A 57,186-nucleotide genomic window follows, 5' to 3' on the forward strand; every position below is an offset into this window, starting at 1 on the left:
ACGACCCGCATTCGGCCATCGTCGATGCCAGCCAGACCCGCGTTTCCGGCCCACGGCTGGTGAACATCCTGGCGTGGTTCGACAACGAATGGGGTTTTGCCAACCGTATGCTGGACGTGGCTGATCACTACCTGCAAACCGCTTCCCCAAAATCCGCTCTCTAATTCAAAGACTCTCAGGAATTGCCACCCATGACCGTGTTGAAGATGACCGACCTCGATCTGCAAGGTAAGCGCGTACTGATCCGCGAAGACCTCAACGTCCCAGTCAAGGACGGTGTTGTCACCAGCGATGCGCGAATCCTGGCCTCGCTGCCGACCATCAAGCTGGCCCTGGAAAAAGGCGCGGCTGTGATGGTCTGCTCCCACCTGGGTCGCCCGACCGAAGGTGAGTTCTCGGCAGAAAACAGCCTCAAGCCTGTGGCCGAGTACCTGAGCAAGGCCCTGGGCCGCGACGTGCCGCTGGTGGCCGACTACCTGAACGGCGTGGACGTGAAGGCTGGCGACATCGTGTTGTTCGAAAACGTGCGCTTCAACAAGGGCGAGAAAAAGAACAGCGACGAACTGGCCCAGCAATACGCTGCCCTGTGCGACGTGTTCGTGATGGACGCCTTCGGCACCGCTCACCGTGCCGAGGGTTCGACCCACGGCGTGGCCAAGTTCGCCAAAGTCGCCGCAGCTGGCCCGTTGCTGGCTGCTGAACTGGACGCACTGGGCAAGGCCCTGGGCGCTCCGGCCCAACCGATGGCCGCCATCGTTGCCGGCTCCAAGGTGTCCACCAAGCTCGACGTACTCAACAGCCTGAGCCAGATCTGCAACCAACTGATCGTCGGCGGCGGCATTGCCAACACCTTCCTGGCCGCTGCCGGCCATCCGGTGGGCAAATCGCTGTACGAGCCGGACCTGCTGGAAACCGCCCGCGCCATCGCCGCCAAGGTCAGCGTACCGCTGCCGGTGGACGTGGTAGTGGCCAAGGAATTTGCGGAAAGCGCCGAAGCCACCGTCAAGCTGATCGCTGACGTGGCCGCCGACGACATGATCCTGGATATCGGCCCGCAAACTGCAGCGAACTTCGCTGAACTGCTGAAATCGTCCCAGACCATCCTGTGGAACGGTCCGGTGGGCGTGTTCGAGTTCTACCAGTTCGGCAACGGCACCAAAGTGCTGGCCCACGCCATCGCTGAAAGCTCGGCCTTCTCGATTGCCGGTGGTGGCGACACCCTGGCGGCCATCGATAAATATGGCGTTGCTGACCAGATATCCTACATTTCTACCGGTGGTGGTGCGTTCCTCGAATTCGTCGAAGGCAAGGTACTGCCGGCCGTAGAAGTGCTGGAAAGCCGGGCCAAGGGCTAAGGCACTTGCTGAGGAAAAGGAGCATTCCGATGATCAAGTCGTTGGCACTGGTGATCGCAGCAGGCCTGTTGGCCGGCTGCGGCAGCGCGCCGAAAACGCCGCCGGAGTCTGAAAAGGCCGGGGCGGCGCGGCAAAAGAGTTGCTACCAGGCTGACTGGCAAGCCGAAACCATGCCGGTGATCAACAAGCGCATCGGGCCCGACGGGTTGGAGAAATACGATTCCCCGCCCAAAGGTCAGGAACAGGGTTGCCCTTGACGGGTCTGATTCAATAACCGACAGCAGCGGTGGCCCCAGGTCGCCGCTTGAGGATTGGCAATGAAAGGCGTTTTCGCCCTGGCAGCACTGGCTTTATTGGCCGGATGCACCAACCTGAACATGTTCAGCAAGCAGGCCGAGCCAGCGGACAAGTGGACCACCTGGACGTGTGACAGCCAGGCGCAAGTCAACTGGCGCTTTGCCGACCAGGCCCGCACGCAGGTGGATGTACGCCTGGGTGGTTCGGACCAGGTTTACCGCCTCAAGCAGGAAGTGGCGGCCTCGGGCGTGCTGTACAGCGACGGCCAGTTGGCGTTTCACACAAAAGGTGAGGAAGGCCTGGTTTACTGGGTTGCCACCGATGATTTGATCGGGCGTGGCTGTAAAGCTCAATAACACGCCGCGATCAGCTGTAGGAGCCGGCTTGCCGGCGATAGCGTCAGTCGCCTGACAGCAATAACGATTCAGCAGGCCAGGCTTTGAAAGCCTGACCTTCAATAACTTGAATAGCAGCCGCCGCTACGGCAGGCTTGCACGATTAACGACCCTCGACCGGGAGAGAGACTCACAATGGCACTTATCAGCATGCGCCAGATGTTGGACCACGCAGCCGAATTCGGCTATGGCGTTCCAGCCTTCAACGTCAACAACCTTGAGCAGATGCGCGCCATCATGGAAGCCGCTGACAAGACTGACTCTCCAGTGATCGTCCAGGCTTCGGCCGGTGCGCGCAAATACGCCGGTGCTCCGTTCCTGCGTCACCTGATCCTCGCCGCGATCGAAGAATTCCCGCACATCCCGGTGTGCATGCACCAGGACCACGGCACCAGCCCTGACGTGTGCCAGCGCTCCATCCAGTTGGGCTTCAGCTCGGTGATGATGGACGGCTCCCTGGGTGAAGACGGCAAGACCCCGACCGACTACGAATACAACGTACGTGTTACCCAACAAACCGTGGCCATGGCTCACGCCTGCGGCGTTTCGGTCGAAGGCGAGCTGGGCTGCCTGGGTTCCCTGGAAACCGGCATGGCCGGTGAAGAAGACGGCATCGGCGCCGAAGGCGTGCTGGATCACAGCCAGATGCTGACCGACCCGGAAGAAGCCGCCGACTTCGTCAAGAAGACCCAGGTTGATGCCCTGGCCATCGCCATCGGCACCAGCCACGGCGCCTACAAGTTCACCAAGCCACCTACCGGCGACGTGCTGGCGATCGACCGCATCAAGGAAATCCACAAACGCATCCCTAACACCCACCTGGTGATGCACGGTTCTTCCTCGGTACCGCAAGAGTGGCTGGCGATCATCAACCAGTACGGCGGCGACATCAAAGAAACCTACGGCGTGCCGGTTGAAGAAATCGTTGAAGGCATCAAGTACGGCGTGCGCAAGGTCAACATCGACACCGACCTGCGTCTGGCATCCACCGGTGCGATGCGTCGCCTGATGGCCACCAACCCGAGCGAATTTGATCCGCGTAAATTCTTCGGCGCTACCGTGACTGCGATGCGTGACGTGTGTATCGCGCGTTACGAAGCCTTCGGTACTGCAGGCAACGCTTCGAAGATCAAGCCGATCTCGCTGGAAGCGATGTACCAGCGTTACCTGAAAGGTGAGTTGAACGCCAAGGTCAACTAAGCCCTACGCGTTAATGAAAAAGCCCGCAGCGATGCGGGCTTTTTTGTGGCTGAAATCTGGTCAGGCGACTGTGGGTGTGTCGAAGCCGCGGTATTCGATCACGCGGAATACGTCGCTAACGTCCTGCACCAGGATGCGGGCGGTGTTGAGGCGTTCGCGCAGGCAGGCGTTCAGGTCCGGTAGCGGAGCTTCGCTGTCGATCAGGAGTACGGGGTATTCGGTGGCTGTTTCGGTGCAAGGGGTGAAGCGGCGCCCCGATTCACCGCAACGGCCCTGTAGGACACACCGAACCCATGTGGGAGCCGGGCTTGCCCGCGATGGCGGTGGGTCAGCCAACTTATTCTGTGACTGATACACCGCCATCGCGGGCAAGCCCGGCTCCCACAGGGATAAGTGGTGTTTAAGCGATTGTGTTAATCACCGAACGATCCGCAGGTCCTATAGGACGATACCTACGCATAGGTGGGGACTTAGTTTTCCACCAACACCTTCGGATTCGAGTTACCCCACACCGTATACAGATCCGCCAGCAACGCCCCGTTGATGTCTTCAACTTCCGCCTGGCTGGTCTCAACCGCGCCTTGCTTGCCGAACAACACCACCTCGTCGCCACTCTTCACGGTCGGCACGTCGGTGACGTCCACCATCAGCGTGTTCATCGACACCTTGCCCACCACCGGCACGCGATGGCCGTTGATCAGCACCACGCCCTTGTTGGTAAACGCGCGGCGGTAGCCGTCGGAATAACCCACGGTGATGTTCGCCAGTTTCGAATCCCGCGCCAGGGTGTAGGTGCGGTCATAACCCACGGTGTTGCCCTTCGGATAGCTATTGACCGAAGCCACGTGGGACTTGAACTGCATCACCCGCTTGTATTCGGTGAACGACGGCACGGTGTCACCAAACAGCAGGCCACCCGGGCGCACCATGTCCAGCCGCGACTCGGGCACTTCCAAAGTGGCGAAGGAGTTGGCGGCGTGCAGGGTGATCTTGCTGCGGTCGAGCTGGGCGACGTTGATCAGCCAGTTGGCCTGCTCGTTAAACGCCTTGAGGCCGGTGCGCACGTCGGCGGCGTCTTCGACGGCGAAGTGGGTCATGATCGCCTTCACTTGCAGGTTCGGCACCTTGGTGATCGCTACGGCGTCGCGGCGGCCCTGGGCGGTGGTCATTTCCACGCCGTTGCGGCTCATGCCGCTGGAGTTCAGGCCCAGGTGTACCACCAGCGGGCGGCCGTGGTTTTCGGCGATCAGGCTGGCGCGTACGGCGAAGTCCAGGTTGCCCACCATTTCCTCGACGTTGTACGGCAGCGCGGCTTCCAGTTCGCTCAGGGCGGCGGTGCGTACGCGGATCAGTTGGCCCTTGAAGCCGCTTTCACGGACCACGCGGGCTTCTTCGTTGCTGGCGATGCCGACGCAGGGCACGCCCAGTTTGATCACCGAAGGCATCAGCAAACCGATGCCGTGGCCGTAGGCATCAGCCTTGAGCACGGCGCAGATTTTCGATTTGTCGGCGAGGCTGGCTTGCAGGGTGCGGATGTTGTTTTCGAAGGCGACTTTGTTGATTTCGACCCAGGCATTGCTGTCCTGGATATTGACCTGGGCCACCCCGTCGGCCATCGAGAGTGGCGGGGCGGCGAAGGCCGGGTTTTGCAGCAGAGCCATGCCCAGAGAGAGGGCGAGCAGGGTGCGGGAAAAGGGCATTGGGCAGTCTCCATGACTTTCTTATAGGGGGTAGTGCGCGTGCGCGGCGCCATACTCGGATTGTCCTACAAGAAAGTCGAGACCCTGGGTCGCGGTTCTGTCCTAAAGCGTCGTGGGACCGGTCGCTGAAGCGAATCAGCGTCAGTCGTGGTCAATGTCCAGTTTGGCAAACGTCACCCGGGCGCCTTCCTTGCTGTTGCCACTGTTGTCCTGCACATAGGCGCCGGCCTTGAAGTACAGCGGTTGCTTGCCCCACGCCGCGCCAATGCGTTCGTTCCATTGCCCGCTGGCGGCGTCGACACTCAACAGGCCGGCTTTATTCAGGTGGATGACGTAGGTGAAGTTGCGGTCCAGCGGTACGTTTTCGGCAACGATGATCACCCGGCCTTCATCTTCAGTGGGGCGCATGCGCACCTTGGCGACGATGTTGCCGGTCTGGGTTTTTTCCTTGTACTGATACTCGACCTTGATCAGCGGTTTCTGGCTGTCATAGGCGTGGATTTGACCGATGACGATCTTGCCGGACGACGGCACCTGGTTCACCGCCAACGTGGCGCGCAGGAAGTTGTCGGCGTCGCTGTAGAGCCAGTTGCGCAGGCGGCCATCGGCGTAGGTTTCCCGCAGTTCGCTGCGGGGGTAAACCGCGTTTTCGGTGCGTGTGCCGGTGACCGGGGTCCAGAACTGCACACTGCTGCCTTCGGCCTGAAAGTATTGGTCCTTGAACCCACTGAGCAGTTTCGGGGTGTCGATGGTCGAGGGCGGGGAGCCGACGGGGATGCTCAGGTTCCAGGTGGACAGATCAATCATTGAAAGCGCCTTAAACAGGGAGAGAAGGTTGCGGCTCGAGAGCTGGCACTTTCTTTATAGGTGGCTGGAAATGGATTGTTAATGATTTTGTGGCGGTTTGTTGGCGCCAGGTAAATGTCAAAAAGCCATGTTTCCCGTAAATCGCGGGCTGTAGACACCGACCGTTAGTCGGTTGCCTGAACTTTGGCGTCATGATGGCACCGTCATGGCTTCTGCTTTAAGGGATCCGGGGCTAGAGTGAGTCCTTATTGTTTATCCGGTTTTGTCGCAAAAATGACCGGAGTGACGCCGACGACAGAGAAGCAGCAATGGAATGCGCTCCAATCAAGCCCCGCGATGGTTGTTCAGTGCTTTTGGTGGTCGATGACTATCCCGAAAACCTGATCAGCATGCGTGCGCTATTGCAGCGTGAAGACTGGTATGTGGTAACCGCAGCGTCCGGGGTTGAAGCCCTGGGATTGCTGCTGGAGCATGACGTCGACCTGGTGTTGCTGGATGTGATGATGCCCGGCATGGACGGGTTCGAGGTGGCCCGCCTGATGCGGGGCAGCCAGCGCACGCAGATGACCCCGATCATCTTTCTCAGCGCCCACGCCCAGTCGCCGGCGGCGATGCTGGAGGGCTATGCCAGCGGCGCCATCGACTATCTGCTCAAACCCTTCGACCCCAATATCCTCAAGCCCAAGGTCCATGCCCTGCTGGAGCACCAGCGCAACCGCCGTGCCTTGCAGCGCTTGAGCCATGACCTGGAGTCGGCCCGGGCCTTCAATGCCTCGGTGCTGGACAACGCCGCCGAAGGCATCCTGGTGGTGGGCGAAGACGGAGTGATCAGCTACGCCAACCCGGCCATTTCGCGTTTGCTGAATGCGCCGGTGGCGCAGATTCAGGGCGCCGAGTTCCTTGGGTTCCTGCAAAAACCCCATGTGCCCGGCTGGGCCGACTCGGCCTTGTATGAAGGCTACAAGCGCGGCGAAACCTGGCGCCTGCACGATGCGATCCTGCGCACCGCGCCGGGCCAGCAACTGCCGGTGGCCATGTCGTGCGCGCCGTTGCCGGCCGAGCAGAAAGCCATGGTGGTCACCGTGCTGGACATGTCCGAGGTGCGCCACCTGCATCAGCAGCTGGAGTTCCAGGCGGTCACCGACCCGCTGACCGGCCTGCTCAACCGGCGTGGGTTTCACCAGGCGGTAGACAATGTGCTGTTGCGCAGTGAGCGTAACGAGCAGTCGCTGGTGCTGCTGTACCTGGACCTGGACGGGTTCAAGCGGGTCAACGATTCCCTGGGGCACGACGCCGGTGACCGGGTGTTGCGCTGGGTCTCGGAGCAGTTGAAGGCGTGCCTGCGTTCCTACGACATTCTCGGGCGCATGGGCGGCGATGAATTCACCGCACTGCTGGAGCTGGAATTTCCGGAGCAGGCGGCGAAAATTGCGGAAAAACTGATCGAACGGGTGTCGATCTGTCAGCAGGTGGACGGCCTGGATGTGATGCTCGGCGTCAGTATCGGCATCGCCACCTTCCCGGACTGCGGCTCGGACCTCAATGGCCTGCTGCGGGCGGCGGACGTCGCCATGTACGAAGCCAAGCGCGCCGGGCGTCAGCAATATCGTTATTACGATCAGGAAATGAATGGCCGGGCCCGCTCGCGGCTGATGCTCGAAGACAGCGTGCGCAGCGCCATCGAGAGCAAGGATTTCACCCTGGTGTACCAGCCGCAGGTGTCGTTGCACGACGGCCATCTGCGGGGCGTGGAGGCGCTGTTGCGCTGGCAGCATCCGAGTGTCGGCGATGTGCCGCCGGGGCTGTTTTTGCCGTTGCTGGAAGAGGCGCGGCTGATCAGTCAGTTGAGCACCTGGATCTACCAGCAGGTGGCCGCCCAGCGGCAGGCATGGAAGGCCGTGTTCAGTGATGAATTGGTGCTGAGCGTGAGCTTGAGCAGCAGCCAGTTCAACATGCCGAACCTGGCTGGCCAGCTGCAGCAGGTGCTGGAGCGACATGGGCTGCAAGGCCGCCAGCTTGAGGTGGAGGTCAGCGAAGAAAGCCTGATGCACAACCTGGAAGAGTCCACCAAGCAGCTCAAGCTGTTGCGCCAGGCCGGCGTGCGGATTGCCCTCGATGATTTCGGCGCGGGCAACTGCTCCCTGGCCCACCTGCGGGACCTGGAGTTCGACACCCTCAAGCTCGACCCCAAGCTGATTGCACGGCTGCCCGGCTCTTCCCGGGATGCGGCGATGGCGAAGAGCATTATCGAACTCTGCCGGCATTTCGACCTGTTGGTGATTGCCGAGGGCGTCGAGACCCAGGAGCAGGCGCAATGGCTCAAAGCCAACGGCTGTCAGTTCATCCAGGGACCGCAGGTGGCGCCGCCGTTGATGGCCGATGAAATCGCCAACTGGCGCCTGCGCGCAGCGCTACGCTGAATTCGCTACACTGGCGCCTATTCAAATACCCGTTGTTGACCCCATGACCGCGCTGAAATACCTCCAGGCCTACCCCGCAGCATTGCAGGAACAAGTGCGCCAGTTGATTGCCAAGGACCAACTGGGCGACTACCTGACGCAGCGCTACCCTGAACGGCACGGCGTGCAGAGCGACAAAGCCCTGTACAGCTACGCCCAGGCCCTGAAGCAGGAACACCTGCGCAACGCGCCGGCCATCGACAAAGTGTTGTTCGATAACCGCCTGGACCTGACCCACCGCGCCCTTGGCCTGCACACCACCATCTCCCGGGTGCAGGGGGGCAACCTCAAGTCGAAGAAAGAAATCCGCATCGCCTCGCTGTTCAAGGAAGCCGCGCCGGAGTTTCTGCGGATGATCGTGGTCCACGAACTGGCGCACTTCAAGGAATCGGACCACAACAAGGCGTTCTACAAACTCTGTGAATACATGTTGCCGGGCTACCATCAGGTGGAATTCGACCTGCGGGTGTACCTGACCTGGCGGGACCTGCAGGGCAAGCCCTGACCTTCAAAGGCGATCGAGCATGGATGTGAGCAAGACCAAAAGCAGCTTCTACCGGCGCCTGTACGTGGCGTACCTGATCGACAGCCAGTTGGCCAGCAGCGTCCCGGCGCTGACCGAGGCCACGGGCATGCCTCGGCGCACCGCCCAGGACACGATTGCGGCGTTGGCGGACCTGGACATTGTGTGTGAGTTTGAACAGGAAGATGGCGCTCGCAATCATGCCGGGCGCTATCGGATTCGTGATTGGGGCGCAATTGATCGGCGCTGGATCGAGGCGAACCTGGCGAGCATTAAACAGGTGTTGGGTTACCCCTGAGACACCGGTTGCCTGTCCCGACGCCATCGCGGGCAAGCCCGGCTCCCACAGTTGATCGAGTGCTTATGTGGGAGCCGGGCTTGCCCGCGATGGCGTTCTAAGCGCGGCGCATGCCTATATGTGGAATGTCATCCTCAAGGTACTCCTCACCCGCCACCACAAACCCGTACCGCCCGTAATAACCCTGCAGATGCGCCTGGGCCGACAGATAGATCGGCACCTCAGGCCATTGCTTCTCGGCCTGCCGGAGGGCCTCATCCATCATCTGGTGGCCCAGCCCGGTGCCCCGTGCGCCCGGCGCGACAATCACCCGGCCAATCACCACATCGCCGCCCTGTGATTCAGGGTCAAGCAGGCGCAGGTAGGCTTGCAACTGACCGTCATCCCAGGCCATCAGGTGATGGGTGTCACCGTCCAGGTCCTGGCCATCGATGTCCTGGTACACGCATTTCTGCTCGACGACGAAGACCTCCGAACGCAGGCGCAAAATGGCGTAGAGCTGCTCCTTGCCCAGGTCACTGTGGTGTTTGCAGACCCATTCGACTGTCATGGTGTTCTCTCGGCTAATTGTCTGCTCAGGATAGTAAGCGTGCAGGCGACGAGTGTCTAAATTGCGATTTTTTGTGAGTGGCGTCAATTTGCCATCATTCAGTGCATTCGCGGCTGTCTTCTTTGTGTAATCTGCAGGGCAGGCTCATTGATGAGCTACTGTTAAATCCTCGGGTTTGCCCCCGGGGTCAGGCCATAGAATGCCCGCCAAGGACTTGAGCATGCCGCGATTTTCTCGTGCCGTTGCTTTGATCGGTTTGTTGTTGCTGGCCCAGACGGCGGCGGCAGAACGCTTGCGCCTGGTGGCGGATGCCTGGCCGCCGTTTACTGACTCCACCCTGGTCAATGGCGGGTTGGCCACCGACATCGTGACCACCGCCCTGGCCCGCGCCGGCTACGCCAGTGAGTTTGAACAGGTGCCTTGGGCCCGGGCGCTGATGGGCGTGGGCGATGGGCGGTACGATGTGCTGGTCAATGCCTGGTACGACGATGCGCGTACGCAATTGGGGCAGTTTTCTGACGAGTATCTGCTCAACCGGGTGTTGTTTCTGAAGCGCCGTGACGATTCCATCGAGTACCAAAACCTGCAGCAACTCCACGACTACCCCATCGCAGTGGTGCGCGGTTACGCCTACTCGGCGGCGTTCGATGCCGATCCGCAATTGCAGAAAGTCCCGGTGCATAACTTCGCCATGGCCGTGCGCATGCTGGCGGCGCAGCGGGTGCGGTTGACGGTGGAGGATGAGTTCGTTGCCCGCTACTACCTGGCTCGGGAATCGGCCACCGTGCGCAATGCGGTGGAGTTCTTGCCGGTGCCGCTGAGCGAAAACAGCCTGCACATTCTGGTCAGCCTGAAAAATCCCCGGCATGAGGAGATTGTTGCCGGGTTTGATCGGGAGATTGTCAGGATGAAGGCGGATGGCAGTTATGCGCGGTTGATGAAGCAGCATGGGATGTAGTGAGGCTAATGTCCCCATCGCGGGCAAGCCCGGCTCCCACAGTTGGCCGCACTTCAAAGGTGGAACTCGGTCAACTGTGGGAGCTGGCTTGCCTGCGATAGCGATTCAGGCCTCGCTGGTGTCTTTGATCAGGTGAGCCGCCAAGGTGCGCAACGGCCCCAGCTGCCGGCAGATCAACGCCAATTGCGTCTGCACCAACCGTTGCCCCTCATCAATCTCATCCGGCATCTGCTCCAGCTCTACCGCCAACGCTTCCTCCGCATCACTCTGGATCGCGATCGGCTGCTTGTTGGCCAGCCCCGTGGCGATCTCGTCGATGCTCGCCGCCAGCGTCTTGCCCGCACCTTCGATCAAGTGCTCGCGCATCTCGGCCGGCAGCTGGGTTTCCCGGTGTGCACCGAGCCCCGACAGGTAGCTGAGCAGCGTGTGTGACAGCACCAGGAACCTGAACCCCACGTCCGCCTCCTTACGGAAGTGCCCCGGCTCCATCAACATGTTCGCCAGGGTGGTGGACAGCGCCGCATCGGCGTTGTGGGCGTTGCGCCGGGCCAGGCGGTAAGCCAGGTCGTCGCTTTTGCCGGCGGCGTACTGCTGCATGATCTGGCGCAGGTAGATGCTGTTGCAGGTCAGGGTGTTGGCCAGCACCTTGTTCAGGCGTCGACCTTGCCAGTCCGGCAGGAACAGGAACACCGCCAGCCCGGCGATCAGGCTGCCCAGCAAGGTATCGAACAGCCGCGGCAGGAACAGCCCGTAGCCGTCGCCCACCTGGTTGAAGCAGAACAGCACCATCAGCGTGATCGCCGCGGTCGCCAGGGTGTAGCGGGTGGTGCGGTTGATAAAGAACACCAGGCCGGCGGCGATGGCGAACATCGACTGGATCAGCGGGTTGGGGAACAGGTCGAACAGCGCCCAGGCGATGGTCAGGCCGATGGCGGTGCCGATGATCCGCTGGCCCAGCTTGCGCCGGGTGGCGCCGTAGTTCGGCTGGCACACGAACAGCGTGGTGAGAATGATCCAGTAGCCCTGGGACGGGTGGATCAAGTGCACCATCCAGTAGCCGATACTCAGCGCCAGGGGCAGACGCAGGGCGTGGCGGAACAGCAAGGACGTCGGCGTCAGCTGCGTGCGCAGGCGTGTCCACATTTCCTTGAGGTTGCGCGGTGCACGGTCCAGCAGGCTGCTGTCGGTGGCATCGGCCAGGCTGTCGGGGTTGGCGGCGTCGCCCAGCAGGCGGTCCAGGGTCGAGAGGTTGGCCGCCAGGGCGCGCAGGGAGCGCAGCAGGCCGCGCCAGGCCGGGTTGCTCTGGATGCGCAGGTGTTCCAGGGAGGCATTCAGGTCGCCCAGGGCTTCGGCGAAGCTGTCGTCATAGACGAACGGCTGGCGCAGCTGGATCGATTCGGCGAGGGTCTGGCAGGCTTTGCCTTGCTGGCGCAGCAGGCGCTGGCAGCGGAACAGCACGTCGCTGTGGAAGAAGGCTTCGGCGAGGGCGTTGTAAGGGTAGTGCGAGGAGCTGGCGCGTTCGTGGATGTCCTGGGCCAGGAAGTACAGCTTGAGGTAGCGGCTGACCTTGGAGCCCGGGCGGCCATTGCCGACGCGGTGCAGGATGATTTCCTTGGCGGCGTTCAGCGCCGCCACCACCCGGCCGTTTTGCTGGGCCAGTTCCAGGCGCCGCGCTTCCACATCCAGCTGGCGGATCGGCTCGAACAGCGACGACTTGAGCTTGAGGTAACGCCCCAGCTCGCGAAACAGCCGTGCCAGGCTCTGCTGCACCGGCTGGTTGGAAAACAATACCTGCCACAACACCGAGAGCGCGCCGTACCAGGCAGCACCGGCCACCAGCAGCAAGGGTTCATGCCAGAAGTCGGTAACGGCGCCACCGCGCTGGTCCACGCCGATCATGGTGTAGACCGACAGAATCAGGGTGGCCGAAGCAATCGCCCCATAGCGCTCGCCCAGCGCGCCGAGCATGGTCAGGCCGAAGCTTGAGAGCGCCAGGAAAATCGCGAAGATCCATGGGTAGGGGAACAGCAGTTCGACGGACAGCGCGGCGGTGCTGAAGCACACCAGCGTCACGGCGAGGGCGTTGAGGCGGCCTTGCCAGTTGTCATCGGTCTCGGCCAGTGCGCTGGCGATAATCCCCAGGAACAACGGGATCAGCAGCGCCATTTCATTCTGGTACCAGCACAGCGCCATGCTGCCGGTCAGGGCGATGAATACCCGTACGCTGTAACTGAACTTATCCAGTGCCCAAAGGCGCCGCATGGACTGCTTGAAGGAGGTCGATGACATGAAGTCTGGGGTCTTCCGGGACGATGTCGCTAAATTGAGCCAGTAATGACGCCACGGCAAGCGTGGCGATCACATCCAACAGCAAAATTTATTACAGGCATTCTCTCAAGAACACCCCAAACCAATGTGGGAGCTGGCTTGCCTGCGATGGCGGTGTGTCAGTCAATCAAGATGTTGAAGGTGCCGGCCTCATCGCAGGCAAGCCAGCTCCCACAGTTTGACCGAGTACATCCTTGAATCAGGCAAATTGTGCCGCGGCATACCCGGAAGCCCACGCCCACTGGAAGTTGAACCCACCCAGGTGACCGGTCACATCCAACACTTCCCCGATAAAGTACAAACCGGGGCTTTTCAGGGATTCCATGGTCTTGGACGAAACTTCCCGCGTGTCCACCCCACCCAGGGTGACCTCGGCGGTGCGATAGCCTTCGGTGCCCGCCGGTACCAGCTGCCAACTCCCCAGTTTGCCGGCGATGTCGGCAATCTCGGCGTGGGTGTACTGCTTCATCGGCTTGGAAACGAACCAGGTTTCGGCCAGCAGGTTGGCCATCTTCTTGGTGAAAATCTCGCCCAGCAGGGTTTTCAGCTCGCTGTTCGGGCGCTCCACCTGTTGCTCCTGCAGCCAGGCGTGGGCGTCGTGGTCGGGCAGCAGGTTGATTTCCACGGTGTCGCCGGGTTCCCAGTACGAGGAAATCTGCAAGATCGCCGGCCCGCTCAGGCCGCGGTGGGTAAACAGGATGTTCTCGCGAAAGCTCTGGTCGTTGCAGCTCACCAGGCAGTCCACGGACGTGCCGGACAGCTCGCCGCACAATTCCTTGAGCTGATCGGTGATGGTGAACGGCACCAGCCCGGCGCGGGTGGGCAGCAGTTCATGGCCGAACTGTTTGGCGACCTGGTAACCAAACCCGGTGGCGCCCAGGGTCGGAATGGACAGGCCGCCCGTGGCGATCACCAGCGACTCGCAGCGTAATTCCCCCAGTGTGGTTTGCAGCTGATAGCTGCTGTCGACCTTGGCAATCTCCTGCACCGAGGTGTCCAGGTGCATGCTCACGCCCACCTGGATGCACTCATCCAGCAGCATCCCGAGGATGTCGCTGGACTTGTTGTCGCAGAACAGCTGGCCGAGCTTTTTCTCGTGGTACGGCACGCCGTGCTTGGCCACCAGCCCGATGAAATCCCACTGGGTGTAGCGGGCCAGGGCGGACTTGCAGAAGTGCGCGTTGTGGGACAGGAAGTTGGCCGGCTCGGTGTACATATTGGTGAAATTGCAGCGGCCACCGCCGGACATCAGGATTTTTTTGCCGGCCTTGTTCGCGTGGTCGATCAGCATCACCTTGCGCCCACGCCCGGCGGCGGTCAGCGCGCACATCAAGCCTGCGGCGCCGGCGCCAATGATCACAACTTCGGTCGAACGCACAGCAATGTCCTCAAAAAAATACTGATCTGAAATGCAATCAAATGTGGGAGCTGGCTTGCCTGCGATGCAGCCGACTCGGTCTGTCTGTCAGACCGAGTTGATGCTATCGCAGGCAAGCCAGCTCCCACATTGATTCGGTTCCTTCAACAGGAACGCGGTGTTTTTACAGGATGCGCACGCGCAACGAACGGCCTTTGATCTTGCCGTCATTCAAACGCTGCAGCGCCTGCTTGGCGATCCCGCGTTCCACGGCCACGAACGCCTGGAAATCAAAGATCGCGATCTTGCCGACCTGGGCACCGGGAATCCCGGCGTCACCGGTCAATGCGCCAAGGATGTCACCCGGGCGAACCTTGTCTTTACGGCCAGCGGCAATGCACAGGGTGCTCATCACCGGCAGCAACGGGCCGCCGCTCTGAGGCTTGAGGTTGTCCAACTGGTCCCAGTTCAGCGGCGATTTCTGCAACTGCTCGATGGCCTGGGCGCGGTGGGCTTCGGACGGTGCAACCAGGCTGATAGCGATGCCGGTCTCACCGGCACGGCCGGTACGGCCCACGCGGTGGATGTGGATTTCCGAGTCGCGGGCCAGTTCGACGTTGATCACCATGTCCAGTGCATCAATGTCCAAGCCACGGGCGGCCACGTCGGTGGCGACCAGTACCGAAGTACTGCGGTTGGCGAACATCGCCAGCACCTGGTCACGGTCGCGCTGTTCCAGGTCGCCATGCAGGCCGACAGCGGAAATGCCCTTGGCGGTCAGGTGGTCGACGGTTTCCTGCACTTGCTGCTTGGTAAAGCAGAAGGCTACGCAGGAAGCCGGACGAAAATGCGCCAGGACCTTGGTCACCGCGTCCATGCGCTCTTCCGGGGAAATCTCGTAGAAGCGCTGCTCGATCTGGTCGTCCGAGTGGAACGCTTCGGCCTTGACCTGTTGTGGCGCGCGCATGAATTTCGAGGCCAGCTGCTTGATGCTCACCGGGTAGGTGGCCGAGAACAGCAGGGTCTGGCGGCGGGCCGGGGTCTTGCTGATGATGTCTTCGATGGCGTCGTAGAAACCCATGTCGAGCATGCGGTCGGCTTCATCGAGGATCAGCGTGTTCAAACCGTCCAGAACCAGCGAACCCTTGCGCAAATGCTGCTGGATGCGGCCCGGGGTGCCGACGATGACGTGGGCACCGTGTTCCAGGGAAGCGATCTGCGGGCCGAGGGACACGCCGCCGCACAGGGTCAGAACCTTGATGTTGTCTTCGGCACGGGCCAGGCGGCGGATTTCCTTGGCGACCTGGTCGGCCAGCTCGCGGGTCGGGCACATCACCAGAGCCTGGCAGCCGAAGTAGCGTGGGTTGATCGGGTTCAACAGGCCGATACCGAAGGCGGCGGTCTTGCCGCTGCCGGTCTTGGCCTGGGCAATCAGGTCCAGCCCTTTGAGGATCACCGGCAAGCTTTGCGCCTGGATCTGCGTCATCTCGACATAACCCAGCGAGTCGAGGTTAGCCAGCATGGCGGCGGACAGGGGCAAAGTATTAAAAGCGGTGGCGATGGTAGTCACGGGACTGGCTCTGCAAAACAAAATGTCGCGCAGTGTACCAGTCCCGAAGGATTTTCCCCGCAAGTTCTAGACGAGAAGCCTGTTAATGCTCGATGTCGTGCTCGCGGCTGACCACCCGTTTGCCGTCTTTTGGCGACAGTTGCAGGAAGATCGCCGCCGCCAGCATCGCCATGATGCCTACAGTGACGAAGGTCAGCTGGAACGCACCGAGCACGGTGTCGACCCCGTCGTTGCCCACTTCGGCGGTAAAACCACCCAGCAGTGCACCGGCGCAGGCCACGCCCAGGCTCAGGGACAACTGCGCCACCACCGACAGCAAACTGTTGCCACTGCTCGCTTGGGCGTCGTCGAGGTCGATCAGGGTCACGGTGTTCATCGCGGTAAATTGCAGCGAGTTGATCGCCCCCAGGATCGCCAGCATGCCGAGCAGCAACGGGTAGGGCGTGTGTTCGCTGACCAGGCCCATGCTCGCCAGCATGATGCCCAGCGCCAGGGTGTTGCCGGTGAGCACTACGCGGTAGCCCAGGCGCTCGATCAGCGGCCGGGCGATGGACTTGGCAAACATCGCCGCCGCCGCCAGGGGCAGCATGCTCATCCCGGCTTCCGACGGTGAGTAACCCAGCGCCACCTGCAACAGCAGCGGCACCAGGAACGGCAGGGCGCCGCTGCCCAGGCGGGCGAACAGGTTGCCGAGGATGCCCACGGCAAAGGTCCGGGTCTTGAACAGCACCGGCGAGAACAGCGGGTTATCGATATGCCCGGCTCGCAGCCAATACGCCGCCAGGCACGCCAGGCCGCCGAACAGCAGCAACATCACGCGCAGGTGCGGCAGGTGCAATTCGCCCAGGCCCTCCATGGCGATGGTGATCAGCACCATCGCCGCGCCGAACAGCAGGAAGCCCACGCCATCGAACCGCGTGCGCTCGCTGCCCCGCAGGTCGGGGATGAATTTCCACACGGCGTAGCAGCCGATGATGCCCACCGGCAGGTTGATCAGGAAGATCCAGTGCCAGGTCAGGTATTGCACCATCCAGCCGCCCATGGTCGGGCCGAGCAACGGGCCGAGCAGCCCGGGAATGGTGATGAAGCCCATGATCCGCACCAGCTCCGAACGCGGGTAGGCGCGCAGCACCACCAGCCTGCCCACCGGCAACATCAAGGCGCCGCCCAGGCCCTGGATGACCCGGGCGCCCACCAGCATGGTCAGCGTGCTGGAGAGTGCGCAGAGCAATGAGCCGATGCTGAACAGCATGATCGCGCCGAAGAAAATCTTCTTGGTGCCGAAGCGATCGGCCACCCAGCCCGAGGCGGGAATCAGCAAGGCCACCGTCAACATGTAGGCGATCACCACGCCTTGCATGCGCAAGGGGTTCTCCGCCAGGTCTCGGGCCATGGCCGGCAATGCAGTGTTGAGAATCGTCCCATCCAGCGACTGCATGAAGAAGGCAATCGCTACCACCCAGGGTAGCCAGCGGGCGGTCTTGGCATCGAGAGGGGTGCGATTCGGCATGAGTTACCTTTTTTTGTTAGCAGCCTATGTGTCGGCGATTATGCGCCATCGGCAGCTCCTTTTCCCACTGGCGCTTCGTCTATATCCGACAACGCCACGTCTTTCCCCACCAGGAAGTCGAGCAGCGCCCGGTGCACTGCCAGGGCCGCTTCGCGGGATTCCAGGTCGAGCAAATGGCCGGTGTGTTCGGCGGTGGCGAAGCTGCTGCGGCCCACGTATTTTTTGAACAGTTGGGCTTCATCTGCCGGGGTGTACTCGTCCAGTACGCCGTTGAGGAAGTGCACCGGGGTTTCGATCTGGCTCAGTTGCGGCAGGTAGTTGCCGTCACCGAGGGCCAGCACCTGGTGGATATGGAAGCGTGCCTGGCGATACTCGGTGGTGGCCATGGTCGACAGGTGCCGGTGGTTGTTGCGCTTGAGCCGGGGCGACAGGTATTTGCCCACGGTTTCATTCAGCAGATGGCCGACGGCGGATTTGTCATCGGCCTCGATCAGCACGCGCACCCGTTCTACGTATTCGAGCATGGCCTGGTTGAGGTTGGGCGCCAGCGCCATCACCACCGAGCTTTCAATGGACGGCGGGTTATGGGCCAGGGTCAGCAGCGTGGAAATCCCGCCCCACGAGGCAGATACCAGGTGGTTGACCTGAAAGCGCTCCACCAGTGCCCGCAGGATCTGCACTTCATCGTCCTTGGTCACAAGGTCCAGGTCGGTGTTGTACGGGCGCGAATAGCCGGAGAACGGCAGGTCGAACATCAGCACATTGAAGTGCTCCGACAGGCACTTGCTGGTGCGCGCGAACGAGCGGGTGGTGGACAGCGCGCCATTGACCAACAGCACGGTTTTTTTCTCTGGGTTGTTACCAAGCTGCTCTACGTGAACGTTGTAGTGCTTGAACAGCTTCTCAATGACAAAACTTCCATGGTTCATGTCAACGCTCCAGCTTGCCCTATCCCGGGCAAGGTCATGCATCACTTGCGTGCAAGTGGGTTGAGGACGGCGGGGTGTTGTTTGAGTTTTTTTACCGCGCGGACGTGGCTAGGTGCCACCAACCTTTATAACGAGGTTTTTGATGGGCCACAACGGGGTGGCGCAGGAAGAGAGGGATCGCAGGTGGAGAATGGATTCAGCTGTAGGAGGCGTCGTGCGTAGCAGCTGTCGAGCGCAAGCGAGGCTGCGTCCGCGGTGTGTCTGATACACCGCGGACGCAGCCTCGCTTGCGCTCGACAGCTGCTACGTATGAGTTAAAGGGTCAGGGTCAGCCGTTTTACCAAGGCGCCCGGTAATAGGTTGGACGAGGTATTGCGCTGGCTATACGTACTCGCCGACAACAGCAATTCCCGATCAGCGGTCAATGCCTCCAACTGCGAACCCAGCAGGCTGTACACGCTGTCATCAAAACGCATGGTGCTCACCGGTGCCTTGATCTCGCCGTCTTCGACCCAGAACGTGGCGAAGCGGGTCATGCCCGTCAGGCGCGCGGCGGGCTGGTCGGAGTAGTTCAGGTACCACAGGTTGCTGATGTACAGGCCGGTGCCCAACTGCTTGAGGATATCGGCCTGGGCCAGGTTGCCGGCCGCCATCTGCAACGCGCTTGGGGATTCATCGCTGCTGGCGCCGTTGGTGCTTAAGCCGTATTCGGCGGCGCTGCGGGAATTCACCAGTTGGCCTTCGGCCTTGCCGCCGCTGATCAGCTTCACGTCACTGCGCGGATAACCGTCACGGGAAAATGCCGAACTCAGGGAGCCACTGACCTGTTCGTCCACCGTCACCAGCGGGCTCAACGCTTGATCGCCGGCATACAGGCGCTGCAGCGGGCTGCCCTTGCTGGCGATGGCCTGTGCGGAAAACCCGCCCCAGGTGAGCATGCTGATGATCTCTTCCATGGCCGCCGGCGCCAGGTAGGCGCGGTATTGCCCGGGTGCCAGCGGGTGCAGCGGGCGGCCGAGGAATTCCAGTTGCTCGCGGGCCTGCTGGAAACGCTGGGCGAAGGCCGCGCTGTCCCACTCGTTACCGGCGTAGCTGGCTTTTACCGCTTCGCCGTTGGCGTGGAACAGGCTGAAGTCGAAATTGAAGCTGTTGGCCTGGTGCCAACCGAAGGCGCCTGACGAACTGGCAAAGCCACGGCTGATAGGGCCGGCAGCGTAGAAGCCGACCATGTCCACACCTTCGGCGGCCTGGCTGATTGCTTCCAGCACCTGGGCCAGGTCCGGCAGCGGTCGGTCCTGCTGGTCCTTGTTTTGCCAGGCGTTGTGATTGAGCAGCAGGTACGGATCCTGGGGCAGCAACGGCAAGGTCTCGCGCAGTTGTTGCAGGCCGGCGGCCAGGCGCTGGCGGTCCAGCTCCGGCTCGCCCGCCAGGGTGATGCCGAGGTCGGCATGGCGCCCGCCGTCAATCAGCTTGAGGTTCACGCTGGCCTGCTGCACCTGGCCGGCCTGGCGTACTTTGCCGTGATTGAAACGCACGAACTCGGACGACTCTGCCGCGTAACCGAGGTGGAATTGTTCTGTCTCGGTGATGGCCTGCTTGAGCCAATCCACCAGCGCCTTGAATGTGTGCATCAGGCGTCTCCTCCAAATACATCAATGTTGCTGAATACGCAGGCCGGCGATGCATGGCCGACGCGGATCACCTGGTTGGGTTCGCCCTTGCCGCAGTTTGGCGTGCCCAGGACCCGCGAGGTACCGGCATCGCCCACGGCGCTGAGGTTGCGCCAGAACTGCGCAGAAATGGCGCGGTAGTTGGGGTTCTTCACCACGCCTTTGAGCTCGCCGTTTTCAATCAACTGGCCCCACTCGCAGCCGAACTGGAATTTGTTGCGCGCATCGTCAATCGACCAGGACCGATTGGTGGACATCAGGATGCCGTTCTCGATACCGCCAATCAGCTGCGCCATGCTCTGGTCGCCGGGCTCGATGTTGAGGTTGGCCATGCGGTCGATCGGCGCGCGGTTCCAGCTGCAGGCGCGGCTGTTGGCCACGCCTTGCATACCGGAGCGATATTGCGACAGTGCTCCGCCCAACGGTTTGAGCAACAGGCCTTCGCGAATCAGGAACTGCTTGGTGGCCTTGGTGCCGTCGTCGTCATGGCCGTAGCTGGCAAGCTGCTCGGGAATGTCCGGGTCGAAGGTCACGTTGAGCAGGCTGGAGCCGTATTGCAGGTGGCCGAAGTCGCTGGCTTTGACGAAGCTGGTGCCGGCGTAATTGCGCTCGTCGCCCAGGATGCGGTCCAGTTCCAGCGGGTGGCCGATGGATTCGTGGATCTGCAGGATCATCTGGTCGGGCATCAGCAGCAGGTCGCGCTGGCCGTTGGGCGTGTTGGGTGCCAACAGCAATTGCAGCGCGCTGTCGGCGACTTTCGGGGCCGCGCCCACCAGGCCGAAGCGGCTGATCACGTCAAAGCCGCCTTGCTGACCGAAGTTGGTGCCGCCCAGGGTGCGGGTCTGGCTGTCGTTGCCGTCGTAGGCGGTGACGTTGACGCCGGGGAATACAAAACGCTGGGCCTGGCGCAGTTCGGCGCCGGCGCTGTTGAGGTAGATCTGTTCGACGTGGGTGATGCCCAGGCTCACTTCCCAGTTCACCAGGCGCTCGTCCTTGGGCACGGCGGCGGATTCGGCGCCGAGCAGTTGGTAGCAATCGCTCAGGGACGGGAAGGGTTGGTCGAGGTTCGGCGACAGGTAGTCGGCGATGTCGCTGGACACCGGCTGGTCCCGCAGGTCGAGCAGGGCGTGGGGCAAGATCCGCCGAGCTTGCTGTTCGGCGCGCTCAAGGGCGGCTTGCAGGCCGGCCAGGGAAATATCGTGGGTGGCGGCGTAGGCTTCGACGCCGTTGAGGCGCACGGTGAGCATCACGCCTTCGTCCTGGCTCAGGCTGGGCGGCTCGGCGACATTCTTGCGTACCGACAGGTACTGGCCGGACTCGCGGACATAGCGCAGGGAAAAGAATTCGGCGGTGGTGCGCAGGGCACTGAACTGCTTTTTGAGTGTGGCGTGGTGGTCGAACATGGGGCCTTCCTTGTGGGCGGCTCGGCGCGGGCAGGCAAACAGAGTAGGCCTGGGGCGGGGAGCGGATCAAGGAAAGTGTAGGCAGGCGGGAGGTCTTGCGGTGTCAGACAGGGCCTCATCGCGGGCAAGCCCGCTCCCACATTTTTGGTTTGTGAATACAGTCAAATGTGGGAGCTGGCTTGCCTGCGATGCAGGCACCTCGGTGTATCGGTTACTGCGCGGTAGGACCCACTTCACGCATCGGCTTGCCACGCACCGGCGCGTCGCCCGCTACGTAGTAGTCCGCCGTGCTGCGCGGCAGTGGCTTGCGGCCACGGATCTTGTCGGCGATTTTCTCGGCGATCATGATCGTCGGCGCGTTCAGGTTACCGGTGGTGATGATCGGCATGATCGAGGCATCAACCACGCGCAAACCCTGCATGCCATGCACACGGCCTTCAGCGTCAACCACGGCCATCTCGTCGGTGCCCATCTTGCACGAGCAGGACGGGTGGAACGCGGTCTCGGCGTGCTCGCGGATAAATTTATCCAGTTGCTCGTCGGTCTGCACGTCGATGCCCGGGCTGATTTCGCGGCCACGGTATTGATCCAGTGCCGGCTGTTGCATGATTTCACGGGTCAGGCGGATGCCGTCGCGGAATTCCTGCCAGTCCTGTTCGGTGGCCATGTAGTTGAAGAGGATGCTCGGGTATTCCCGCGGGTTCTTCGACTTCAGCTGCACGCGGCCACGGCTCGGCGAACGCATGGAGCCCATGTGCGCCTGGAAACCGTGCTCTTTCACACCGTTGCTGCCATTGTAGTTAATCGCTACCGGCAGGAAGTGGTACTGGATGTTCGGCCAATCGAATTCTTCACGGGTACGGATGAAACCGCCCGCTTCGAACTGGTTGCTGGCGCCGATGCCGGTGCCGTTGAACAGCCACTCGGCACCAATGGCCGGCTGGTTGTACCAGAGCAGCGACGGGTACAGCGACACCGGTTGGGTGCAGGCGTATTGCAGATACAGCTCGAGGTGATCCTGCAGGTTTTCGCCGACGCCCGGCAGGTCGTGGACCACCGGGATATCGAGGCTTTCCAGCAGTTTCGCCGGGCCGACGCCGGAGCGTTGCAGCAGTTGCGGCGAAGCGATTGCGCCGCTGCACACCAGGACTTCCTTGCGGGCGCGGGCTTCAACGCGCTCTTCGGCGGCGCCGATCAGGTAGCGCACGCCAACGGCGCGCTTGCCTTCGAACAGTACCTTGTCGGTCAGCGCGTGGGTGACGATGGTCAGCGTCGAGCGCTTCTTGGCCGTGTCCAGGTAACCGCGAGCGGTGCTGGCGCGACGGCCGTTTGGCGTCACGGTACGGTCCATCGGGCCGAAGCCTTCCTGCTGGTAGCCGTTCAAGTCTTCGGTACGCGGGTAGCCGGCCTGTACGCCTGCTTCAACCATCGCGTGGAACAGCGGGTTGTTGCCGGCCTTGGGCGTGGTCACGCTGACCGGGCCTTCGCCACCGTGATAGTCGTTCGGGCCGATGTCGCGGGTTTCGGCTTTACGGAAATACGGCAGGCAGTCGAGGTAGGTCCAGTTTTCCAGGCCCGGGAGTTTCGACCAGTTGTCGTAGTCCATCGCGTTGCCGCGGATGTAGCACATGCCGTTGATCAGCGAGGAACCGCCGAGGCCCTTGCCGCGACCGCATTCCATCCGGCGGCCGTCCATGTGTGGCTCTGGATCGGTTTCGTAGGCCCAGTTGTAGCGACGGCCTTGCAGCGGGAACGCCAGGGCGGCGGGCATCTGGGTACGGAAATCCAGACGGTAGTCCGGGCCGCCGGCTTCCAGCAGCAAAACGGTGACGCCTTCGTCTTCGGTCAGACGGGTCGCCAGGGTGTTACCGGCGGAGCCGGCACCCACAATGATGTAGTCGTATTCTTGGGACATTGAATGCACCCTCGTGAAAGTTGGTTCAGGCTGCTTTTGTGGCGAGGGAGCTTGCTCCCGTTCGACTGCGCAGCAGTCGCAAAGTCAGCGCTCGAGTTCTGTCTGAAAGAACTGCGGTACCTGGCATGGGGCTGCTTCGCAGCCCGACGGGAGCAAGCTCCCTCGCCACATGGGCCATGCCAGGCTCAATCAGGTTTTAGAACACCGAGGCGTAGTCGCCCAGCTCAACCTGTACCGATTTGATGCGGGTGAAGTTGTTCAGCGAGCTGATCCCGTTTTCACGGCCAACACCCGACTGCTTGTAGCCACCCACCGGCATCTTCGCGTCGGACTCGCCCCAGGCGTTGATCCAGCAGATACCGGCTTCCAACTGATGAATCACGCGGTGAGCGCGGTTCAGGTCGCGGGTCACCAAACCAGCGGCCAGGCCGAAGTCGGTGTCGTTGGCGCGGCGGATCACTTCTTCTTCGGTGTCGTAGGTGAGGATGCTCATCACCGGGCCGAAGATTTCTTCACGGACGATGGTCATGTCGTCGGTGCAGTCGGTGAACACGGTCGGTGCAACGTAGGCACCCTTGGCGTATTCGCCGTCGGTCAGGCGGTCGCCGCCGCACAGGACGCGTGCGCCTTCTTCTTTGCCTTTGGCGATGTAGCCCAGCACGCTTTCCATGTGGGCAAAGCTGACCAGCGGGCCAAAGTTGGTGTTGGCATCTTCCGGGTTGCCGATGCGGATGCGCGCAACACGCTCGGCGATCTTGGCTTCGAACGCGCCTTTGAGGGCGGTCGGAACAAACACGCGCGTGCCGTTGGTGCAGACCTGGCCCGAGCTGTAGAAGTTGGCCATCATCGCGATGTCAGCGGCGCGGTCGAGGTCGGCGTCGTCGAAAATGATCAGCGGGGATTTGCCGCCCAGTTCCATGGTGACTTCCTTGAGCGACGAGCTCGAAGCGCTGGCCATGACTTTCTTGCCGGTGTCGGTGCCGCCGGTGAAGGAGACTTTCTCGATGCGCGGGTGTTCGGTCAGCCAGGTGCCGACTTCACGGCCGCTGCCGGTCAGCACGTTGAACACGCCATCCGGAACGCCGGCGGCGGTGTAGATTTCAGCCAGTTTCAGGGTGGTCAGCGAGGTGACTTCGCTTGGCTTGAAGATCATCGCGTTACCGGCGGCCAGGGCCGGGGCGGATTTCCACAGGGCGATCTGGATCGGGTAGTTCCACGCGCCGATACCGGCTACCACGCCCAGTGGCTCGCGACGGGTGTAGACGAACGATGTGTCACGCAGCGGAATCTGCTCGCCTTCGATGGCGGGCACCAGGCCTGCGTAGTATTCCAGCACGTCGGCGCCGGTGACGATGTCGACGTATTGGGTTTCGGAGTACGGCTTGCCGGTGTCCAGGGTTTCCAGGGCGGCCAGTTCGTCGTTGCGCTCACGCAGGATATCGACGGCGCGACGCAGGATGCGCGAACGCTCCATGGCGGTCATGGCGGCCCAGATTTTCTGGCCCTTTTCGGCGCTGACCACAGCGCGCTCGACGTCTTCTTTAGTGGCGCGTTGCACGTTGGCGAGAACTTCACCGTTAGCCGGGTTGATGGCTTCGAAAGTGGCATCGCTGCCAGCGTCGGAGTAGCCGCCGTCAATGTAGAGTTTTTGCAGTTCGAAACGGGCCATAAAGTCCTCGCAAGTGCATAAGTGGTTGGCGCGGTTCGGGAGTTGAGCGTCTATGTGTGCTCTAACTCACCTGCTTGGCCAATTGGAAATCCATGTATTCGTAAGCGATCCGTTGCGCCTGCTCCGTGTCGAAAGCGTCTCCCGACAGGGCGCCGCGCAACCACAAACCGTCGATCAGGGCCGCCAGGCCTCGGGCTGCGCTGCGTGCATCGGACAGCGGCAGCGCGCGGCGGAACTGGCAGCACAGGTTGGAATACAGGCGGTGATCGTTGATCCGCTGCAACCTGTGCAATGACGGGTGGTGCATGCTAGTGGCCCAGAAGGCCAGCCAGGTTTTCATCGCCGGGCCGTTGACCTGGCTGGCGTCGAAGTTGCCTTCGATGATCACCTGAAGATGGGCCCGCGGGCTGTCATCTTTCAGCGCCAACCGGCGCTCGGTGACGTTCTCGATCAGGACGTTCATCAGGTACCGCATCGTGGCGGCGATCAGGCCATTCTTGTCCTGAAAATAGTGACTGATGATGCCATTCGAGACACCGGCCAGACGGGCGATCAGCGCAATGCTGGCATCCCCCATTCCGACCTGATCGACCGCAGTCAATGTGGCTTCGATCAACTGCTGGCGGCGTATGGGTTGCATACCGACCTTGGGCATCGTGCACCTCTCCTTAGGCCTGCCAACGGGCGATAAACGTCCGTCGGCTTGTGGGCCAGTCTATTTTGTTTTGATTGAACGTTCAATCAACAAAGAATAAGATCTGCGACAAATGGTCGCTGCCTACAGGTATTTCCTACGTGTATGTGGCGCCACCTGACATCGGGAAAACCCATGAAACAGCCCGGCACAGCGGTTCGCCGTGGGTTCATGGTTTTTCGGGGTGTCTTTATACACCCGTCCGTCGACTGCCGAAAAATCGATGGCTCGGGTCATGCGTTGCCTTGTGTTTCTCTGCACTGCCCGGAGCATCTGTGCCATGAGTTCTGCCTCTCTTATAAAGACCCCGCCAGAAAAGGTGCGGGTCAACGGTTGGGTGTTCTACACCTCCACCGCGCTGATTCTGTTGTTGACCGCGATTCTGATCATCGCCCCGCAGGAAGCCGGCAGGATGCTCGGTGTGGCCCAAGCCTGGTTGTCGAAAAGCTTTGGCTGGTACTACATGGTCGTGATCGCCGCCTACCTGGTGTTTGTGGTGGGCCTGGCGTTTTCGTCCTACGGTAAATTGAAACTGGGCAGCAAGGACGACACCCCGGACTTCAGCTACGGCGCGTGGGCCGGCATGCTCTTCTCGTCGGGCATCGGCATCTCGCTGCTGTACTTCGGCGCTTCCGAGCCGCTGGACCACTACTTCAACCCGCCTGAAGGCGCGTCGGCCACCGGCGAAGCCGCACGCCAGGCGTTGCAGCTGACGTTCCTGCACTGGGGCCTGCACGGCTGGGCGATCTACGCACTGGTCGGCCTGGCCGTGGCGTACTTTGCCTACCGTCATAACCAGCCGCTGGCCTTGCGCTCGGCGTTGTACCCGCTGGTGGGCGAGCGCTGGGTGAAAGGCGCGGCCGGTCACGCAGTGGACGGCTTTGGCATGTTCGTGACCCTGCTGGGCCTGGTGACGAACCTGGGGATTGGTTCGATGCAGGTGTCGTCCGGGTTGGAAAACCTGTTCGGCATGCAGCACAGCAACACCAACCTGCTGATCGTGATCATCGTGATGAGCACCGTGGCGACCATCGCTGCCGTGTCGGGTGTGGAGAACGGCATTCGCCGCCTGTCCAACCTGAACATCGTGCTGTTCAGCGGCCTGCTGATTTTCGTGCTGCTGTTTGGCCCGACCCTGCACTTGCTCAACGGCTTCGTGCAGAATATCGGCGACTACATGAACGGCATCGTGCTGAAAACCTTCGACCTCTATGTGTACGAAGGCGACGCCGACAAGACCGAGCGCTGGATGGGCCTGTGGACCCTGTTCTACTGGGCCTGGTGGATTTCCTGGGCGCCATTCGTGGGCATGTTCATCGCGCGTATTTCCCGTGGTCGCACGGTGCGTGAACTGGTGGCCGGCGTGCTGCTGATCCCGCTGGGCTTCACCCTGGCGTGGCTGTCGATCTTCGGCAACTCGGCCCTGGACCTGGTGGTTAACCATGGTGCGGTGGAGTTGGGCAAGACGGCGCTGGAACAGCCGTCCATGGCGATCTACCAACTGCTTGAGCATTACCCGGCGTCGAAGATCGTGATCGGTGTGTCGATCTTTGTGGGCTTCGTACTGTTCCTGACCCCGGCGGATTCCGGCGCGGTGATGATGGCGAACCTTTCCTGCAAGGGCGGCAACGTTGACGAAGATGCGCCGCACTGGCTGCGGATTTTCTGGTCGGCGGTGATCACCCTGGTGACCATTGGGCTGTTGTTCGCCGGTAACTTCGAAGCCATGCAAACCATGGTGGTGCTGGCAGGTTTGCCGTTCTCGGTGGTGCTGGTTTTCTTCATGTTCGGTCTGCACAAGGCGATGCGCCAGGACGTGGCGATTGAGCTTGAGCAGGCGCAACTGGCCGAGCGTGGCCGTCGTGGTTTCAGCGAGCGCCTGACCGCCCTGGACCTGCAACCGAGCCAGGGTACCGTGCAGCGCTTTATGGACAAACATGTCACGCCGGCGCTGGAAGAAGCGGCGACTGCGTTGCGTGACCAGGGCCTGGAAGTGCAAACCCTGCTGGGCAAATCCAAGCGCTGCATTGGTGTGCGCATCGAGATGGAAGAGGGTAATCCGTTTGTCTACGAGGTGAGCCTGGATGCTTATTCGTCGGCACCGAACGATTTGCCCGAGGAAGAGCGCACGCGCTACTACCGCGCCGAGGTTTACCTGCACAACGGGCCTCAGGAATACGATCTGATGGGCTTTGCCCAGGAACAGATCACCCGGGACGTGCTCGATCAGTTTGAAAGCCATCGGCAGCTCCTTGGCCGTGTCTATAGCTGATGGATGAGCCGAGCGGCGCCTTCACTGGCGCCGCTGTTCCAAGGTTGGAATGGGGTCAAATGTGGGAGCTGGCTTGCCTGCGATTGCAGTGGTGAATTCACTGCAGCTATCGCCGGCAAGCCAGCTCCCACATTGACCCCGTTCCTTCAGGAGGATTTACCCCAGGTTCTTGCCCAGGAGGGCATGGTAGAGCTCGCTGTCACCCAGTATCCCCACCACCTTGTCGTTGTCCTGCAGCACCAGCTTGTTGCCGGTCTGATAGCGAATCTGCAACGCCTCACGCATCCCGATATTGGAATCCACCAACGTCGGCATCCGCCCCAAACCTTCCACCGATTGCCCCGGAACCCAGTTCTGCAGGTTCAACGGTGTACCGTTCTGCCGTGCGCCCTTGATCACGTTGCCTTCGGCCAGGTCCAGCCACGAGTCGCCGCCCGGGTCGAGGCTGATGGAGCCGTTGACGCGGGTGCAGTTGTCCACCGTGCGCATCAGGCTGCGGCCACACAGCACATTCAGCGGGTTGGTGTGGGCCACGAAGGTGCGCACATAGTCGTCCGCCGGGTTCAGCACGATCTCTTCCGGCACGCTGTACTGGATGATCCGGCCGTCTTTCATGATCGCAATGCGGCTGCCGAGCTTCAGCGCCTCATCCAGGTCGTGGCTTACAAATACGATGGTCTTGCTCAGCTTGCGTTGCAGCTCCAGCAGCTCATCCTGCAAGCCCTGGCGGATCAGCGGGTCGAGTGCGGAGAAGGGTTCGTCCATCAGCAGGATATCGGCGTCCATCGCCAGGGCGCGGGCCAGGCCGACACGCTGCTGCATGCCGCCGGAAAGCTCGTCGGGCTTCTTGTTGCGCCACTGCGACAGGCCCACCAGTTCCAGCTTGTCGTCCACCAGCTTGCGCCGTTCTTTCTCGGGCCGGCCCTGCATCTCCAGGCCGAAGCTGATGTTTTCGCGCACCGTCAGCCAGGGCATCAGGGCGAACTTCTGGAACACCATGGCGATGCGCTGGGTGCGCATCATTTTCAGCTCGGCGGGGGTGCAGGAAGCGATGTCGATCTGCCGACCTTCATGCTCCACAAACAGCTTGCCGCGGCTGACCGTGTTCAAGCCGTTGATGCAGCGCAGCAGGCTCGACTTGCCCGAACCGGAGAGGCCCATCAGCACGCAGATCTCGCCTTTCTCCACATCCAGGCTGGCGTTTTCAACGCCGACAATCTGCCCGGTCTTTTTCAGGATCTCGTTGCGCGTCATGCCCTGGTCCAGCAGCTTGAGCGCCTCACGCGGGTCTTTGGAAAAGATCACGTCGACATTTTCGAATCGGATAATGCTCATGCATCACCCCCTACTTTGGCGTCGGGTTGTTTGCAGATGCGGTCGAGCATGATGGCCAGCAATACGATCGCCAGGCCTGCTTCAAAGCCCAGGGCGATATCAGCGGTGTTCAGCGCGTTGACCACCGGTTTGCCGAGGCCGTCGGCGCCCACCAGGGCCGCGATCACCACCATCGACAACGACAGCATGATGCATTGGGTAATGCCGGCGGCGATGCTCGGCATGGCGTGGGGCAGTTCGATCCGCGAGAGCAACTGACGGCGCGAGCAGCCAAAGGCCTTGCCGGCGTCCATCAACTCTTGCGGCACATCACGGATACCCAGGTAAGTCAGACGGATAGGCGCGGCAATCGCAAACACCACCGTGGAAATCAGCCCGGGCACCACACCCAGCCCGAAGAGGGTCAGGGTAGGGATGAGGTAGACGAAGGTCGGTACGGTCTGCATCAGATCGAGCACCGGCCGCATCAGGGTGTAGAACATCGGTTTGTGCGCGGCAACAATGCCCAGCGGCACGCCGATCACCACGCAGACCAGGGTGGCGAACAGCACCTGCGCCAGGGTCTCCATGGTTTCCTGCCAGTACCCCAGGTTCAGGATCAGCAGGAAGGAGGCGATGACAAAAACGGTCAGGCCCCATTTGCGTTGAATGAAATGAGCGAGCAGCGCAATCAGACCGATCAATGCCAGCGGATTGAACCAGGTCAGCGCGAACGTCACGCCGTGGATCATCGTTTCCAGGGTCGATGCGATTGCGTCGAAGTAGGCGGCCCCGTGTTGGGTCAACCATTCAACGAAGGCAGCGATGTACTGGCCTAGCGGGATTTTATGTTCAGTCAGCATGGTAGTGAATGTCCACATGCGAAGAGGAAAAACATCCCGGGCCAGCGTACCGGCCCGGGGTCAGCGGTTACTTGGCGAGGTAAGCTTTGACGGCCTCCAGTCCTGGTTTGCCATCGACAGTGGTCACACCGGCCAGCCAGGTGTCGAGCACTTGCGGGTTCTTCTTCAGCCACGCCTTGGCGGCTGCGTCAGGCTTCATTTTGTCGTCCAGGACGTTACCCATCAGGGTGCTTTCCATGTTCAGGGTGAACGACAGGTTTTTCAGCAGCTGGCCCACGTTGCTGCATTCCTGGGTGTAGCCCTTGCGAACGTTGGTGTAGATGGTGGCCTGGCCGTAGTTGGGGCCGAATGAATCATCACCCCCGGTCAGGTACTTCATCTTGAAGCGGGTGTTCATCGGGTGCGGTTCCCAGCCGAGGAACACGATGGCCTGGTCGCGTTTGGTGGCGCGTTCCACCTGCGAGAGCATCCCGGCTTCGCTGGATTCGACCACTTTGAAGCCTGCGGTTTTCAGGCCGAAGGCGTCTTTGTCGATAAGGGTCTGGATGGTGCGGTTACCGTCGTTGCCCGGCTCGATCCCGTAGATCTTGCCGCCCAGTTCGTCCTTGAATTTGACGATGTCGGCGAAGTCTTTCAGGCCCTTGTTGTACAGCGCTTCCGGCACGGCCAGGGTGTACTTGGCGTTTTCCAGGTTGGCGCGCACGGTTTCCACGGTGCCGGCATCACGGTACTGCTTGATGTCGTTTTCCATGGTCGGCATCCAGTTGCCGAGGAAGATGTCCATGTTCTTGCCGTCGGCCAGGGACTTGTAGGTCACCGGGACGGAAATCATCGTGGTGCGGGGTTTGTAGCCGAGGCCCTTGAGGACTTCGCTGGTGGTGGCGGTGGTGACGGTGATGTCGGTCCAGCCGACATCGGAGAAGTTGACGGTCTGGCATTGCGCCGGTTCTGCAGCGTGAGCCAGGACTGGCAGACTCAGCATGGCGGCCAACAACAACGACGGGGAACCTTTCATGGGGGTGGACTCCTGGTGTTTTTCTGGCGGCAATAACACCGCGCTTATAGGTGTTGCGGTTGGGCGTGCGGCACAGCTCTGCCACGCAACTGTGCAAACGAGTCGAGACTGATCATGTACCAGTGAAAATCTGACGCCTACAGGGGGCGTCGTATCCAGTACAGGGATGGTCGTATCCAGTGTCGGTGACGTCGCTTACAGATTTTTTCCACGACAAAACTGCACTTTTTACCGATCTGCACCGCAAAAAACGGCCAAAACGTCGCCTTCCACAACAGCGGCGCTGATGAGCATGGGTACGTCGGTGTGAGACGCCGTGACGGCGAGTAAAAGCTTGATGATGCCGCCATCTGGGCGATCTGAGCGTAGCAGCTCATTCAAGCCCGGCCCGTTCACCTGCGGAGTTTCACGGCAATGGCTATCAGCGTTTTCGACCTGTTCAAGATCGGCATTGGGCCTTCGAGTTCTCACACCGTCGGCCCCATGCGCGCCGCGGCGTTGTTCGTTCAAGGACTACGTGAACGTGATGTGTTGGAACAAGTAACGCGCGTTGAAGTTCAGCTGTACGGCTCATTGTCGGCCACCGGCATCGGTCACGGCAGCGACAACGCCGTGATCATGGGCCTGATGGGCGAGTGGCCGGATGCGATCGATCCGTCGCAGATCGGCATCCGCATCGAGACCCTGCGCGAGACCAACACACTGCTGCTGGACGCACGTTTGCCGGTGCCATTCATCTGGGCGCGGGACATGCGTTTGATCGATGAAAACCTGCCGTTCCATCCCAATGCCATGACCCTGGTGGTGTTCGGTGACAACGGCGAGCTGCACCGCGACACCTACTACTCCGTAGGCGGTGGATTTGTGGTGGATGAAGCCCAGGCCGCCAGCGGAGTGGCAGACATGGACCGCACCGAGCTGCCCTATGATTTTTCCAGTGCGGTGGAATTGCTCCAGCTGTGCAAGACCCACAACCTGCGGGTCGCTGAACTGATGCTGGCGAATGAAAAAACCTGGCGCTCGGAGGAAGAGATCCGCAGCGGCCTGATGAAGCTGTGGCGCGCCATGCAGGATTGCGTGGAGCAGGGCCTCAAGCACGAAGGCATCCTGCCTGGCGGCCTCAATGTGCGGCGCCGTGCCGCCAAGTTGCACCGCAGCTTGCAGGAGCTGGGCAAGCCGAACGTGATCGGCTCGACCTTGAGCGCGATGGAATGGGTCAACCTGTTCGCCCTGGCGGTGAATGAAGAAAACGCCGCCGGCGGGCGCATGGTCACGGCGCCGACCAATGGCGCGGCGGGGATCATCCCGGCGGTGCTGCATTACTTCATGAAGTTCAGCGAAGAGGTGACCGAGGCCAACGTCGTCGACTATTTCCTGGGGGCGGCGGCGGTGGGCATCCTGTGTAAAAAGAACGCGTCGATCTCGGGTGCCGAAGTCGGTTGCCAGGGCGAAGTCGGCTCGGCGTGCGCCATGGCGGCGGCGGGGCTGGCGGAGATCCTTGGTGCGACGCCGGAGCAGTTGTGCAACGCGGCGGAGATCGGCCTGGAACACAACCTCGGCCTGACCTGCGACCCGGTAGGCGGGCTGGTGCAGGTGCCGTGCATCGAGCGCAATGCGATTGCCGCGGTGAAGGCGATCAATGCGGCGCAGATGGCGCTGCGGGGTGATGGCCAGCACTTTATCTCCCTGGACCGAGTGATCCGCACCATGCGCGATACCGGGGCGGATATGCATGACAAGTACAAGGAGACATCGCGGGGTGGGTTGGCGGTGAGTGCTGTCGAGTGTTGATCCCGCTTTTATGTGGCGAGGGAGCTTGCTGTGGCGAGGGAGCTTGCTCCCGCTGGGCTGCGTAGCAGCCCCAAAATCTTGGGAGCGCTTCGCACTCCAGCGGGAGCAAGCTCCCTCGCCACAGCAAGCTCCCTCACCACAAAAGAACGACGCTGCGCATAAAGTGAACACCCGAACCAAAAGCGCCACCTTTTAGCGCGTCGCAATTAGATAAGTAGCTCCCGAACGATTTCCTGCCGTTACCACCCGTCACCCGTGCGTGTGGTGACAGACTTTTCCTACGTCGTTTCTCTCCCTTCCCACAAGTGATACCGAACTGCTCACACACCTTGAGCCTGCGTTCTCTCCTGCCTTTTTCGGGTCATATCCCCCACTCCATGCGCGGGCTTATATAGACACGTCATGAGGTCGTTTTCAGGAGTTATTGAATGTGCATTCAACTTTAGGCATGGCATTTGCTCTATCAATTCCAAAGCCTCTCTCCTGACCGGGATGAGCGCAATAACAAGAGCCTCGCCTGAGGCCATCACCCGCTTTGTGTGAGGAGATACCGCGATGACGTCGTTCAACTCCGGGGCTCAACCCCAGAACCGTGCGCCTCAATCCATCGGCTTTTTGCTGCTGGACAATTTCACGCTGATTTCCCTGGCCTCCGCAGTCGAACCCCTGCGCATGGCCAACCAACTCTCCGGCCGCGAGCTGTATCGCTGGACGACGTTGAGTGTGGACGGAAACCAGGTGTGGGCCAGCGACGGTCTGCAAATCACCCCCGATGCTTCCATGCACAAAGCCCCGGCCCTGGACACTGTGATTGTCTGCGGCGGCGTGGGTATCCAGCGCACTGTGACCCGTGAACATGTGTCGTGGCTGCAAAGCCAGGCGCGCCAGTCCCGTCGCCTCGGCGCGGTGTGCACCGGCAGCTGGGCCCTGGCCTGCGCCGGCTTGCTGGACGGTTTTGATTGCAGCGTGCACTGGGAATGCCTGGCGTCGATGCAGGAAGCCTTCCCGCGCGTGGCGATGAGCACACGCCTGTTCACCCTCGACCGCAACCGCTTCACCAGTTCGGGCGGCACCGCGCCGCTGGACATGATGCTGCACCTGATCAGCCGCGACCACGGCCGTGAATTGTCGGCGGCGATCTCCGAGATGTTTGTGTACGAGCGCATCCGCAACGAACAGGATCACCAGCGTGTGCCGCTCAAGCACATGCTTGGCACCAACCAGCCGAAACTGCAGGAAATCGTCGCGCTGATGGAGGCCAACCTGGAAGAGCCGATCGACCTCGATGAACTGGCGGTGTACGTCGCGGTTTCCCGGCGTCAGCTGGAGCGGCTGTTCCAGAAATACCTGCACTGTTCGCCGTCGCGCTACTACCTGAAGCTGCGCCTGATCCGTGCACGGCAGTTGCTCAAGCAAACGCCGATGTCGATCATCGAAGTGGCGTCGGTGTGCGGGTTTGTCTCCACGCCGCACTTCTCCAAGTGCTACCGCGAATACTTCGGCATTCCGCCGCGGGATGAGCGCGTGGGTTCCAATACCACGCAGCAGGTTGCGATGATGCCGATTCCCCAGGCGCTGGTGTTGTCACCGTTGTCCGGGCCGTTGTCGGCGTTGAGTCAGGCCAGGAATGAGTCGACGTTTGCGAGTGTCAGGCTCTAACACCACCTGGCTTTTGTGGCGAGGGAGCTTGCTCCCGCTGGAGTGCGTAGCGCTCCCAGGATTTTGGGGCCGCTTCGCAGCCCAGCGGGAGCAAGCTCCCTCGCCACAAAGTAGGTGTGTCAGGCGCCAGAGTTCTGCCTGAACTGCACCAAGGCCGGCAACAACTGCTTGTCGATCGCCTGCCTCACCGCCGGCAAAATCGTCGCACTGCCGGTGTACATCTGCTCAACCATACCCTTGAGCGCCTTGGCCCGGGCCGCGCTCAAGCCGCGCACCGCACATTCACAAGCCTGCTCGGCGGTCGCGCCGCTGGACACCTCGAAACCCAATGACCGCAGCTGGCCCAGCAGGTCATCCTGGTCAATCAAATCCGCGTGCATCATGACGTTTATCCTTGTTAGGGGAGCGGGAGACTGAGGTCGATTCTGGTAGGCCGCCACCGAGTCGGCAAGGCCTGAATGCACGAATGTCCGGCACACCTATGAACAGGTCGTTTTCGGCTAACTCGAAGGGGAAGGGAGTGTGCACACTGGAACCCAGCAAGCAGCTTGAAGGTTTGGTCACCCTCGGGATGCGCAGCTCACACAAAGCACTCTGCCCCGATCCAGTCACGGCTTGATCGGGGCTTTTTTTGGCTGGGATTTGTGGGGTTGCAACTGGCCTCATCGCAGGCAAGCCAGCTCCTACAGTTTGATTTGTGAACACCTTCAAATGTGGGAGCTGGCTTGCCTGCGATGGCGGTCTACCTTTGCAACACCAATATCCGGGACAACAACTCATCCCGGTCGATATAGCAGCCCTGAAAATGCCGCGCCCCGGACGCCGGATCAAACGCATTGCGCGCATGCAGCGTGCGGCGATTATCGAAGCACCACAGCTCGCCCGGATTCAGGCGTTTGACCAACCGAAAACGCTCCTCCCGAGTCATCGCAATAAACCGGCGATACGCGCGATACAACAACGGCATCTGCGCGACTGGCGCCTCAAACGGCCCACGCAAAAAGTTGGCCATGCGAATCTCGGCGACCTCACCCAGCGCATCCAGCGCAATGATCGGCGCCAGCCGACGATAGTCGCTGTGGCGGTCCTTGTTGCGAAACTCCACGGGTATCTCGCACAGCGCACGAAAGGCCTCCGGGTCTTCATCCCGCAGCGCCCGGGCAATCGCGAAACCATCGACAAAAATACTCTCGCCACCGTCGGCGTCGTTCACCAGGCAATGCAGGAATTGCAGCCCCGGTTGCAGCTCGCGCGTTGGCAAATCACTGTGCAGCGGCAGGTTGAAAGCGGTGTAGGCGTTGCTGTCGGCATCGGCCTTGGATTGCACGTTGAACAACACGCCGAAGTTGCTCTCGCGGATAAATGAAATGCGCTTGGCAATCAGCGCCAGCGAGCCGGGTTCGGTGGGCACGCCGCGTACTTGCGTAAGGCCGCTGTCACGCAGGGCCAGCAGCCATTGCAGCAGGGCTTTCGGGTCTTCCATCAGCGCCGCGTAGTCGAATACGGGCAGCTCAAACGTACGGTCCCAGAGCCGGGATTTCGGCTTGGCAGCCCGGCGTTCAGCGCGGGATTCATCGTCGTAGGCATGCGCCCGCAGCCAGCCGGGATCGTATTGGCTGCGATGCCCGCCGCTCCATTCCACCGTCAGCAAACCCTGCTCGATTCGCGCACCGAGAGCCGTGAGGTTTTCGTCCACGTCGACGATTTCCAGCACCTGTTCACGGGTCACGCTGTAGACGCAGAGGGGGCAAGGGCAGTTGTCCCGCAGCCACTGGTGATGGAACGGGCTGACCCGCCCATCGGCCCATTCCACGCTGAGGTGATCACTGTGCACCTGCACAGCGGCCAGGTCGCTGATCAGCGGGTAAGTACGGAAGTCGGCAACAGCGGCGGCGGTTTGCATGGCGATTCCTTATTTTTGGGGTGGCAGTCCAATCACGCGGCCGAGCAGGGCGGGCCTGGGCAGGTCGATCTGTTCGGCGCTGATGGTCGCGAGCTTGCCCAGCACCGCCTCGCTGAACGGCGCGGAATGCGGGCCGGCGAGGTCGACGTGGAGCAGCATTTGCTCGTTGCCGGCCAGCTCCTTTTCGTCGCCCACCCGATGCAGGCTGTGATAGAGGTGCAGGCGCTTGCGGTCGTGGGCGATCAGTTGGGTGTGCACCTCGACGTCGGCGCCCAGCTTCACTTCGTGCAGGTAGTTGAGGTGCAGTTCCAGGGTGAACAGCGAGTGGCCGCTGGCTTCGCGGTTTTCGCTGTCCAGGCCGAGGGTGTCCATCAGCGCATCGGTGGCGTAGCTGAAGATCAGCAGGTAGAACGCATCACGCAGGTGGCCGTTGTAGTCGACCCACTCGGGGAGGATTTTGGTGGTGTAGGTGGTCAATGCGGCCATGGTTCGGTTCCCGGTAGGTACTCGGTCAAAATGTGGGAGCTGGCTTGCCTGCGATGGCGGCAGTGAATCCAACATCGCTATCGCAGGCAAGCCAGCTCCCACAGAGAATCAAAAGCTGTTATTCAGCGAAGGTCATACCGTGTTTTTCCTTGGTGGTCTTCACTGCCTCCAGCACCGCCAGCAGGCAATCATCACGATAGCGCTCCAGCGCCGAAATGCTGTGTTTGCCCAATTGATCGCTGGTGCCATCCACCACATCGTCAATCAACTTGTCGGTCAGTTCCGGGGCCGGCAAGTAGGTCCACGGCAACTGCAACGCCGGGCCGAACTGCGCCATGAAGTGCCGCATCCCTGCATCACCGCCCGCCAGCGTATAGGTCAGGAACGTGCCCATGAACGACCAGCGCAAACCAGCGCCAAACCGAATCGCGTCGTCAATTTCGCCGGTGGTTGCCACACCATCGTTGACCAGGTGCAACGCCTCGCGCCACAAGGCTTCCAGCAGTCGGTCAGCGATAAACCCGGGCACTTCCTTACGCACATGCAATGGGCGCATGCCGAGGGATTCATACACCTTGATCGCTGCCTGAATGGCTTCTGGCGCAGTGTTTTTTCCGCCCACCACTTCTACCAGTGGCAACAGGTAAACCGGGTTGAACGGATGGCCTACCACGCAACGTTCCGGGTGCGTGGAGCTTTCGTAAAATTCACTCGGCAACAGGCCCGAGGTGCTCGAACCGATCAATGCGTTTGGCTTGGCCGCGGCGCTGATCTTGCTGTGCAGTTCCAGCTTCAACTCAAGGCGTTCCGGGGCGCTTTCCTGAATGAAGTCGGCGTCTTTCACGCACTCTTCAATGGTGGCGACAAAGCGCAGGCGGTCTTGGGAGGCGCCGGGTGCCAGGCCCTGTTTTTCCAGAGCGCCCCAGGCGTTGGCGACACGTTTGCGCAGGGCCGCTTCGGCACCGGGGGCCGGGTCCCAGGCGACCACATCCAGCCCGTGGGCGAGGGCGCGGGACACCCAGCCGCTCCCGATAACGCCACTGCCGAGGGCGGCAAAGGTTTTGATTTCGGTGATAAAGCTCATGGCAAATTCCTAAAGAGTTCGGTGATCAATGTGGGAGCTGGCTTGCCTGCGATAGCGGTGTGTCAGCAGCTGTATTCGGAGCAGGTGTACCGCGATCGCGGGCAAGCCCGCTCCCACAGGGTTCGGTGGTGTTCGGGACAGTCAGCCGCGTTTGGTCAAGCCCATCTTCACGCGGCCTTCGGCCGGGGTCATGACCCGTGCACCAAGGCGGCTGAGGATCTCGCTGGCGCGTTCCACCAGTTGGCCGTTGGTGGCCAGTACGCCCTTGTCCAGCCACAGGTTGTCTTCCAGGCCGACCCGTACGTTGCCGCCCAGCAGCACCGCTTGCGCCGCCATCGGCATCTGCATGCGACCAATCCCGAAGCCGGCCCATACCGCGTCTGCCGGCAGGTTGTCGACCATGGCTTTCATGGTGGTGGTGTCGGCCGGCGCGCCCCACGGGATGCCCAGGCACAGCTGGAACAGCGGGTTGTCGAGCAAGCCTTCCTTGATCATCTGCTTGGCGAACCACAGGTGACCGGTGTCGAAAATTTCCAGCTCGGCCTTGACGCCCAGCTCCTGGATTCGCTTGGCGCCCGCCCGCAGTTGGGCCGGGGTGGAGACGTAAATGGTGTCGCCGTCGCCGAAGTTCAGGGTGCCGCAATCGAGGGTGCAGATTTCCGGCAGCAGCTCTTCCACGTGGGCCAGGCGGGTCAGCGGGCCGACGAGGTCGGTGTTGGGGCCGAACTCCATGGGGTTCTCGCCGCCCCCGATTTCCAGGTCGCCACCCATGCCGGCGGTGAGGTTGACGATGATGTCGACGTCCGCCTCACGGATGCGCTCCATCACTTCACGGTACAGCGCCACGTCGCGGCTGAACTTGCCAGTTTCGGGGTCACGCACGTGGCAATGCACCACGGTGGCACCGGCCTCGGCGGCTTCCACCGCAGCGGCAGCGATTTGTTTGGGAGTGACCGGCACGTGTGGGCTTCTGGCGGTCGTGTCGCCAGCACCGGTGAGTGCGCAGGTGATGATGACGTCGTGGTTCATGAGGCAGGTTCCTTACAGGCGTGGTGGTGCCGTTCGCGGTCGAAAGTGACCGCGAAACGGTGATTCAAAAAACGGTTATTTGCTGGTCAATTGCAGGTTGGCGGCGGCCGGCTTGCCGTCGAAGGTGGTCACGCCTTCCAGCCAGCGTTGCTGGTCTTGCGGGTGGTCCTTGAGCCATTGCTTGGCCGACTCGAAAGCGTCCTTGTGATCCAGCAGCGGCTGCATCATTCGGCTCTCGTCGGCGGCGGTGAAGGTCAGGTTGCTCAGCAACTTGTGCACGTTGGGGCACTGCTCGGCGTAGGTCGGCGAAGTGACCGACCATACGGTGGCCATGCCTTCGTTCGGGCCCAGGGCATCATCGCTGCCGGTGAGGTAAGTCATGGCCACGTTGACGTTCATCGGGTGCGGCGCCCAGCCGAAGAACACCACGGCTTCCTTGCGGCGCACAGCGCGGTCGACAGCGGCGAGCATGCCGGCCTCGCTGGACTCCACCAATTGGAACTTGCCGAGGCCGAACTGATTCTTGGCGATCATCGCCTTGATCTGGGTGTTGGCGCCCGAGCCTGGTTCAATCCCGTAGATCTTGCCGCCCAGTTCCTTCTCGAACTTGGCGATGTCGGCGAAGGTTTTCAGGCCCTTGTCCGCCAGGTAAGTCGGCACCGCCAGGGTCGCGCGGGCGTCTTCCAGGGACGGCTTGTCGAGCACCTTGACCTGCTTGGCGTCGACAAACGGGGTGATGGTCTGGGTCATCAGCGGGTTCCAGTAGCCCAGGAACATATCCAGGCGCTGGTCGCGGATCCCGGCAAAGATGATTTGCTGGGACGCGCTGGTCTGTTTGGTCTTGTAGCCGAGGCCGTCGAGCAATACCTGGGTCATGGCGCTGGTGGCGATTACGTCGGTCCAGTTCACCACGCCCATGCGCACGTTCTGGCAAGAAGCCGCATCGGCTGCCATGACGTTGGTGCTCAAAATGGCGCTGGCGCTGAGTGCGAGCACGCAGCGGCTGATCAGTCGGTTCATGGTGGATCCCTCGGCAGGTTGTTATTGTGGGTTCCGGCGTCTTTGTGCGCCGTGCAGCCAAGTTACGCAGCTTGGAGCCCGATAAAACGCACGGCGGCGACCCACTCTTGCACTGCAGCGACCTGCCCCCTTGAATGACCGATTGAACTGGCGTATCACAGTGACACGCTGCCCGTCCTACGAGAGCGCTCCATGTCCCAGGATTTCTACTTTCTGCTGATGCCGGGTTTCTCCGCCATCGGCTTTATCTCGGCGATCGAACCGCTGCGGGTTGCCAACCGCTTTCGTGGTGAGTTGTACCGCTGGCATGTGTTGAGCGCCGACGGCGGCGCGGTGCTGGCGAGCAATGGCATGTCGGTCAACGCCGACGCCGCGCTGGAACCGTTGAAGAAAGGCGCCACGTTATTGGTGGTGGCCGGCTTCGAACCGCTGAAGTTCGCCACGCCCGCACTGGAACACTGGCTGCGCCGCCTCGACCACGACGGCGTGACCCTCGGCGCCATCGATACCGGCGCCTGTGTCCTCGCTGAAGCCGGCCTGCTCGACGGCTACCGCCTGACTCTGCACTGGGAAGCCATCGACGCCTTCAAGGAATCTTATCCACAGCTGACGGTGACCCAGGAGCTGTTCGAAATCGACCGTCGGCGCATCACCTCGGCGGGCGGCACGGCTTCCATCGACCTGATGCTCGACCTGATCAGCCAGGCCCACGGGGCGGAGTTGGCGATCCAGGTGTCCGAACAGTTTGTGCTCGGCCGCATCCGCCCGCGCAAAGACCACCAACGCATGCAGATCGCCACGCGCTACGGCATCAACAACAAGAAGTTGGTGCAGGTGATCGGCGAGATGGAACAGCACACCGAACCGCCGCTGAGCACACTGGCGCTGGCGGAGACGATCAAGGTGACGCGGCGGCAGTTGGAGCGCTTGTTTCGGCTGCACCTGAACGACACACCGAGCAATTTCTACCTGGGGTTGCGCCTGGAAAAGGCCCGGCAGTTGTTGCGCCAGAGCGACCTGAGCGTGCTGGAGGTGAGCATTGCGTGCGGGTTTGAATCGCCGTCGTATTTCACCCGCAGTTACCGGGCAAGGTTTTCCAGGTGCCCAAGGGAGGATCGGCGCCGGGAGGCGGTGTAAGCACCGCTCTTGAGAACAACAAAGATCAAATGTGGGAGCTGGCTTGCCTGCGATAGCGGTGTTTCAGTGCCAGATGTACTGGCTGATACACCGCTATCGCAGGCAAGCCAGCTCCCACAGTGGATTTGCGGTGTGGCTTATTTCTTCACCAGTGCCGAGCATGCCGCTTTAAACGCCTCATGCTGATACTTGTTCAACGTCGCAGGCAGACCAAAGTCGTGCTTCTTGTTCTGCGCATTGATGGTCTGCGGCGACAACAGCGTCACCTCCACACCCTCCAGCAACTGAAACACCCCTTCAATCTTGAACGTGGTCGGCCCACCGGCGAATTCGCCTTTCTTGCTGCGCTTCTTGATGGCGATCCGAGTGATCGAATTTTCCCGCACAAACGCACTCACCTGAGCGGCGAAGGCCTTGACGTTGGGCGCCTCATCGTCGTCTTCAAGGGCGATTTTCTTGGTGGCCAGGGCAACGTGGCTCAGTGCCTGGCCGTCCAGCGAGGCGACGGCGATGATGGCTTCACTGCCTTTGATTTCGATGCCGCAGATAGTCATGGAGTCGCCTTGGAAAAGTGGAGAAGGCGCGAATGGTATCAGGCTCGACGCGGTTGGCGCGCTCCGGCCATCAGGCTCAGGCACGCTGCCGCCAGGGCTGATGCCGTCACCAGAGCACCCACCAGCGGCGTGATTTCCAGGCTGCCGTTGGCGATTACCACACCGCCCAGTGCCGCGCCCAAGGCCACGCCCAGGTGCATCGCCGAGGTATTGATCCCCACATTGGCCTCGCCGAACCCTGGCGCGGTGTGCAGCAAGTAGTTCTGCACCACCGGCGAGATGGTCCAGCTCAACGCCATCCACAACGCGTACAGCGCCAGGAAGCTCGTCAGCGACCCGGTGGCCCATGGCAGCAACGCCATGACCAGGGTGAACAGCGCCGGGATCAGTACCAGCGCGCGCTTGAACCCGAGCCGGTCCGACAGCCAGCCGCCGCAATAACCACCGCAGATGGCTGCGATGCCGAAGAATACATAGAGATAGCTCAAGGACACGCCATGGATGCCCATGGTCTGTTGCACGTAGGGCGCGAGGTACGCGAACAGCACAAAATGCCCGGTCAACAACATCACCGACACCAGTTGCGCCAACAACAGCTTGGGAACCGCCAATTGGCGACAGTAATCACGCAAAGAGGTGGGCGGGCGGCTGGCAAACGTCGGCAGGCTGAGGCGCAACAGTGCGGCAATCACCACCGCCAGCAGTGCCAGCAGCAGGAACGGCGCACGCCAGCTCAGCGACTCACTTACGGCAATACCCAGCGGAATCCCCAGCACCAGCGAACCGCTGATGCCCATGAACACAATACCGATCGCCCGGCCACGCAAGCGCGCATCCACCAGCGACGCCGAGAGGGTTGAGGCCAGCACCACCACCAACGCACAACTGGCCGCGCTGATGATGCGACAGACCAGCAGCATCCAGTAATTCACCGCCAGCCCTGAGCCCAGGTTGCCCACCGCAAACGTCAGCAATGCGGCAATCAGCAAGGTGCGCCGTTCAATACGCGAGGTCAGCGACAGCAGGGGCGCGGCGCACAGGGCAAAGGTCAGGGAAAACACCGCCGTCAGCTGCCCGGCAGCGCTCAGGGTGACGCCCAGCTCCCGGGATAACAGCGGCAGAATCCCCCCCACCAGATTTTCATCGATACCGGCGGCGAAAGCGGCGAGGGCGAGGAGGTAGATGCGTGGGTTCATGGGGCGGCATTGGTAGAAATGGGCGCTGATCATGGCGGGCAATGTGATTGACTGGCAAGTCAACAAAGCTGCTCGGGGCCGGGCCGGAAGGTAAAGGCTCAGAAAAATTATGATATATAAAGGATGAAATATTGTCCTTTATGCTCAATATTTTTTGATTACAGATAGCCTGTTATCCATTATGGTTTTGTTATTTTTATCGCTGCTACACTTGCTCACACTCCACCGGAAGTCGAACCATGGCCCTTACTCATATCCTTTACGCCCCTGGTGAAATCGCCCTGCAGATCGCCGGTAACGCCAAAGCGCTTCGGTTGAGTAAAAACCTTTCTCGACGTGCGCTGGCGACCAAATCCGGGGTGCCCGAGTCCACGATCAAGCGTTTCGAGACAACCGGTAAGGTTTCCCTGGACGCGCTGTTATTGATCGCGATGAGCCTGGGCGTCGGCGAGCAAATGGCGCAACTGTTCAGCGCGCCAGCACCGGTCAGCCTTCAAGAACTGAAAAATCACACCAGGCTTCGAGGTCGTCAATGAAACCGGTCACCGCGCTCCACGTCATGTTGCAAGGTTCCCGGGTGGGTGAGTTGGTCGATATCCCCCGTAAAGGCCTGTATTTCTCCTTTGACCCGAGCTGGCTGTTGAAGGGTTTCAACCTGGCGCCCCTGCACATGGAGTTTTCATCGAGGCCCCAGCTGGCTGCGGACACCACGCTGTTCAATGGGCTGCATGGCGCCTTCAGCGACTCCCTGCCCGATGGTTGGGGGTTGCTGCTGATGGATCGTTTCTTTCGCCGCTCAATGGCGATTGAGCGGCATGCATTGGGACCTTTGGACCGATTGGCCTACATGGGCGACCGGGGCATGGGAGCATTGGAATACGTGCCTATGTTCGAGAAGGATCCCGATCAGGCGGCCCTGGATCTGGCCTCTCTCTACCAGGCTTCCCAAGACGTTCTGTCGGGTGAAACCTGCGAAGTGATTGAATCGTTGCGTTTCGCCGGTGGTTCCCCCGGCGGTGCCCGTCCCAAGGCGGTCATCGGGCTGTCGCCTGACAAGTCCCGGGCCATTTCTTCATTTGGTGAGATGCCGGATGGATACGAACACTGGTTGATCAAATTCCGCAGCCAGGACGAGCATCGCGACAGCGGAGCGATCGAGCAGGTATACGCAATCACGGCTCGTAGTGCCGGCGTCGAAATTTCCGCTTCGGACTTGTTAGAGGTCCGGACACCGACAGGCATTGAGCGCTTCTTTGCCACTCGCCGTTTTGACCGTGACGGCGCCACCCGGCGGCATATGCTGACAGCCGCTGCGATTCTGTACGCAGACTTCCGCATGCCCAGCCTGGATTATGGCGACCTTTTGCGCCTCACGTTCGCGGTTACCAAGGATGCCAGCCAGGTACAGAAAATGGCGCGGCTGATGGTGTTCAACGCGCTTGCCCACAACCGGGACGATCACGCTAAAAACTTCTCGTTCTTTGGCGCAACCAGTGGCTGGCAGATGGCGCCAGCGTATGACCTGACATTTTCCAGCACCAGTGGTCGCGGCAATGAGCACACCACGGCGTTTGCAGGCGCCGGCTACCCGACACGCAAGGTGATCACCGAAGTCTGCAAGCCATTCAGCTTTCTGGAGCCTGAGCTTTACATCGAGCAGACCCTGGACGCGTTATCGCAATGGAATCAGCACTGTGCCGACTTCGAGGTCGATAAGGACCAGCGGGAAAGTGTGCTGCTGACGCTTAACTCGGTGTGGAAAGACTTCTAACGCTTATTCCTGCCCAATCGACTCCAAAAACTCCGACCGCTCATCACTCATCCGCGCCAAACAATCATTCTGCTGGATCGCGTACTCCTTGCTGCCCGCCACCGCCGGGAAGGTGTCCACGGCGCAATCCGCATCCCGTAACTTTTCCCACTTCTGCTGGGCATCCTTCAGACGAGCGGTAATGTCTGCCAGCTGCGTCTTGTTGCTGCCATAGGTCGAACCCATGCGTTCCAGCAGCCCCTGGTAGTTATCCTTGAGCAGTTGCTCGGCGGTGGTTTTGTTGTAGGTGGCGCATTCCAGGGTTTGTTTGTCGTTCTCGATGCCATCGCAGGGCGTGTTGTCAGTGTCTTCCGCCGCGTGTACGCCGGTTGCGATGAGTGCCAAAGCCAGGAAAATCGATTTCATTGCGCCGTCTCATATCAGTTGATCAGCAAATTCTGGCTCAAGCGTAAGACAAAGAACAGACACCCGTCAGAGATGTCATGTTGGCCTTTGTCGCGGATTGACGCTTTCGGCAATTCCCTTGTCGTTTTTGCACCCGGCTCCTTCTGCCCCGGGGCATATGCTGGCCCCAAAGCGCCGGCAGACGATTCGGCGCATGAATCGCCAATAAGGGGACGCCTGATGAGCCCAGCCGAATTGCACGCCGACAGCATCGTTATCGACGGGCTGATCATTGCCAAGTGGAACCGCGACCTGTTCGAAGACATGCGCAAGGGTGGCCTCACTGCCGCCAACTGCACTGTGTCGGTATGGGAAGGGTTCCAGGCCACCATTAACAACATCGTGGCCAGCCAGACCCTGATCCGCGAGAACAGCGACCTGGTGATCCCGGTGAAAACCACCGCCGATATCCGTCGCGCCAAGGAACAGGGCAAGACCGGCATCATCTTCGGCTTCCAGAACGCCCACGCGTTTGAAGACCAGCTCGGCTACGTCGAGATCTTCAAGCAGCTCGGGGTGGGCGTGGTGCAGATGTGCTACAACACCCAGAACCTGGTGGGCACCGGCTGCTACGAGCGCGACGGCGGCCTGTCGGGTTTCGGTCGCGAGATCGTCGCCGAGATGAACCGCGTCGGCATCATGTGCGACCTGTCCCACGTCGGCTCCAAAACCTCTGAGGAAGTCATCCTCGAATCGAAAAAGCCGGTGTGCTACTCGCACTGCCTGCCGTCGGGCCTCAAAGAGCACCCGCGCAACAAGTCCGATGAAGAGCTGAAGTTCATCGCCGACCACGGCGGCTTTGTGGGCGTGACCATGTTCGCGCCGTTCCTCGCCAAGGGCATCGATTCGACCATCGACGACTACGCCGAAGCCATCGAATACACCATGAACATCGTGGGCGAAGACGCCATCGGCATCGGCACCGACTTCACCCAGGGCCATGGCCAGGATTTCTTCGAAATGCTGACCCACGACAAGGGCTACGCCCGCCGCCTGACCAGCTTCGGCAAGATCATCAACCCGCTGGGCATCCGCACCGTGGGCGAGTTCCCCAACCTCACCGAGACCCTGCTCAAGCGCGGCCATCCTGAGCGTGTGGTGCGCAAGATCATGGGCGAGAACTGGGTCAACGTCCTGAAGGACGTCTGGGGCGAATAAGCCACCGTACTTTTTCCCCCGACCGTCCGCGTCGGGGGCATTACCAAGCATTTTCCGGAGTTAAGTTTCCATGGCCAAGATCGCCCCTCAATTGCCTATCGAAGTCGACAGCGAAACCGGTGTCTGGACCTCCGACGCCCTGCCGATGCTGTACGTGCCGCGCCATTTCTTCGTCAACAACCACATGGGTATCGAAGAAGTCCTGGGAGCCGACGCCTACGCCGAAATCCTCTACAAGGCCGGCTATAAATCCGCCTGGCACTGGTGTGAAAAAGAAGCTGAATGCCACGGCCTGGAAGGCGTCGCAGTGTTCGAGCACTACATGAAGCGCCTGTCGCAGCGCGGCTGGGGCCTGTTCAAGATCCAGGACATCGACCTCGACAAAGGCACCGCCAGCGTCAAGCTCGAACACTCGGCATTCGTCTACGTGTACGGCAAGGTCGGGCGCAAGGTCGACTACATGTTCACCGGCTGGTTTGCCGGCGCGATGGACCAGATCCTCGAAGCCCGCGGCAGCAAGGTCCGCACCGTTGCGCAGCAAGTCTACGGCGGCTCCGAAGAGGGCCACGACGACGGCCTGTTCACCGTCAAGCCGTTGTAAGTCGAGGAACCTGCCATGGCTTTCGAAGCAATGTTTGCGCCGATCCAGATCGGCAAACTGACCATCCGCAACCGCGTGCTCAGTACCGCCCACGCCGAGGTGTATGCCACCGACGGCGGGATGACCACCGACCGCTATGTGAAGTACTACGAAGAGAAAGCCAAGGGCGGCATCGGCCTGGCGATCTGTGGCGGTTCCTCGGTGGTCGCCATCGACAGCCCCCAGGAATGGTGGAGCTCGGTGAACCTGTCCACCGACCGCATCATCCCGCACTTCCAGAACCTGGCCGACGCCATGCACAAGCATGGCGCCAAGATCATGATTCAGATTACCCACATGGGCCGTCGCTCGCGTTGGGATGGCTTTAACTGGCCGACCCTGATGTCGCCGTCCGGCGTGCGTGAGCCGGTGCACCGTGCCACCTGCAAGACCATCGAGCCGGAAGAGATCTGGCGTGTGATCGGCAACTACGCCAGCGCCGCCAAGCGCGCCAAGGCGGGTGGCCTGGACGGTGTGGAACTGTCTGCCGTGCACCAGCACATGATCGACCAGTTCTGGAGCCCGCGGGTCAACAAGCGGACCGACGAGTGGGGTGGCACCTTCGAAGGCCGCATGAAGTTCGGCCTGGAAGTGTTGAAAGCGGTGCGCGCCGAAGTCGGTGACGACTTCTGCGTGGGCATGCGCCTGTGCGGCGACGAGTTCCATCCGGACGGCCTGTCCCACGAGGACATGAAGCAGATCGCCAAGTACTACGACGACACCGGCATGCTCGATTTCATCGGCGTCGTCGGCTCGGGCTGCGACACCCATAACACCCTGGCCAACGTTATCCCCAACATGAGTTATCCACCGGAGCCGTTCCTGCACCTGGCGGCCGGTATCAAAGAAGTGGTCAAGGTTCCGGTGCTGCACGCGCAGAACATCAAGGACCCGAACCAGGCCACGCGCATCCTCGAAGGCGGCTATGTGGACATGGTCGGCATGACCCGTGCGCACATCGCCGACCCGCACCTGATCGCCAAGATCAAGATGGGCCAGATCGACCAGATCAAGCAGTGTGTCGGCGCCAACTATTGCATCGATCGCCAGTACCAGGGCCTGGATGTGCTGTGCATCCAGAACGCCGCGACCTCCCGTGAATACATGGGCGTGCCGCATATCATCGAGAAGTCCACCGGGCCGAAACGCAAGGTGGTGGTGGTCGGTGCCGGCCCTGCGGGGATGGAAGCCGCGCGCGTTGCCGCCGAACGTGGCCACGACGTGACCCTGTTGGAGAAAAAAGAGTTTATCGGCGGGCAAATCACCACCGCCTCCAAAGCCCCGCAACGCGACCAGATCGCCGGGATCACGCGCTGGTTCCAGCTGGAGCTGGCGCGCTTGAAAGTCGACCTGCGCCTGGGCGTGGCCGCTGATGCCGAGACCATCCTGGACCTGCGTCCGGACGTGGTGGTGCTGGCGGTGGGCGGGCATCCGAACGTGGAGCAGAACGAACACTGGGGCGCGGCCGAAGGGCTGATCGTCAGTAGCTGGGACGTGCTCGACGGCAAAGTCGCGCCGGGCAAGAACGTGCTGGTGTACGACACCATCTGCGAGTTCACCGGCATGTCGGTGGCGGATTTCCTTGCGGACAAAGGCAGCCAGGTCGAGATCGTCACCGACGACATCAAGCCGGGCGTGGCCATCGGCGGTACGTCGTTCCCGACCTACTACCGCAGCATGTACCCCAAGGAAGTGATCATGACCGGCGACATGATGCTGGAAAAGGTCTACCGCGAGGGCGACAAGCTGGTGGCGGTGCTGGAGAACGAATACACCGGCGCCAAAGAGGAGCGGGTGGTGGACCAGGTGGTGGTCGAAAACGGCGTGCGTCCGGACGAAGCCATCTACTACGGGCTCAAGGAGGGTTCGCGCAACAAGGGCCAGATCGACGTTGAAGCCCTGTTCGCGATCAAGCCGCAGCCGTGCCTGAGCGAGCCGGGTGAAGGGTACTTGCTGTTCCGCATCGGTGACTGCGTGGCCCAGCGTAATACCCACGCCGCCATCTATGACGCCCTGCGCCTGTGCAAGGATTTCTGATCCGACACTGAACTCATGTGGAAATTGATCAATGTGGGAGCCGGCTTTTCTGTGGGAGCCGGGCTTGCCCGCGATGCAGGCGACTCGGTCTTCAGTGAAGCCGAGTTGATGCCATCGCAGGCAAGCCAGCTCCCACATTGATTCGGTTTCCATGCAGGACCAGTGTGGTCTGTGGAGCTTCACCATGTTGAACACCTTGCTTCCTGTTCTTTTGTTTGCCGCCCTGGGCCTCGCCGTCCTCGGCGCCCTGCGCCGGGTGAACATGTGGCGCCGTGGCCGTGCTTCCAAAGTCGACCTGCTTGGCGGCCTGTTGGCCATGCCCAAGCGCTACATGGTCGACCTGCACCACGTGGTCGCCCGCGACAAATACATCGCCAACACCCACGTCGCCACCGCCCTGGGCTTTGTGCTCTCGGCGCTGCTGGCGATCCTGGTGCACGGTTTCGGCCTGCATAACCGCATCCTCGGCTACGCCTTGCTGCTGGCCTCGGTGCTGATGTTTGTCGGCGCCACCTTCGTCTACCTGCGCCGGCGCAACCCACCTGCGCGCCTGTCGAAAGGGCCGTGGATGCGCCTGCCGAAAAGCCTGATGGCGTTCTCGGTAAGCTTCTTCCTGGTGACCTTGCCGGTGGCCGGGATCCTGCCTGCCGACTTCGGCGGCTGGCTGCTCGCCGCGCTGCTGAGCCTGGGCGTGTTGTGGGGCGTGTCGGAAATGTTCTTCGGCATGACCTGGGGCGGCCCGATGAAACACGCCTTCGCCGGTGCCTTGCACCTGGCCTGGCACCGCCGCGCCGAGCGCTTCGGCGGTGGCCGTTCCACCGGTTTGAAACCGCTGGATCTGGCCGATAAAACCGCGCCCCTGGGCGTGGAAAAACCGCTGGATTTCACCTGGAACCAGCTGCTTGGCTTCGACGCCTGCGTGCAGTGCGGCAAGTGCGAAGCTGCTTGCCCGGCGTTCGCCGCCGGCCAGCCGCTGAACCCGAAAAAACTCATCCAGGACATGGTGGTCGGCCTGGCCGGTGGCACCGACGCCAAGTTCGCTGGCAGCCCTTATCCGGGCAAAGCCATCGGCGAACACGGTGGCAATCCGCATCAGCCGATCGTCAACGGTCTGGTGGATGCTGAAACCCTGTGGTCGTGCACCACCTGCCGCGCCTGCGTGGAAGAGTGCCCGATGATGATCGAGCACGTGGACGCCATCGTCGACATGCGCCGCCACCTCACCCTGGAAAAAGGCGCCACCCCGAACAAGGGCGCCGAAGTCCTGGAAAACCTGATCGCCACCGACAACCCGGGCGGTTTCGCGCCGGGCGGGCGGATGAACTGGGCGGCGGACTTGAACCTGCCGTTGCTCAGCGACCGGAAAACCGTCGACGTATTGTTCTGGGTCGGCGACGGCGCGTTCGACATGCGCAACCAGCGCACCCTGCGCTCGTTCGTCAAAGTGCTAAAAGCCGCCAAGGTCGACTTCGCGGTACTGGGCCTTGAAGAGCGCGACAGCGGCGACGTGGCCCGGCGTCTTGGCGATGAAGCCACCTTCCAGCTGCTGGCCGCGCGCAATATCCAGACCCTGGCCAAATACAGCTTCAAGCGCATCGTCACCTGCGACCCCCACAGTTTCCACGTGCTGAAAAACGAATACGGCGCCTTCGACGGCAACTACCTCGTGCAGCACCACAGCACTTACATGGCCGAGCTGATCGACGCCGGCGCCTTGAACCTGGGCCAGCACAAAGGCAACAGTGTGACCTATCACGACCCGTGCTACCTGGGCCGCTACAACGGCGAGTACGAGGCACCGCGCCAAGTGCTGCGGGCGCTGGGAATCGAGGTCAAGGAAATGCAGCGCTCCGGCTTCCGCTCCCGCTGCTGCGGTGGCGGTGGCGGCGCGCCGATTACCGATATTCCCGGCAAGCAGCGGATTCCCGACATGCGCATGGAAGACATCCGCGAGACCGGCGCCGAGCTGGTGGCCGTAGGTTGTCCACAGTGCACGGCGATGCTTGAGGGCGTTGTAGAACCGCGCCCACTGATCAAGGACATCGCCGAGCTGGTGGCCGATGCGTTGCTTGAAGACGCCGCCCCGGCCAAGACCCCGAAACGCGAACCTGCGCAGGTGCATATATGAGCGACATTATCCGCCGCGACCCACGGGCTGAATGGATCGCGCGTAACCGCCTGCACCCGCTGCACGCGGCGATGCAGCCGGTGCAACACAGCTGGATGGGGCCTAACGGCGTCATCCGCAAGAACGTGCACGGTGTCGGTTTTATCGGCCCCAACGGCATCAAGCGTATCGACCGCAGCGGCGCCCAGCAGGGCGGCGCGGCCAAGCGTTCGGCGGCGGTGGAAGTGCAGTTGCCGTTGCATCAGGTGGCAGCCCCGGCGTTCTACATCAACGTGGTGCCGGACATGGTCGGCGGCCGCCTGAGCAGCCACGACCGCGACCTGCTGGGCCTGGCCCGGCAACTGGCCGGCGACGACGGGGCGGTACTGGCCGTGGTGTTCGGCGAGCACAAGGAAAACGCCTTTGCCACCGCCGGTGTCGACCGGCTGCTGGTGCTGGACGGTCATGAGTTCGACGGTTATTCACCGGAGCAACGGGTCCATGGCCTGCGGGCTGTGGATAACCAGTTCAACCCGCGCCACTGGTTGCTGCCCGACAGCCGCAACGGCGGTGGTGAGTTGGGCCGGCGCTTTGCCGCCAGCCTCAAGGAACGCCCGGCCACGCGGGTCTGGCAGATCAAGGGCCAGGAATGTATTGGCCGCGCCGGTGCCGGCCAGGAAGACCTGGCCAGGCCTTTGCCTCGGATGATCCTGGCAGCGGCGGAATGCGCCGATCCTGTCAGCGAGACCCGTCACGAAGTGCTGCCGGTAGAGTTATCCACAAGCCTGGCTCGCAGCTTGCCGCGTATCGAAGATTTGGGCGCGGTGGCCGTCGACCCGGCGGCGATTCCCATGGCCGAAGCGGAGTTTATTTTCTCCGGCGGCAACGGGGTCAAGGACTGGGCGCTGTTCCACCAGACCGCCGCCGCGCTGGGCGCCACCGAAGGCGCCTCGCGGGTGGCGGTGGACGACGGCTTCATGGCCCGTGACCGCCAGGTGGGCGCCAGCGGTACCTGGGTCACCGCCCGGGTTTACGTGGCGGTGGGGATTTCCGGGGCGATCCAGCACCTGCAAGGCATTGGTGCCTGCGACAAGGTGGTGGCGATCAACCTCGACCCGGGCTGCGACATGATCAAGCGTGCCGACCTGTCGGTGATCGGCGAAAGCGCCGCGATACTGCAAGCCTTGATCGTTGCGGTCGAGGCCTACCGCAATGGCGCCAAGCGCGATGCGGCTTAAGGAAATGGCCATGACCACGAATGTAATCAGCCTGGTGTCCATCGGCGCCCACCCGACGTCCGGCCGCCCACGGCGCGCCGAGCAAGATGCCCGTGCGGTAGAACTGGGCCTGCAACTGGCTGGGGATAACCTGCAAGTGCTGCACGCCGGCGACATCGGCGAGCCGACGCTGCGCGCCTACCTGGGCATGGGGTTGGCGCAGATGCATGTACTTGAGCAACCGGCCGGGGCGGACGCCTTGCCGGTGCTCAGCGACTATCTGCGGGACGCGGGCGCCCAGGTGGTGCTCACCGGCAGCCAGGCGGAAACCGGTGAAGGCTCGGGCATGTTGCCGTTCCTGCTGGCCGAGCAATTGGGCTGGCCGCTGATTGTCGGCCTGGCCCAGGTGGAATCCATCGAGGGCGGCGTGGCTCATGTGCTGCAAGCGCTGCCTCGGGGCCAGCGGCGGCGCCTGAAGGTGCGCCTGCCGTTTCTGGCGACGGTGGATAACGCGGCGCCCAAGCCCCGGCAAAGCGCCTACGGCCCGGCTCAGCGCGGGGTGCTGGAGGCGCATGATGTTGAGGTGTTGGAGGATGAGTTATTCACAGGTGCTGTGTTGCAGCCAGCCAAGCCACGGCCCAAGCGCCTCAAGGTAATCAAGGCCAAGAGCGGTGCGGACAGGATGAAGGCGGCCACGGCCAAGGCCAGTGGTGGCGGTGGGCAGGTGCTCAAGGGTGTCAGCCCGCAAGACGGTGCCCAGGCCATCCTTAAATTGCTTATAGAAGAAGGTGTCGTTCGCTGACCCCTTGTAGGAGCGAGCTTGCTCGCGAAGAGCCTGAGACCTCCGCGTTAAACCTGACACGCTGCGTTATCGTTGACGTTTTTCGCGAGCAAGCTCGCTCCTACAGGAGATTTGTGGGTTTACCCACAATCCCTGTTAACCCACCTGTGGATAACCTGTTCGCCGCTGTCCACACCCCGCGCAAATCAAGCCCTGCAGCCCTCTTTACGAAAAACAACCAACCTAACTGCCGGTTTTTCCTTGGGTTTTTCTGTGGATAAGGAAAATTCCCGGCGCACACTTGCCCCCAAAGTCTGTTGGTGCTTCTGTGGATAAGATGTTCGCTATCCGCTGTATGCCTTATAAAACGTGGCCTGTAGTTGTTTGATCAAAATATGATCAATATCGTCTTTTTCGCTGGTTTTCCCTCTCAAACCCGCGATTTCACTCATTCACAGGCGGTTTTCCACAGATAGGCCAAAGTTGCCCCCAAAGTCTGTTGGCGCTTCTGTGGATAAGGTGTTTGCGTTCCTCTGTAGCCCATACAGAACGTGGCTTTCAGGCTTCAGATCAAAAAATGATCAATGCGGGATAAAACCCGGACGTTTGAATAAGTCACGGATTTTCTTGATTTTATTTCGATAGGAAAGCGCAGTTGCCCACAATTGCTGTGGGTGCCTTTGTGGATAAGTTGTTGGGCAATGGCTGGAGGGCAGGGCGGCACTGGTCTGTCAGGGTGTTGGATGAATTATGTACAGCCACAAACTATTGTGGGAGCCGGGCTTGCCCGCGATGACGGAGTAACAGCCAACAGAAGGGTTGAACGTTAAATCGCTATCGCGGGCAAGCCCGGCTCCCACATTTTGATCAGCCGCGTGTCAGCGGGTTACTCATGTACGGCCACGCCTTTCAGATACGGCGCCGGCGCCGCCCCCAGATTGCTCAGCATCCGCTCGCTGTACCAGTCCACAAAGTTCACCACGCCAAACTCATAGGTCTTGGAGTACGGCCCCGGCTGGTAGGCGGTGGAGTTGATGCCGCGCTGGTTCTCTTCGGCCAGGCGACGGTCCTGGTCGTTGGTGGCGTCCCACACTTTGCGCATGCGCTCCACGTCGTAGTCGATACCTTCCACGGCGTCCTTGTGCACGATCCACTTGGTGGTGACCATGGTTTCCTGGGCGCTGATCGGCCACACGGTGAACACGATGATGTGGTCGCCCATGCAGTGGTTCCACGAGTGCGGCAGGTGCAGGATGCGCATCGAGCCCAGGTCCGGGTTCTTGATGCGACCCATCAGCTTGTTGCAGCCCTGCTTGCCGTCGAGGGTCATCGACACGGTGCCCTTGAGCAGCGGCATGCGCACGATGCGGTTACGCAGGCCGAAGCTGGCGTGGGCGTAAGGGATCTTCTCGGCGTCCCAGGCAGCGGCAGAGGCGGCCACATGGTCCTTGAAGGCCTGGTCGGCCCGTGGGTCGGTGACGTCGTCCCATTCCAGCAGGGTTTTCAACAGCTCCGGGTGCGACGCGTTGCAGTGGTAGCACTCGCGGTTGTTTTCCAGCACCAGCTTCCAGTTGGCTTTTTCGAACAAGGTGGTCTGGATCGCCACCTTGGTGTTTTCCATGTCGTAGGGTTCCATGTAGTGGCTCAGCGTCGACAGGAAGTCGTCGATGGCCGGCGGAGTCGAAGACAGGCTGATGAAGATATAGCCACCGGCGGTCTTCACGTTTACAGGCTTGAGGCCGTACTGCTTCATGTCGAAGTCGGCGCCCATCTCGGTGCCGGCGAACAGCAGGCGGCCGTCCAGCTCATACGTCCACTGGTGGTAATGGCACACCAGCTTGGCAACCTTGCCCTTGTCGCTGGTGCACAAGCGCGAACCGCGATGGCGGCACACGTTATGGAACGCATGCACCACGCCGTCGGCGCCGCGGATCACGATGATCGGGTTTTTGCCCACCTGCAGGGTGATGTAGTTGCCTTTGGCTGGGATCTCGCAGGTCATGCCGGCGATCAACCACTCTTTCTGGAAAATTTCCTGCATGTCGATATCGAACAGCCGCTCATCAGAGTAAAACGGCTGCGGCAGCGAAAAGGTGCGCTCGCGCTCTTGCAGCATTTGCGCGGTGGCCTTGCGTGCGGGTTCCAGCGGATCGCCCAAGCTTAAGGTTGCGGTGACGTCCATCGTGTGTGTCCTCATGGCCATTCTGTGTGGCCGGCGAATAGTGGCTACGGTTGGTGCTGTGCAAGGCGTAAAGAAAGCGTCTTTATGTGAAGCGAGTGTGGGGCCGGCGCAGGCCGGAACCTTATCCATGAGCGACATGGCCCACTCTGTTCCCGACGCGCAACCCCCGTGGTATGGGGGCTGGTCGCGATAAGTATGTGAATGTCGCAGATAGGTAAATGGGTGGTTCGCGCGTTACGCAGAATCGCCACCATAAGGCCGACCTTCGGCGGTGGAGAACAGCATGTCCAACAGCTTCCTGAATCCGGTAACTACCCAGACCTGGGCCAATGGTCGGCACATCGTCCGTTGCGTCAAAGTCATCCAGGAAACCTGGGACGTGCGCACCTTCTGCTTTATGGCCGACCAGCCGATCCTGTTCTTTTTCAAGCCGGGGCAGTTTGTCACCCTGGAGCTGGAGATCGAAGGCCAGCCGATCATGCGTTCCTACACCATTTCCAGCTCGCCCTCGGTGCCTTACAGCTTTTCGGTGACCATCAAGCGCGTGCCCGGCGGCCGGGTGTCCAACTGGTTGCATGACACCTTGCACGAAGGCCAGGAACTGGCGGTGCACGGGCCGGTGGGCCTGTTCAACGCCATCGACTTCCCGAGCCCGAAAGTGCTGTACCTCAGTGGCGGTGTGGGGATTACCCCGGTGATGTCCATGGCACGCTGGTTCTACGACACCAACGCCAACGTCGACATGACGTTTATCCACAGCGCCCGCTCGCCGAAAGACATCATCTACCACCGCGAGCTGGAGCACATGGCGTCGCGGATCGATAACTTCAGCCTGCACCTGATCTGCGAGAAGCATGGACTTGGCGAGCCGTGGGCCGGTTATCGCGGCTACTTGAACCACAAGATGCTCGAACTGATGGTGCCGGACTTCCTGGAGCGCGAAGTCTTCTGCTGCGGCCCTACGCCGTACATGAACGCGGTGAAACGCCTGTTGGAAGCCTCCGGTTTCGACATGGCGCGGTACCACGAAGAGTCCTTCGGTGCCACACCACCGGAAGCCCGTGCCGACGCGGTAGAGCAAGCCGAACAAGCGGCGGATGCACCGGAAATCGACCTGGCGGACTTGCATCAGGTGGAGTTCATTGCCTCTGGCAAGAGCATCCGCGTTGCGCCGGGTGAAACTGTGCATGCAGCGGCCGCCAAACTGGGCCTGCTGATTCCGAAAGCCTGCGGCATGGGGATTTGCGGTACGTGCAAGGTGATGAAGCTGGGCGGGGAGGTCGAGATGGACCACAACGGCGGGATCACCGAGGAAGACGAAGCCGAGGGGTACATCCTGTCGTGCTGCAGCGTGCCGAAGGGCGATGTGCGTATCGAGTTCTAACCCTGCGCTTTGATCGCTCCCACGCAGAGCGTGGGAGCGATCGGTTAGAGGTTATTGGGCGTAGATGTGGACGACAAAGTGCTGGCCTGAAGCTGTCAATTCATAGACTTTGTCGGTGATTTTCAGGGTTCTGAAGGGTTCCCTGATGGTGTCACCGACTTTTGCCGACTTCCTGAATTCATCCCAGTCGATAACCGTGGTGCTGACAGTGCCTTCGCCTTGCAGGTTGATGCCGTAGCTTTGAATTTCCATGGTATTGCCCTCTGCTGGATTTCCGTTTCCGGCCGATTGTTCGGCAGGCGGTTGATCCCGAAAGGCGGCCTTTCCTTCCGGGTTCCAAGAGGCTAGTCAATGAAATTACGGTTTGCTGCTGTCAGAAATATCAAAAAACAGTCTCGGCAATCCGCCAGTATCCATTGGCTTGATTCCTACTTTAGGCGCTCATCACTTCCCGAATATCGGCGGCCAGTTCTCTTACGCGCTCTTCCTCGGTATCCCACGCACACATGAAGCGCGCGCCGCCTTTGCCGATGAAGGTGTAGAAGCGCCAGCCCT

General features: G+C 61.3%; 50 protein-coding genes and 1 pseudogene (2 of these 51 running past the window's edge). 22 read left to right on the forward strand and 29 right to left on the reverse strand.

The window, feature by feature from the left end; translation table 11 throughout:
* The 5 genes from epd to fba form a co-directional block, all read left to right on the forward strand.
* Positions 1-164 carry the 3' end of an erythrose-4-phosphate dehydrogenase gene (gene epd / locus HX875_RS10610; RefSeq protein ID WP_177043150.1) on the forward strand. Its footprint begins 892 nt before the window's first position, so only the last 164 of its 1,056 coding nucleotides appear in the window; its start codon lies beyond the left edge, outside the window; its stop codon occupies positions 162-164.
* A gap of 27 nt (positions 165-191) precedes the next feature.
* Positions 192-1,355 (forward strand): phosphoglycerate kinase, encoded by a 1,164-nt coding sequence (locus HX875_RS10615; RefSeq protein WP_177043151.1) that lies wholly within the window; start codon positions 192-194, stop codon positions 1,353-1,355.
* 29 nt (positions 1,356-1,384) lie between these two features.
* On the forward strand, positions 1,385-1,612 hold the full coding sequence (locus HX875_RS10620; protein ID WP_177043152.1) for a hypothetical protein: 228 nt from the start codon (positions 1,385-1,387) through the stop codon (positions 1,610-1,612).
* Between the two features lie 60 nt (positions 1,613-1,672).
* Complete coding sequence (locus HX875_RS10625) at positions 1,673-2,008, forward strand: MliC family protein (RefSeq protein ID WP_177043153.1); 336 nt, start codon at positions 1,673-1,675, stop codon at positions 2,006-2,008.
* Positions 2,009-2,182: 174 nt separating this feature from the next.
* Positions 2,183-3,247, forward strand: coding sequence for a class II fructose-bisphosphate aldolase (gene fba / locus HX875_RS10630; protein WP_003177554.1), 1,065 nt, complete (start codon positions 2,183-2,185; stop codon positions 3,245-3,247).
* A gap of 60 nt (positions 3,248-3,307) precedes the next feature.
* Here the strand turns inward: fba and HX875_RS10635 are convergent.
* From HX875_RS10635 to HX875_RS10645, 3 genes and pseudogenes are all read right to left on the reverse strand, one after another.
* Positions 3,308-3,499 (reverse strand): annotated as a pseudogene (locus HX875_RS10635) (fructose-bisphosphate aldolase); the annotation flags it as partial.
* A 218-nt stretch (positions 3,500-3,717) separates the two neighbouring features.
* Positions 3,718-4,947: an alanine racemase gene (gene alr / locus HX875_RS10640; RefSeq protein ID WP_177043154.1), complete on the reverse strand. Its 1,230-nt coding sequence runs from the start codon at positions 4,945-4,947 to the stop codon at positions 3,718-3,720.
* A gap of 141 nt (positions 4,948-5,088) precedes the next feature.
* On the reverse strand, positions 5,089-5,754 hold the full coding sequence (locus HX875_RS10645; RefSeq protein WP_177043155.1) for a polysaccharide lyase family 7 protein: 666 nt from the start codon (positions 5,752-5,754) through the stop codon (positions 5,089-5,091).
* 308 nt (positions 5,755-6,062) lie between these two features.
* Between HX875_RS10645 and HX875_RS10650 the strand changes: the two genes are divergently transcribed.
* The 3 genes from HX875_RS10650 to HX875_RS10660 are packed head-to-tail and all read left to right on the forward strand — an operon-like array spanning position 6,063 to position 9,034.
* The gene (locus HX875_RS10650) at positions 6,063-8,174 is read left to right on the forward strand and encodes a putative bifunctional diguanylate cyclase/phosphodiesterase (protein WP_177043156.1); all 2,112 of its coding nucleotides are present in this window, start codon (positions 6,063-6,065) and stop codon (positions 8,172-8,174) included.
* 43 nt (positions 8,175-8,217) lie between these two features.
* Positions 8,218-8,718: a M48 metallopeptidase family protein gene (locus HX875_RS10655; protein WP_010167569.1), complete on the forward strand. Its 501-nt coding sequence runs from the start codon at positions 8,218-8,220 to the stop codon at positions 8,716-8,718.
* 19 nt (positions 8,719-8,737) lie between these two features.
* Positions 8,738-9,034, forward strand: coding sequence for a winged helix-turn-helix domain-containing protein (locus HX875_RS10660; protein ID WP_177043157.1), 297 nt, complete (start codon positions 8,738-8,740; stop codon positions 9,032-9,034).
* Positions 9,035-9,131: 97 nt separating this feature from the next.
* On the opposite strand, the gene HX875_RS10665 is transcribed toward HX875_RS10660, so the two are convergent.
* Positions 9,132-9,584 (reverse strand): GNAT family N-acetyltransferase, encoded by a 453-nt coding sequence (locus HX875_RS10665; RefSeq protein ID WP_177043158.1) that lies wholly within the window; start codon positions 9,582-9,584, stop codon positions 9,132-9,134.
* A gap of 220 nt (positions 9,585-9,804) precedes the next feature.
* On the opposite strand from HX875_RS10665, the gene HX875_RS10670 reads away from it, so the two are divergent.
* Complete coding sequence (locus HX875_RS10670; protein ID WP_177043159.1) at positions 9,805-10,542, forward strand: substrate-binding periplasmic protein; 738 nt, start codon at positions 9,805-9,807, stop codon at positions 10,540-10,542.
* Between the two features lie 105 nt (positions 10,543-10,647).
* On the opposite strand, the gene yccS is transcribed toward HX875_RS10670, so the two are convergent.
* The 10 genes from yccS to betI form a co-directional block, all read right to left on the reverse strand.
* Entirely contained in the window at positions 10,648-12,831 is a 2,184-nt protein-coding gene (yccS, locus tag HX875_RS10675) for a YccS family putative transporter (protein ID WP_177043160.1), read from the reverse strand.
* A gap of 238 nt (positions 12,832-13,069) precedes the next feature.
* Positions 13,070-14,248 (reverse strand): NAD(P)/FAD-dependent oxidoreductase, encoded by a 1,179-nt coding sequence (locus tag HX875_RS10680; RefSeq protein WP_177043161.1) that lies wholly within the window; start codon positions 14,246-14,248, stop codon positions 13,070-13,072.
* A gap of 163 nt (positions 14,249-14,411) precedes the next feature.
* Positions 14,412-15,749, reverse strand: coding sequence for an ATP-dependent RNA helicase DbpA (gene dbpA, locus HX875_RS10685; protein ID WP_237151081.1), 1,338 nt, complete (start codon positions 15,747-15,749; stop codon positions 14,412-14,414).
* Between the two features lie 130 nt (positions 15,750-15,879).
* The gene (mdtD, locus tag HX875_RS10690) at positions 15,880-17,307 is read right to left on the reverse strand and encodes a multidrug transporter subunit MdtD (protein WP_177043162.1); all 1,428 of its coding nucleotides are present in this window, start codon (positions 17,305-17,307) and stop codon (positions 15,880-15,882) included.
* Positions 17,308-17,345: 38 nt separating this feature from the next.
* Entirely contained in the window at positions 17,346-18,236 is an 891-nt protein-coding gene (locus HX875_RS10695) for an alpha/beta fold hydrolase (RefSeq protein ID WP_177043163.1), read from the reverse strand.
* Between the two features lie 314 nt (positions 18,237-18,550).
* Positions 18,551-19,867, reverse strand: a complete 1,317-nt coding sequence (locus HX875_RS10700; protein ID WP_177043164.1) for a TldD/PmbA family protein — start codon at positions 19,865-19,867, stop codon at positions 18,551-18,553.
* Complete coding sequence (locus tag HX875_RS10705; RefSeq protein WP_177043165.1) at positions 19,867-21,309, reverse strand: TldD/PmbA family protein; 1,443 nt, start codon at positions 21,307-21,309, stop codon at positions 19,867-19,869. The genes HX875_RS10700 and HX875_RS10705 overlap by 1 nt, the downstream gene beginning before the upstream one ends.
* A gap of 211 nt (positions 21,310-21,520) precedes the next feature.
* Complete coding sequence (gene betA / locus HX875_RS10710; RefSeq protein ID WP_177043166.1) at positions 21,521-23,224, reverse strand: choline dehydrogenase; 1,704 nt, start codon at positions 23,222-23,224, stop codon at positions 21,521-21,523.
* Positions 23,225-23,420: 196 nt separating this feature from the next.
* Complete coding sequence (gene betB, locus HX875_RS10715; RefSeq protein ID WP_177043167.1) at positions 23,421-24,893, reverse strand: betaine-aldehyde dehydrogenase; 1,473 nt, start codon at positions 24,891-24,893, stop codon at positions 23,421-23,423.
* Between the two features lie 61 nt (positions 24,894-24,954).
* Positions 24,955-25,548 carry a transcriptional regulator BetI gene (gene betI, locus HX875_RS10720; protein ID WP_177043168.1) on the reverse strand — a complete coding sequence of 198 codons (594 nt, stop codon included), beginning with the start codon at positions 25,546-25,548 and terminating at the stop codon, positions 24,955-24,957.
* A 376-nt stretch (positions 25,549-25,924) separates the two neighbouring features.
* Here betI and HX875_RS10725 point away from each other — a divergent pair, with 376 nt between their 5' ends.
* Entirely contained in the window at positions 25,925-27,859 is a 1,935-nt protein-coding gene (locus HX875_RS10725) for a BCCT family transporter (protein WP_330213151.1), read from the forward strand.
* 156 nt (positions 27,860-28,015) lie between these two features.
* Here HX875_RS10725 and choV read toward each other — a convergent pair whose 3' ends face one another.
* The 3 genes from choV to HX875_RS10740 all read right to left on the reverse strand — a co-directional run bounded on the left by choV (position 28,016) and on the right by HX875_RS10740 (position 31,051).
* Positions 28,016-29,194 carry a choline ABC transporter ATP-binding protein gene (gene choV / locus HX875_RS10730; protein ID WP_177043170.1) on the reverse strand — a complete coding sequence of 393 codons (1,179 nt, stop codon included), beginning with the start codon at positions 29,192-29,194 and terminating at the stop codon, positions 28,016-28,018.
* Positions 29,191-30,036 (reverse strand): choline ABC transporter permease subunit, encoded by an 846-nt coding sequence (gene choW, locus HX875_RS10735; RefSeq protein ID WP_003216909.1) that lies wholly within the window; start codon positions 30,034-30,036, stop codon positions 29,191-29,193. The genes choV and choW overlap by 4 nt, the downstream gene beginning before the upstream one ends.
* Before the next feature lie 67 nt (positions 30,037-30,103).
* Entirely contained in the window at positions 30,104-31,051 is a 948-nt protein-coding gene (locus HX875_RS10740; protein ID WP_017476446.1) for a choline ABC transporter substrate-binding protein, read from the reverse strand.
* A gap of 414 nt (positions 31,052-31,465) precedes the next feature.
* Here HX875_RS10740 and HX875_RS10745 point away from each other — a divergent pair, with 414 nt between their 5' ends.
* A complete protein-coding gene (locus HX875_RS10745) occupies positions 31,466-32,842 on the forward strand; it encodes an L-serine ammonia-lyase (protein ID WP_177043171.1) in 1,377 nt (458 codons plus the stop codon).
* A gap of 555 nt (positions 32,843-33,397) precedes the next feature.
* A complete protein-coding gene (locus HX875_RS10750; protein WP_003216915.1) occupies positions 33,398-34,501 on the forward strand; it encodes a GlxA family transcriptional regulator in 1,104 nt (367 codons plus the stop codon).
* Positions 34,502-34,620: 119 nt separating this feature from the next.
* Here HX875_RS10750 and HX875_RS10755 read toward each other — a convergent pair whose 3' ends face one another.
* From HX875_RS10755 to HX875_RS10780, 6 genes are all read right to left on the reverse strand, one after another.
* The gene (locus HX875_RS10755; RefSeq protein ID WP_003216918.1) at positions 34,621-34,884 is read right to left on the reverse strand and encodes a hypothetical protein; all 264 of its coding nucleotides are present in this window, start codon (positions 34,882-34,884) and stop codon (positions 34,621-34,623) included.
* Between the two features lie 359 nt (positions 34,885-35,243).
* Complete coding sequence (locus HX875_RS10760; protein ID WP_177043172.1) at positions 35,244-36,404, reverse strand: gamma-butyrobetaine dioxygenase; 1,161 nt, start codon at positions 36,402-36,404, stop codon at positions 35,244-35,246.
* A 9-nt stretch (positions 36,405-36,413) separates the two neighbouring features.
* Entirely contained in the window at positions 36,414-36,890 is a 477-nt protein-coding gene (locus tag HX875_RS10765) for a thioesterase family protein (RefSeq protein ID WP_177043173.1), read from the reverse strand.
* Between the two features lie 118 nt (positions 36,891-37,008).
* A complete protein-coding gene (locus tag HX875_RS10770; RefSeq protein WP_177043174.1) occupies positions 37,009-37,974 on the reverse strand; it encodes an L-carnitine dehydrogenase in 966 nt (321 codons plus the stop codon).
* A gap of 141 nt (positions 37,975-38,115) precedes the next feature.
* Positions 38,116-39,003 carry a 3-keto-5-aminohexanoate cleavage protein gene (locus HX875_RS10775; RefSeq protein ID WP_177043175.1) on the reverse strand — a complete coding sequence of 296 codons (888 nt, stop codon included), beginning with the start codon at positions 39,001-39,003 and terminating at the stop codon, positions 38,116-38,118.
* Between the two features lie 75 nt (positions 39,004-39,078).
* Entirely contained in the window at positions 39,079-40,023 is a 945-nt protein-coding gene (locus tag HX875_RS10780) for a choline ABC transporter substrate-binding protein (protein WP_076017815.1), read from the reverse strand.
* A 192-nt stretch (positions 40,024-40,215) separates the two neighbouring features.
* Between HX875_RS10780 and HX875_RS10785 the strand changes: the two genes are divergently transcribed.
* Positions 40,216-41,160, forward strand: a complete 945-nt coding sequence (locus tag HX875_RS10785) for a GlxA family transcriptional regulator (protein ID WP_177043176.1) — start codon at positions 40,216-40,218, stop codon at positions 41,158-41,160.
* Positions 41,161-41,297: 137 nt separating this feature from the next.
* Here the strand turns inward: HX875_RS10785 and HX875_RS10790 are convergent, their stop codons facing one another.
* On the reverse strand, positions 41,298-41,714 hold the full coding sequence (locus tag HX875_RS10790; RefSeq protein ID WP_177043177.1) for a DUF3010 family protein: 417 nt from the start codon (positions 41,712-41,714) through the stop codon (positions 41,298-41,300).
* Between the two features lie 38 nt (positions 41,715-41,752).
* Positions 41,753-42,910 (reverse strand): MFS transporter, encoded by a 1,158-nt coding sequence (locus HX875_RS10795; protein ID WP_177043178.1) that lies wholly within the window; start codon positions 42,908-42,910, stop codon positions 41,753-41,755.
* A gap of 239 nt (positions 42,911-43,149) precedes the next feature.
* Here HX875_RS10795 and HX875_RS10800 point away from each other — a divergent pair, with 239 nt between their 5' ends.
* Together HX875_RS10800 and HX875_RS10805 are read left to right on the forward strand one after the other, a co-directional pair.
* On the forward strand, positions 43,150-43,446 hold the full coding sequence (locus HX875_RS10800; protein ID WP_177043179.1) for a helix-turn-helix domain-containing protein: 297 nt from the start codon (positions 43,150-43,152) through the stop codon (positions 43,444-43,446).
* Positions 43,443-44,681 (forward strand): type II toxin-antitoxin system HipA family toxin, encoded by a 1,239-nt coding sequence (locus HX875_RS10805; RefSeq protein WP_177043180.1) that lies wholly within the window; start codon positions 43,443-43,445, stop codon positions 44,679-44,681. Before HX875_RS10800 ends, HX875_RS10805 begins: the two co-directional genes overlap by 4 nt.
* Positions 44,682-44,684: 3 nt before the next feature.
* On the opposite strand, the gene HX875_RS10810 is transcribed toward HX875_RS10805, so the two are convergent.
* On the reverse strand, positions 44,685-45,086 hold the full coding sequence (locus HX875_RS10810; protein WP_010167522.1) for a lysozyme inhibitor LprI family protein: 402 nt from the start codon (positions 45,084-45,086) through the stop codon (positions 44,685-44,687).
* A 219-nt stretch (positions 45,087-45,305) separates the two neighbouring features.
* On the opposite strand from HX875_RS10810, the gene HX875_RS10815 reads away from it, so the two are divergent.
* From HX875_RS10815 to etfB, 6 genes are all read left to right on the forward strand, one after another.
* Entirely contained in the window at positions 45,306-46,283 is a 978-nt protein-coding gene (locus tag HX875_RS10815) for a dipeptidase (RefSeq protein WP_005792153.1), read from the forward strand.
* 70 nt (positions 46,284-46,353) lie between these two features.
* Positions 46,354-46,884 (forward strand): DUF5943 domain-containing protein, encoded by a 531-nt coding sequence (locus HX875_RS10820; RefSeq protein WP_177043181.1) that lies wholly within the window; start codon positions 46,354-46,356, stop codon positions 46,882-46,884.
* A 15-nt stretch (positions 46,885-46,899) separates the two neighbouring features.
* Positions 46,900-48,960: a dimethylglycine demethylation protein DgcA gene (dgcA, locus tag HX875_RS10825; RefSeq protein ID WP_177043182.1), complete on the forward strand. Its 2,061-nt coding sequence runs from the start codon at positions 46,900-46,902 to the stop codon at positions 48,958-48,960.
* 184 nt (positions 48,961-49,144) lie between these two features.
* Positions 49,145-51,088, forward strand: a complete 1,944-nt coding sequence (gene dgcB / locus HX875_RS10830) for a dimethylglycine demethylation protein DgcB (protein ID WP_177043183.1) — start codon at positions 49,145-49,147, stop codon at positions 51,086-51,088.
* Positions 51,085-52,305: an electron transfer flavoprotein subunit alpha gene (gene etfA / locus HX875_RS10835; RefSeq protein WP_177043184.1), complete on the forward strand. Its 1,221-nt coding sequence runs from the start codon at positions 51,085-51,087 to the stop codon at positions 52,303-52,305. The genes dgcB and etfA overlap by 4 nt, the downstream gene beginning before the upstream one ends.
* 10 nt (positions 52,306-52,315) lie before the next feature.
* Positions 52,316-53,086, forward strand: coding sequence for an electron transfer flavoprotein subunit beta (gene etfB / locus HX875_RS10840; RefSeq protein ID WP_177043185.1), 771 nt, complete (start codon positions 52,316-52,318; stop codon positions 53,084-53,086).
* An 865-nt stretch (positions 53,087-53,951) separates the two neighbouring features.
* On the opposite strand, the gene gbcA is transcribed toward etfB, so the two are convergent.
* Positions 53,952-55,247 (reverse strand): glycine-betaine demethylase subunit GbcA, encoded by a 1,296-nt coding sequence (gene gbcA, locus HX875_RS10845; RefSeq protein ID WP_177043186.1) that lies wholly within the window; start codon positions 55,245-55,247, stop codon positions 53,952-53,954.
* Between the two features lie 283 nt (positions 55,248-55,530).
* Here gbcA and gbcB point away from each other — a divergent pair, with 283 nt between their 5' ends.
* The gene (gene gbcB / locus HX875_RS10850; protein ID WP_010167504.1) at positions 55,531-56,631 is read left to right on the forward strand and encodes a glycine-betaine demethylase subunit GbcB; all 1,101 of its coding nucleotides are present in this window, start codon (positions 55,531-55,533) and stop codon (positions 56,629-56,631) included.
* 51 nt (positions 56,632-56,682) lie between these two features.
* On the opposite strand, the gene HX875_RS10855 is transcribed toward gbcB, so the two are convergent.
* On the reverse strand, positions 56,683-56,883 hold the full coding sequence (locus HX875_RS10855) for a hypothetical protein (protein WP_177043187.1): 201 nt from the start codon (positions 56,881-56,883) through the stop codon (positions 56,683-56,685).
* Between the two features lie 181 nt (positions 56,884-57,064).
* Positions 57,065-57,186: the end of a threonine aldolase family protein gene (locus tag HX875_RS10860; RefSeq protein WP_177043188.1), read on the reverse strand. It continues 919 nt past the right edge of the window; the window shows 122 of its 1,041 coding nt (coding positions 920-1,041); its start codon lies off the right edge, out of view — the gene reads right to left on this strand; its stop codon occupies positions 57,065-57,067.

Origin of the sequence: Pseudomonas yamanorum (assembly GCF_013386765.1) — a bacterium.
In the GTDB taxonomy this organism is placed as follows: domain Bacteria; phylum Pseudomonadota; class Gammaproteobacteria; order Pseudomonadales; family Pseudomonadaceae; genus Aquipseudomonas; species Aquipseudomonas yamanorum_A.

Excerpts from the sequence above, each read along its gene's own strand:
- HX875_RS10795 (WP_177043178.1), bottom strand. The coding sequence starts at position 42,910 with ATGAACCCACGCATCTACCTCCTCGCCCTCGCCGCTTTCGCCGCCGGT.
- HX875_RS10780 (WP_076017815.1), bottom strand. The coding sequence starts at position 40,023 with ATGAACCGACTGATCAGCCGCTGCGTGCTCGCACTCAGCGCCAGCGCC.
- mdtD (WP_177043162.1), bottom strand. The coding sequence starts at position 17,307 with ATGCCGAATCGCACCCCTCTCGATGCCAAGACCGCCCGCTGGCTACCC.
- HX875_RS10805 (WP_177043180.1), top strand. The coding sequence starts at position 43,443 with ATGAAACCGGTCACCGCGCTCCACGTCATGTTGCAAGGTTCCCGGGTG.
- HX875_RS10620 (WP_177043152.1), top strand. The coding sequence starts at position 1,385 with ATGATCAAGTCGTTGGCACTGGTGATCGCAGCAGGCCTGTTGGCCGGC.
- betI (WP_177043168.1), bottom strand. The coding sequence starts at position 25,548 with ATGCCCAAGGTCGGTATGCAACCCATACGCCGCCAGCAGTTGATCGAA.
- HX875_RS10695 (WP_177043163.1), bottom strand. The coding sequence starts at position 18,236 with ATGAACCATGGAAGTTTTGTCATTGAGAAGCTGTTCAAGCACTACAAC.
- dgcB (WP_177043183.1), top strand. The coding sequence starts at position 49,145 with ATGTTGAACACCTTGCTTCCTGTTCTTTTGTTTGCCGCCCTGGGCCTC.
- yccS (WP_177043160.1), bottom strand. The coding sequence starts at position 12,831 with ATGTCATCGACCTCCTTCAAGCAGTCCATGCGGCGCCTTTGGGCACTG.
- choV (WP_177043170.1), bottom strand. The coding sequence starts at position 29,194 with ATGAGCATTATCCGATTCGAAAATGTCGACGTGATCTTTTCCAAAGAC.
- HX875_RS10670 (WP_177043159.1), top strand. The coding sequence starts at position 9,805 with ATGCCGCGATTTTCTCGTGCCGTTGCTTTGATCGGTTTGTTGTTGCTG.
- HX875_RS10705 (WP_177043165.1), bottom strand. The coding sequence starts at position 21,309 with ATGTTCGACCACCACGCCACACTCAAAAAGCAGTTCAGTGCCCTGCGC.
- HX875_RS10645 (WP_177043155.1), bottom strand. The coding sequence starts at position 5,754 with ATGATTGATCTGTCCACCTGGAACCTGAGCATCCCCGTCGGCTCCCCG.
- HX875_RS10745 (WP_177043171.1), top strand. The coding sequence starts at position 31,466 with ATGGCTATCAGCGTTTTCGACCTGTTCAAGATCGGCATTGGGCCTTCG.
- HX875_RS10700 (WP_177043164.1), bottom strand. The coding sequence starts at position 19,867 with ATGCACACATTCAAGGCGCTGGTGGATTGGCTCAAGCAGGCCATCACC.
- HX875_RS10770 (WP_177043174.1), bottom strand. The coding sequence starts at position 37,974 with ATGAGCTTTATCACCGAAATCAAAACCTTTGCCGCCCTCGGCAGTGGC.
- HX875_RS10755 (WP_003216918.1), bottom strand. The coding sequence starts at position 34,884 with ATGATGCACGCGGATTTGATTGACCAGGATGACCTGCTGGGCCAGCTG.
- HX875_RS10660 (WP_177043157.1), top strand. The coding sequence starts at position 8,738 with ATGGATGTGAGCAAGACCAAAAGCAGCTTCTACCGGCGCCTGTACGTG.
- HX875_RS10815 (WP_005792153.1), top strand. The coding sequence starts at position 45,306 with ATGAGCCCAGCCGAATTGCACGCCGACAGCATCGTTATCGACGGGCTG.
- HX875_RS10625 (WP_177043153.1), top strand. The coding sequence starts at position 1,673 with ATGAAAGGCGTTTTCGCCCTGGCAGCACTGGCTTTATTGGCCGGATGC.
- HX875_RS10740 (WP_017476446.1), bottom strand. The coding sequence starts at position 31,051 with ATGAAAGGTTCCCCGTCGTTGTTGTTGGCCGCCATGCTGAGTCTGCCA.
- HX875_RS10650 (WP_177043156.1), top strand. The coding sequence starts at position 6,063 with ATGGAATGCGCTCCAATCAAGCCCCGCGATGGTTGTTCAGTGCTTTTG.
- gbcB (WP_010167504.1), top strand. The coding sequence starts at position 55,531 with ATGTCCAACAGCTTCCTGAATCCGGTAACTACCCAGACCTGGGCCAAT.
- HX875_RS10765 (WP_177043173.1), bottom strand. The coding sequence starts at position 36,890 with ATGGCCGCATTGACCACCTACACCACCAAAATCCTCCCCGAGTGGGTC.
- HX875_RS10750 (WP_003216915.1), top strand. The coding sequence starts at position 33,398 with ATGACGTCGTTCAACTCCGGGGCTCAACCCCAGAACCGTGCGCCTCAA.
- etfA (WP_177043184.1), top strand. The coding sequence starts at position 51,085 with ATGAGCGACATTATCCGCCGCGACCCACGGGCTGAATGGATCGCGCGT.
- HX875_RS10615 (WP_177043151.1), top strand. The coding sequence starts at position 192 with ATGACCGTGTTGAAGATGACCGACCTCGATCTGCAAGGTAAGCGCGTA.
- HX875_RS10790 (WP_177043177.1), bottom strand. The coding sequence starts at position 41,714 with ATGACTATCTGCGGCATCGAAATCAAAGGCAGTGAAGCCATCATCGCC.
- dgcA (WP_177043182.1), top strand. The coding sequence starts at position 46,900 with ATGGCTTTCGAAGCAATGTTTGCGCCGATCCAGATCGGCAAACTGACC.
- betA (WP_177043166.1), bottom strand. The coding sequence starts at position 23,224 with ATGTCCCAAGAATACGACTACATCATTGTGGGTGCCGGCTCCGCCGGT.
- betB (WP_177043167.1), bottom strand. The coding sequence starts at position 24,893 with ATGGCCCGTTTCGAACTGCAAAAACTCTACATTGACGGCGGCTACTCC.
- gbcA (WP_177043186.1), bottom strand. The coding sequence starts at position 55,247 with ATGGACGTCACCGCAACCTTAAGCTTGGGCGATCCGCTGGAACCCGCA.
- alr (WP_177043154.1), bottom strand. The coding sequence starts at position 4,947 with ATGCCCTTTTCCCGCACCCTGCTCGCCCTCTCTCTGGGCATGGCTCTG.
- fba (WP_003177554.1), top strand. The coding sequence starts at position 2,183 with ATGGCACTTATCAGCATGCGCCAGATGTTGGACCACGCAGCCGAATTC.
- dbpA (WP_237151081.1), bottom strand. The coding sequence starts at position 15,749 with ATGCTGGCTAACCTCGACTCGCTGGGTTATGTCGAGATGACGCAGATC.
- HX875_RS10820 (WP_177043181.1), top strand. The coding sequence starts at position 46,354 with ATGGCCAAGATCGCCCCTCAATTGCCTATCGAAGTCGACAGCGAAACC.
- HX875_RS10655 (WP_010167569.1), top strand. The coding sequence starts at position 8,218 with ATGACCGCGCTGAAATACCTCCAGGCCTACCCCGCAGCATTGCAGGAA.
- HX875_RS10855 (WP_177043187.1), bottom strand. The coding sequence starts at position 56,883 with ATGGAAATTCAAAGCTACGGCATCAACCTGCAAGGCGAAGGCACTGTC.
- HX875_RS10785 (WP_177043176.1), top strand. The coding sequence starts at position 40,216 with ATGTCCCAGGATTTCTACTTTCTGCTGATGCCGGGTTTCTCCGCCATC.
- choW (WP_003216909.1), bottom strand. The coding sequence starts at position 30,036 with ATGCTGACTGAACATAAAATCCCGCTAGGCCAGTACATCGCTGCCTTC.
- HX875_RS10810 (WP_010167522.1), bottom strand. The coding sequence starts at position 45,086 with ATGAAATCGATTTTCCTGGCTTTGGCACTCATCGCAACCGGCGTACAC.
- etfB (WP_177043185.1), top strand. The coding sequence starts at position 52,316 with ATGACCACGAATGTAATCAGCCTGGTGTCCATCGGCGCCCACCCGACG.
- HX875_RS10800 (WP_177043179.1), top strand. The coding sequence starts at position 43,150 with ATGGCCCTTACTCATATCCTTTACGCCCCTGGTGAAATCGCCCTGCAG.
- HX875_RS10760 (WP_177043172.1), bottom strand. The coding sequence starts at position 36,404 with ATGCAAACCGCCGCCGCTGTTGCCGACTTCCGTACTTACCCGCTGATC.
- HX875_RS10775 (WP_177043175.1), bottom strand. The coding sequence starts at position 39,003 with ATGAACCACGACGTCATCATCACCTGCGCACTCACCGGTGCTGGCGAC.
- HX875_RS10665 (WP_177043158.1), bottom strand. The coding sequence starts at position 9,584 with ATGACAGTCGAATGGGTCTGCAAACACCACAGTGACCTGGGCAAGGAG.